Below are 54,947 nucleotides of genomic sequence, written 5' to 3' on the forward strand. Positions count from 1 at the left end.
GCCCGGTGGGAGCGGGCCGGGGGCGCGGCGGCCGCGCCGCCCGCCGCGACGAAGGCGGTGGCGGCGCTCACCGCGCCCTCGACGGCCTCCCCCACCAGCGCGCCGTCGGCGAGCAGTCCGGCCGCGGTGGCCGCGAACCGGTCCCCCGCGCCGCAGGCGTCGCCGTGGTGGGCGGCGGGCGCGGGGACCAGCAGGGGGTGCTCGCCGTAGGACAGGAGGGCGCCGCGCGGACCGAGGGTCACCGCCACCGCGGCCGCCCGCCAGTCCCGTACCAGGGCCGCGGCGGCGAGGGCGGCGGCGCGCAGGCCGCCGCCCGGGTGGTCCCGGTCCGGTGCGAAGGCGTGGGCCTCCTTCTCGGCGGGCGTCACCAGGCGGGTGCCGGCCACCGGCGGCCCCCCGCGCGGGTGCGGGTCCCAGACCAGCGGCGGACGCGCGGCGAGTACGTCGCGCAGGGCGTCGGCCGCGCCCCGGCCGTAGTCGGAGACCAGGACGGCGCGGGCGGAGCGCAGCGCGTCGCGGGCCTCGTCGGTGGCCTCGCGCACCCGGCCGCCGCCCCGGTCGAGCCGGACGACGGGACGGTCCTGGGCCAGGACGCGGGTCTTCTCCGGCACGGTGCCGGTCAGCGGCAGGGGGACGAGGGTCAGCCAGGGTTCGAGCAGTTCGCGCAGGGCGCGGCCGGCCGGGTCGTCGCCCACCCCCGCGATCAGCGTGACCTCGCGGCCGTCGCGGGCGGCGAGGTACGCGGCGAGGGCGGCACCGCCCGGGCGGATCCGCTCGGCGCACTCCGAGACCACCGGGACCGGCGCGTCCGGGGCGAGCCGGTCGGCGGATCCGGTGAGGTCGCGGTCGAGCAGCGCGTCGCCGACCACGACCAGCGGGGTCCGGTCAGTCATGGCAGCCATGGGTCACGTCACCTCCGCTTCCGCTGGGCCGCGCGCCCCGCGGCCCGTGCGCCGCGCGCGCCGCGCTCCAGGGCCGCGTCGAAGGCCGCGCAGATCATGTGGACGGCGACCAGGTGGATCTCCTGGACGGTGGCGGTCGAGGGCGCCTCGACGCACAGGGACTCGTCGCTGCCCGCCATCAGCGGGTTGGGGGCGCAGCCGGTGAGCGCCCACACCCGCAGCCCGGCCGCGCGGGCCGCGTCGGCCGCGGAGAGCAGGTTGGCGCTGGCGCCGGACGTGGACAGCAGCATCAGGACGTCGCCCTCGCGGCCGTGGGCGCGCACCTGGCGGGCGAACACCTCGTCGACGCCGTAGTCGTTGGCGATGGCGGTGGTGGACGAGGTGTCGGCGTGCAGCGCAATCGCGGAGAACGGCGGGCGGTCGTCGCGGTAGCGGCCGACGATCTCGGCGGTCAGGTGCTGGGCCTGGGCGGCGCTGCCGCCGTTGCCCGCGGCGAGCAGCCGGCCGCCGCCGCCGAGTACCGCCGCGAGCCGGTCGCCCCAGCGCTGGGTGACGTGCGCGGAGGCGCGGAACGCCCCGAGCGCGTGCAGGAGTTCGTCGCAGTGTCCGACGACGGGCGGGTGCACGGTCATGACGCCACCTCCGTCGACAGGGCGTGCTCGGAGCGGGTCAGGCGGTACACCTGTTCGGCGCCGTCGGCGACGCGCGCCCAGGTGTAGTGCCGCAGGACGCGTTCGCGGCCGTTCCTGCCGTACTGGCGGCGCAGCCGCTCGTCGGCGAGGAGTTCGCGGGCGGCGTCGGCCACGGCCTCGGGGTCCTGCGGGGCGACCAGGCGGCCGGTGACGCCGTCGGCGACGGAGTCGCGGTGGCCGCCGACGTCGGTGGCGAGGACGGGTACGCCGCACGCCATGGCCTCCAGCGGCACGATGCCGAACGGCTCGTACACCGGGGTGCACAGCACCAGGTCGGAGCTGCGGAGCAGGGCGGGCATGTCGTCCGGGTCGACCGCGCCGAGCAGCCGGACCCGGTCGGCGACGCCGGCCCGGCGGGCGACGCCGGTCAGGCGCTGCGCCTCGGGTTCGGCCTCCACGGCGCCGGCCGGCGGGCCGCCGGCGATGAGGAGTTCGGCGTCGGGTATGCGGGCCAGGGCGCGGATGGCCTGGTCGTAGCCCTTGCGCGGGACGAGCCGGCCGCAGGCGAGCAGCCGGTGCCGCAGGCGTCGTTCGGGGGTGCGGCCGGTGTCGGCGGCGGGGTGGAAGTGCTCGGCGTCCACCCCGCAGGGCACCACGGAGACCTGCCGGGGCGGGACGCCCATGTCGCCGAGTTCGACGACCTCGTCGGTGCAGGTGGCCAGGACCCGTTCGCAGGTGCGGCCGAGCTGCCGTTCGATGCCGATGCGCTCGTAGGGGCTGGTGTCCCGCATGCCCTGGTGGCGCCGCTTGACGGTGCCCAGGGCGTGGAAGGTCTGGACGAGGGGGATGCCGTGCGGGGCGGCGCCGAGCTGCGAGGCCATGCCGGACATCCAGAAGTGGGCGTGCACCACGTCGGGCCGTTCCCGGGCCCAGGCGCGGGCCAGGTGGGCGCCGAAGGCGGGCATGTGCGGGAACAGTTCGTCCTTGGGGACGGCCACCGGTGGCCCGGCCGGCACGTGTTCGACGACCGCGCCGCCGGGCAGCGACACGCGGTCGGGCAGGTCGGTGGCGTCCCGGCGGGTGTAGACCGTGACGTCGTGCCCGCGCCCCGCCAACTCCTCGGCGAGCCGGGCCACGTAGACGTTCTGTCCGCCGGCGTCCACGCCGCCGAGCGCGGCGAGCGGGCTCGCGTGCTCGGACACCATGGCGATCCTCATCGGGTCACCTCCTTGAGCAGCCGCTCCCAGTCGTCCAGGAAGCGGGGCAGCCCGTAGTGGGCCAGGGCCGCCGCACGGGCCGCCTCGCCGACCGCCCGGGCGTGCAGCGGGTCGGCGAGGAAGTCGCGTACGGCGTCGGTCAGTACGTCGATGCGGTTGGACACCACCCCGGCGCCCGGCGGCACGGCCTCGGTGACCTCGGTGGTGGCGAGGGCGACCACGGGCATGCCCAGGTGCATGGCCTCCAGCAGGGACAGGCCGAGGGAGGTCCAGCGGACGGGGTGGACGTAGACGCGGCGGCGGGCCAGCTCGGTGTGCAGGCGGTCCTGGGGGACGTCCTGGGTGCGGCAGCGGCCGGGGTCGACGCCGAGGTGCTCGGCGAGTCCTTCGGTGCGCATGCCGAACACGTCGAGCGGGGCGGCGCGGGCGAAGTCGGGGAGCAGGTCGGTCCCGGTCGTACGCCCGCGCCGGACCGGCTCGTTGACGACGACGGCGGCGCGCTCCAGCTCACCGGTCCAGCGGTGGCCGGGGTCGACGATGCCGTGCTCGACGACGGTGGTCGGCGTGGCACCCGCGTCCCACATCAGCCGGTTGAAGTGGGTGACGTGGACGAGGGTGACGCCCGGGATGTCCGCGGCCGGGTGGCGGGTGCGGGGCACGTCGCCGTCGGGGGCGTTGTGCTCCAGGTAGACCAGCGGCGGACGGCGGCCCAGCCAGCGGTCGACCAGGTCGAGTTCGTGCGGGCGCTGGAGGACCACGAGGTCGATCTCCTCGTCGCGCAGCCGCTCGGGCGGTACTTCCACGACGGAGTCGGGCCAGTCCCAGGTGCGGGCGCGGCCGAGGCCGTCGGGGCCGCGGTCGGGGGTGACGGGGACGAGGTAGGTGTGCGGGCCCTGCACGAAGGCCGTGGTCCACGACCCGTGCACGTGCCAGATGAGGATCCTCATGTCTCCCCCAGCAGTTTCTCGACGGCGGCGGCCACGTCGGTGGCGGTGACGGTGTTCAGGCAGGGGTGGCCGGGGACGGGGCAGTTGCGGGCCCTGCTGTCGGCGCAGGGCGCGTCCTGGTCGCCCAGCAGCACGTAGGGCACGCCGTACGGCCGCCAGCGCTCGGCGGGTACGACGGGGGCGAACAGGGAGACGACGGGGGTGCCGACGGCCGCGGCGAGGTGGGCGGGCGCGGTGTTGCCGGTGACGACGGCACTCGCGCCCGCGAGGACGCCGGCCAGTTCGGGGGCGTCGGTGCGGCCGCCGAGGTCGGTGCCGTGCCGGCCGGCGACGTGGGCGGTGAGGGCGCGCTCGTCGGGGCCGCCGGTGACCAGCACGCGGTGTCCGGCGGCGGCCAGTTCGCGGACCGCCTCGGCGGCGCGCTCGGGGCTCCAGGCGCGGGCGGGGACGCTGGCGCCGGGGTGCAGGACGACGTAGGGCCCGGGCCCGGTGAGGGTGTCGGCGGGCGGCGGCGTGTGCACGCGCAGCCGTCCGTCGTCGGGCGCGGGGAACCCGGCCGCCTCGGCGAGGTGCAGCGCGGCCTCGGCCTCGTGGTCGTGCGGGGCGCGCCGGTGGCGCAGGTCCAGGAGGGAGCCGGGGTAGTCCTCGCTGTCGGCGGCGATGTACCGCACGCCGGCCAGGCGCAGCACCAGGGCGGTGGGCAGCGGGGACTGGTGGAAGGAGGTGAGGACCAGCGCGGTGTCGGCGTCGATCCGGTCCACGAGCGCGTCGATGTCGTCCCGCCGCACCTCGGGCGGCTCGAAGCCGCCCCAGGGCGCCTCCCAGACCAGCACCTCGTCGACGCCGGGCAGCAGCCGCGCGGCGGGCGCGCCGCGCGGCCCGCACAGCAGGGTCACGTGGTCGGCCCGCGCGGCGACGGCGCGCACGGCGGGCCCGGCGAGCAGCACGTCGCCGAAGCTGTCGAGCCGCGTCACGATCGCCTTCACGACGGCCTCCCGTCGCCGGGGCGGAGGGCGCCTCGGCCGGTGGCCGGGGTGGCGGCGGTCTCCGGGTGGCCGGGTCGGTCGGCGCCGCGGGCGGTGACGGTCCGCGGGGCGGTGCTCGCCGGGTCCGGCCCGGCGGCCGGCTCGGCGGTCCGCCCGTTCGCCGGGGTACGGCCCGTGGCCGGGCCGGTGACGAGGGTCCGTACGGCGGTGAGGAGGTCCGGGGCGACGTGGGCCGCCGCGGCCGTCTCCTCGGGGCGGGTGCGGTCGTTGGGGACGAGGATGCCCCGGGCGCCGGCGCGTTCGGCGGCCTCCGTGTCGGCGCCGATGTCGCCGACGACGACGCAGTCGGCGGGCGCGGCGCAGAGGCGGCCCGCCGCCCACTGGACCAGGCCGGGCCGCGGTTTGCGGCAGTGGCAGCCGTCGTCTGGGCCGTGCGGGCAGACGGCCCAGACGTCGAACGGGCCGATCAGGTCGTCGATGCGGCGGTTGACGCGCCGGACGTCGCCGTCGGTGATCAGGCCGCGGGCCACGCCGGACTGGTTGGTGACGACGCCGACGCGGATGCCGTGGGCGCGCAGCAGTGCCACCGCCTCGCGGGCGCCGTCGACGGGGCGGACCCGGTCCGGGTCGCCGTTGTAGGGGACGTCGTGGACGAGGGTGCCGTCGCGGTCGAAGAGGACGGCCTTCACGGCGTTGTCCGCGGGGCTCATGCGGCCACCTCCCGCCAGGCGGGGGCGGCGCGGTGGCGCCAGAGCCCGCTGAGCCGGTGCCAGGTCGCGGCGGGCGGGATGAGCGCGCTGGTGACCAGCATCGTCGTGACCTCGTACCGGGTGCGTGGTCCGGGCGCGATGCGGGCCCAGGCGAACTCGGCGGTGCCCGCGGCCCAGCCGGCCCCGGCGACGGCGGCGGCCCGGGGACGTCCGGCCGCCGCGAGGGCGAGGGCGGCCACGCCGGCGGCGGTGATCGCCGCGTGGCGCCGGATCCGGCCCCGGGGCGCGACCGCCTTGGCCCACCAGTCGGGGCCGTGCAGCCGCCGCATCAGGGCGTCGTCGGCGTTGCCGCGCTGCTGCTTGAGGGAGACCCAGCGCCCGGCGGGGCGCACGGGGTGGCGGGTGGTGCGGCGGCCGCGCCGGATGCGCCAGCCCGCGTCGAGGACGCGCAGCGCGAGGTCGGCGTCCTCGCGGAAGGCGCGGGTGAAGCGTTCGTCGAAGCCGCCGACCTGTTTGAGCACGTCGGTGCGGTAGGCCATGTCGGCGGTGATCCACCGGGCCTGGGCGAGACCGGCGGTGCCGCGCTCCCAGTCGGTGGGGCGGCGCTCGCCGGGCAGCGGCACGGCGATCACGCCCTGCACGGCGCCGGTGTCGGGGGCCGCCTCAGCGAGGTCCTGGATCAGCTGGTCGCACCAGTGCGGGCCGACCTGGACGTCGTCGTCGAGGAAGGCGGTCCAGGGGGAGGTGACCGCGCGGCAGCCCGTGTTGCGGGCGGCGGCGGGACCGCGCCCGCCGCTGCGCAGCACCACCGTGCGCTCGCGCAGGTCGCCGAGGACGGTCAGGGCGTGTTCCAGCGCGCCCGGGTCGGCGTCGGGGCCGGGCCGGTCGTCGACGAGGACGATCTCGTCGGGGTCCGGCCCGTGCGCGGCGACCAGCGCGGCCAGGCAGTCGGCCAGCGTGTCGCGCACCAGGGTGGGGACGACGACGGCGTAGCCGGTGCGCGGGCCGCCGGCCTTGGGGGCGGTGCTCATGCGAACGCCCGTCCCCGGCGCACCGCGAAGGGGCCGATGGCCAGCAGGTCCACGGGTGCCGAGCCAAAGCACTCCAGGGCGTCGCGCGGGTCGTCGACCATGGGCCGTCCGGCGGTGTTGAGGCTGGTGTTGACGACGACCGGCAGCCCGGTGCGCCGTTCGAAGGCGGCCAGCATCCGTGCGACGAGCGGCTCGCGGCGCTCCTCGACGGTCTGGATGCGGGCGGTGCCGTCGACGTGGACGACGGCCGGGATGCGGTCCCGCCAGGCGGGGGCGACGTCGTGCACGAAGAGCATGTACGGGCTGGGGACCGGCCCGGTGAAGATGTCGGCGGCGCGGTCGGCGAGCACCATGGGCGCGACGGGGCGGAACTCCTCGCGGCCCTTGACGTGGTTGAGGCGTTCGAGGTTCTCGGCGCGGCCGGGGTGGGCCATCAGGGAGCGGTGTCCGAGGGCGCGCGGCCCGAACTCGCTGCGGCCCTGGAACCAGGCGACGATCCCGTCCCGGGCGAGTTCCTCGGCGACCGTCTCGGCGATGTCGTCCGGCTCCTCGTAGGGGATCGCGGCGGTCTGAAGCCAGGCGCGGATCTCCTCGTCGCGCCAGCCGCGGCCGAGGTCGGCGCCGGGCATCGGCTCGGGCGCGGCACCCTCCTGGGCGGCGGCCACGTGCAGGGCGCCGCCGAGGGCCGTGCCGGCGTCACCGGCGGCGGGCTGCACCCACACGTGCCGGTAGGGGCCGCGCGCGGCGATCTTCGAGTTGGCGACGCAGTTGAGCGCGACGCCGCCCGCCATGGTCAGGGCCTCGCCCCCGGCCTCGCCGTGCAGCCAGTGGACGAGTTCGAGGAGGAGTTCCTCCAGGACGGCCTGGGTGCTCGCGGCCAGGTCCGCGTGGTCCTTCGTCCAGTCCTCGCCCTTGGCGCGCGGCGGGGCGAGGGCCGCCCAGTCGACGCCGTGGGCGCGGAAGCCGCCGTCGCCGGTGGCGTGGACCTGCTCACGGAGCCGGTCGAGGTGGCGGGGGGTGCCGTAGGAGGCGAGGGCCATCACCTTGTACTCGTCGCTGCTGCGCAGGAAGCCGAGGTGCTCGGTCAGCTCCTCGTAGACCAGGCCGAGCGAGTGCGGCAGCGCCTGGGTGGCGAGGACGTCGAGCTTGCCGTCGCGGTAGCGGCCGGCCAGGTGGGAGGCGGACTCGCCGCGGCCGTCGAGGACCAGGACGTCGTTGTCGGGGTGCGGCGAGGCCGGTCCCGCGGAGGCGGCGTGCGCCACGTGGTGCGGGACGAAGACGACCTGGTCGGGGTCGAGCCCGGGCAGCGCCTCGGCGAGGAACTCGGGGGCCCGGCGGGCGTATTCGAGCCGCAGCGGGTCCCAGGGGTCGTCCAGGCCCAGGTCGCGGGCGGGCCGGGCGAGCTTGGGGTCGAAGGAGTAGGCGACGGCGTCGAGGTCCCCCGGCCGCACCCCGGCGTGCTCCAGGCACCACCGCGCCGACAGCTCCGGGACCTCCCAGGCGGAGAAGGGCACCGGGCGCTTGCCGTGCTTGCGCCTGCTGAACCGCTCCTCCTCGGCGGCCGCGACGGTCCGGCCGTCGACGACGAGCGCGGCAGCCGGGTCGTGGAACAGGGCGTTGATACCAAGGATGCGCATGGGGTGGGCTCCTCTCTCGGCGTCGCGGGTGCCGCGGGGCAGTTGCCTCAAACACTTGGAGACAGGTCACTTCCGGAGAAAAGCGGATTTGTCACTGTAAGTGACCGTCTCGGGCCCGCCTCAGGCGGCGACGGCGTGCGCGAACCAGCCGATGGTCCGCTCCAGGCCCTCGTGCCAGCTGACGCTCGGCCGCCAGCCCAGCCGTTCCCGGGCCAGGGTGGTGTCCGGCCTGCGCCGGCCCGGGTCGTCGACGGGGCGGTCGACGAAGCGGATGCGGGAGCCGGAGCCGGTGAGGTCGACGATCCGGCGGGCCAGTTCCAGCATGGTGATCTCGTCGGCGCCGCCGATGTTCATCGGCCCGGTCTCCCCCGAGGCGGCGAGGGCCAGGACGCCCGCCACGGTGTCGTCGACGTAGCACAGGGACCTGGTCTGACCGCCGTCACCGGCGACGGTGAGCGGCATGCCGTCCAGCGCCTGCGCGATGAAGGTGGGCACGGCCCGACCGTCGCCGGTGCGCATCCGGGGCCCGTAGGTGTTGAAGATCCGGACGATGGCGGTGTCGGTGCCGTGCACCTGGCGGTGGGCGGTGACCAGGGCCTCGGCGAAGCGCTTGGACTCGTCGTAGACGCTGCGCGGGCCGATCGGGTTGACATTGCCCCAGTACGTCTCGCGCTGCGGGTGCTCCAGCGGGTCGCCGTAGACCTCGGAGGTGGAGGCGAGCAGGAAGCGGGCGCCGTCGGCGTGCGCCCGTTCCAGGGCGTTGCGGGTGCCGGTGCTGCCGACGTCCAGGGTCTCCAGCGGCAGCCGGAGGTAGTCGGCGGGCGAGGCGGGGCAGGCGAAGTGCAGGACCAGGTCGAACCGGCCGGGCAGGCCGCGCAGCGCCCGCGGGTCGGTGGCATCGGCCCGGACGAACCGGAATCCGCGCCGCCGCTCCAGGTCGGCCACGTTGGCGCGGGAGCCGGTGGCCAGGTTGTCGAGGCAGACGACGTCGGTGCCGGCGCCGAGCAGGCGGCCGCACAGGTGGGATCCCACGAACCCGGCTCCGCCGGTCACCAGGGCCCGCCGCCAGGCGCGTCCGCTCCCGGGGCTCTCGGTCACGGGGGTCTCGCTCACGGGGTCCTCCTCACTCTCACCGTCACGTGTGTGTCGGCTGAGTAACCCGGTGACGACCACCACTACCCCGAACGGACATTCGAGGGGGTGCTATAAACTGCGTATATACACGGCGCGTATAGTCCTCGTATGCCTTCGCTGACCAGGAAGATGAACAAAACGGGGACCAGGTTGCGTGCACTCGCGACCTTCGCGGCCGCCGCCTCGCTCACCCTCGCGCTGAGCGGCTGCACCAAGCTGGAGACACACTCCCCCAGCTCCGTCCGCAACGCCGCCGACGCCGACAGCCAGGCCGACGGCAAGGCCGGGGCGTCCGGCGCCCAGGCCCGGGCGGGCGGGCTCGGCACGGTGGACTGCGCGCACGCCAAGTGCATCGCGCTGACCTTCGACGCCGGACCGAGCGAGAACTCCGCCCGGCTGCTCGACATCCTCAAGGAGAAGCAGGTCCCGGCGACCTTCTTCCTGCTCGGCAAACGGCACATCGACACCTATCCCGAGCTTGTCAGGCGCATGGCCGACGAGGGCCACGAGGTGGCCAGCCACACCTGGACCCACAAGATCCTCACGGACGCGAAGCCGGACGAGATACGCGAGGAGCTGGAGCGTCCGAACAAGGAGATAGAGCGCCTGACGGGCAAGCGCCCCACCCTGATGCGCCCGCCGCAGGGCCGCACGGACGACACGGTGCACGACATCTGCCGTGAGCTGGGACTCGCGGAGGTGCTGTGGAGCGTGACCGCCAAGGACTACAAGACCACCGACTCCGACCTGATCACCGAGCGGGTCCTGGACCAGTCGTCCCGGGACGGCATCATCCTGCTGCACGACATCTACGACGGCACCGTGCCCGCCGTGCCCGGGATCATCGACGCGCTCAAGAAGCGGGGCTACGTCTTCGTGACGGTTCCCCAGCTGATGGCCCCCGGCAAGGCCGAGCCGGGCAAGGTCTACCGCTGACGGACGTGCCACGATCGCCCCGTGGCCACCTTCTCGCTCGAACGCACCACCCCGCTCCCGCCCGACGAGGCCTGGCGCCGGCTCACCCGCTGGGAGCGGCACGGCGACACCGTGCCGCTGACGCGGGTGACCGCCGGCCCGCCCGGCCCCACCCGCCGCGGCACGGTGGTCGTGGCCCGCACCGGCGCCGGGGTGCTCACCTTCGCCGACCCCATGGAGGTGACGGTCTGGCAGCCGCCGCGAGCGGACCTGGCCGGGCGGTGCCGGATGGACAAGCGCGGCCGGGTGGTCCGGGGCTGGGCGGAGATCGAGGTCGGTACGGGACCGGACGGCCGGACGCGGGTGGTGTGGCGCGAGGAGCTGGACGTCCGGCTCGTCCCGGCCTTCCTCGACGGCCTGCTGGCCCGCTCGGGGCGCCTCGTCTTCGGCCGCACGGTCGACCACCTGCTGCGCCGGGCGTGAACCCGGGGTTGCGGCCGGGGGACGGGTCGCGGACGAGATCGCGCCGCGCGCCTCGCGGACGCCGTTTCCCGCGTACCGTGCCCGCATGTCTGCCAGAGCGCGCACCTTCACCCAACTGACCCTCGCTGGCGCCTTGTTCACCCTGGCCGTGGCGGCACCGCCCGCCTCCGCCGGTCAGGGACACGCGGTCCCGCTGCGCATCGCCACTTACAACATCCACGCCGGGACGGGCTCGGACGGCGTCTTCGACCTCGACCGGCAGGCCGCCGCGCTGCGCGCCCTCGACGCGGACGTGATCGGCCTCCAGGAGGTCGACGTGCACTGGGGAGCCCGCAGCCAGGGGCTCGACGTGGCCGGGGAACTGGCCCGGCGGCTCGGCATGCGGGTGTCCTTCGCCCCGATCTACAGCCTCGATCCCGTGACCGCGGGGGAACCCCGGCGCGAGTACGGCGTGGCGCTGCTGTCCCGCTTCCCGGTCCGTTCCGCGACGAACCACGAGATCACGCGCCTGTCCACGCAGGACGAGAACCCGGTACCGGCCCCCGCGCCCGGGTTCGGCGAGGTGACGCTCAAGGTGCGCGGGGTGCCGGTGCAGGTCTTCGTGACCCACCTCGACTACCGGGCGGACCCGGCGGTGCGCGAGGCCCAGGTCGCCGACACCCGGCGGATCATGGCCCGGGAGCGGGACCGGCTGCCGGGCGCGCGCCAGTTCCTGCTGGGCGACTTCAACGCCGAACCCTCGGCACCCGAGCTGGCGCCGCTGTGGAAGGAGCTGAGCGACGCGGGTGCGGGGACGCCCCACACGTATCCGGCCGAGGCCCCGGTGAAGCGGATCGACTACGTGGCCGTGGGCGGGGGCGTACGGGTGCACGACGTCGCGGTCCCCGAGGAGCCCACGGCCTCGGACCACCGGCCGGTGGTCGCGGAGGTGTCCCTGGCGAGGAGGACCCACGGCCGGGAGTGAGCCCGACGGTCCGCGCGAGCCGCGGGCCGACGCCGTGCACGGGGCCGGGGCCCTACGCCACCGAATCGATGCGCGCCGCCGGTGCCGCCGGGCCGTCGTGGTGGATCGGGGTGCGGGCGCCGGTCAGGGCGGCGCCCGTGCCGGCGTGGCGGGTCGCGACGATCTCGGCGGCGATGGACAGCGCCGTCTCCTCGGGGGTGCGGGCGCCGAGGTCCAGGCCGATGGGTGACCTGAGCCGGGCCAGCTCCAGGTCGCTCACCCCGGCCTCGCGCAGGCGGGCCTCGCGGTCCAGGTGGGTGCGGCGGGAGCCCATCGCGCCGACGTACGCCACCGGCAGGCGCAGCGCCAGCCGGAGCAGCGGGATGTCGAACTTGGCGTCGTGGGTCAGGACGCACAGCACCGTGCGGGCGTCCACGGCGGTACGGGCCAGGTACTCGTGGGGCCACTCGGTGACGACCTCGTCCGCCTCCGGGAAGCGGGCCGGGGTGGCGAAGACGGGGCGGGCGTCGCACACCGTCACGTGGTGGCCGAGGAACTTGCCGACCCGGACCAGCGCCGAGGCGAAGTCGATCGCGCCGAAGACGATCATGCGGGGCGCGGGGGCCGCGGACTCGATCAGCAGGGTGAGCGGTGCTCCGCAGCGTGAGCCCCGCGCACCGATCTCCAGCGTGCCGGTGCGTCCGGCGGCCAGGAACGCCCCGGCCTCGGCGGCCGCCGTGCGGTCCAGCTCGGGGTGGCCGCCGAAGCCGCCGGTGCGGGAGCCGTCCGGGCCGACGACGAGCGCGCGGCCCAGCAGCCGGTCCGGTCCGCCCGCGATCCGGGCCAGGGCGGCCGTCTCCCCGCGTGCGGCTGCGGCGAGGACCGCGGCCAGGGCCGGGCGGACCGGATCGGCCGCCCGTACCGGGGCGACGAGGACGTCGATGACCCCGCCGCAGGTCAGCCCCACGGCGAAGGCGTCCTCGTCGCCGTACCCGAAGCGCTCCAGGACGGTTTCCCCGTCCCGGAGCGCGTCCCGGCACCGCTCGTACAGGGCGCCCTCCACGCAGCCGCCGGAGACCGAGCCGACCACCGTGCCCCCGGCGTCCACCGCCAGGGCGGCGCCGGGCAGGCGGGGCGCGCTGCCGCCGACGGCCACCACGGTGGCCACGGCGAAGTCGCGTCCCTGCTCGACCCACCGGTGCAGCTCTGCGGCGATGTCCAGCATCTTCCGGTCCTCCTCGGGCGGACGGGGACGGAGGGCACCTGAAGGGTTCCCGTCCTGGCGCCTAGTGCACGCCCATCCAGCTCTCGATCGGGTTGAGGGCGAAGTAGACGACGAAGATCAGCGTCAGGGCCCACATGAACGCGCCGATCTCCCGCGCCTTGCCCTGCGCGACCTTGATGGCGACGTAGGAGATGACGCCGGCGGCCACACCGGCCGTGATCGAGTACGTGAACGGCATCAGGACCACGGTCAGGAAGACCGGGATCGCGGTGGCCCGGTCGGCCCAGTCCACGTGCCGGGCGTTCATCATCATCATGGCGCCGATGACCACCAGGGCCGCCGAGGCGACCTCCTGCGGCACGATCGCGGTGATCGGCGTGAAGAAGAGGCAGGCCGCGAAGAACAGACCGGTGACGACCGAGGCGAGCCCGGTGCGGGCGCCCTCGCCGACGCCGGTCGCGGACTCGACGAAGACGGTCTGGCCGGAGCCGCCCGCCACGCCGCCGATGGCACCGCCGGCGCCGTCGATGAACAGCGCCTTGGACAGGCCCGGCATGCGGCCCTTGTCGTCGGCGAGCTTCGCCTCGGTGCCGACGCCGATGATGGTGGCCATCGCGTCGAAGAACCCGGCGAGCACCAGCGTGAAGACGATCATGCCGACCGTCATCGCGCCGACCTCGCCCCAGCCGCCGAACTCCAGGTCGCCGAGGAGCGAGAAGTCCGGCATGGAGACCGCGCTGCCGTGCAGTTCGGGTGCGCCGTTGGCCCACTGCTTGGGGTCGATCACCCCGGTGGCGTTGAGGATCGCCGCCACGATCGTGCCGGTGACGATGCCGATCAGGATGGCGCCGGGGGTGTTGCGCGCCTGGAGCATGAAGATCAGCAGCAGGGTGCCCGCGAAGAGCAGCACGGGCCAGCCCGCGAGTTCACCGGCGGGGCCGAGCTGGAGCGGGGTGGCCTTGCCGCCGTGGACGAACCCTCCCTTCACCAAGCCGATGATGGCGATGAACAGGCCGATGCCCATGGTGATGCCGTGCTTGAGCGCCAGCGGGATCGCGTTCATGATCATCTCGCGCAGCCCGGTGACCACGAGCAGCATGATGACCACGCCGTACATCACGCACATGGCCATGGCCTGCGGCCAGGTCATCTGGGGGACGACCTGCCCGGCGAGCACTCCGGACACCGAGAGCCCGGCGGCCAGGGCGAGCGGCACCTTGCCGATGAAGCCCATGAGGAGCGTGGTGACCGCCGCGGCGAGCGCCGTCGCGGTGATCACGGCCTTCTGGCTGAGGGTGTCGCCCGCGACGTCCTCGCCGCCGAGCAGGACGGGGTTGAGCAGGACGATGTACGCCATCGCCATGAAGGTGGTGATGCCGCCGCGCACCTCACGCGCGACCGTCGATCCCCGGTGGGTTATGTGGAAGTACCGGTCGAGCCAAGACCGGCCGGAGGGGACGCGGGAACCCGCGCCCGCGTCCTCGGCGGTGGTCTTGGGCTCCACGGACTGCTGGGTCATGGGGCCGTCTCCCAAGGTTCATAGGGGCACCCGGCCGGCCGCTGGGGCGGCCGCGGGATTTGGGATATGCACGACCCGGGGGACGGCCCGAGACGAAAGCATGTGTGGTGGTACTGGTGGTTCGGGTTGGTACTGGTGGTTCGGGTTGGTACTGGTGGTACTTCAAGTACCGCGAGCGGAGCGGGACTTGGGCTGTGCTCCGGGCGGCGCGGAGGGTGTGACGTTCCGTGCGCCGCCCGGAGGGTCTTGGGGGTGCCGGTCGGAGCCGGCCGGGGAAGCGGTGACGTGCTTCCCGCCCGCGATCGGAACCGCGGTGAGGTGCTCGGCCTCGGCGGCGAGCGCCTCCTCCCGGCCGCCAGGGCGAAGGAAGTCCATGCCTGCTCTCTTCCTCGTCTGATCGGGGGCGTACGGATCGAGCCACACGCGGTACGGAAGGCCCGGCTCGTTCATGTGCCGTTCACGCGGAACGGCCTCAGTACACCGTTGTGTGCTCCGCCAAGGTCAGTCGCAGAAACCATGAAGGAGTTGGCTGGCCAGGGCGGGCATCTTGTAGATTCGTATGAACGGAGGTGCTCGGTAGCCTCCCTGTTCTCCTCTGGAATCGGGCGACACAGCCGCGTGACCTGGAACACTTCGAGACAAAGAACGGCGGCGACGAGAATGCGGCTGCGCGCACTGCTGGACACCGACGCGCTGGGCCTCAAGCTGCTCGGCGGCGAGGGCGAGCTGGACCGCACGGTCCGCGGCGTGATGACCACCGACCTGCGGGACCCCAGCCGCTATCTCTCGGGCGGCGAGCTGGTGCTCACCGGCCTGGCCTGGCGCCGGGACGCCGCCGACTCCGAACCTTTCGTCCGCATCCTGGTGCAGGCCCAGGTGGCCGCGCTGGCCGCCGGTGAGGCGGAGCTGGGGAGCGTGCCGGAGGACCTGGTGGTGGCGTGCGCGCGGCACCGGCTGCCGCTGTTCGCGGTGCACGAGTCGGTGGCCTTCGCGACGATCACCGAGCACGTCGTGCGCCAGGTCTCCGGGGAGCGGGCGGGAGACCTGGCGGCGGTGGTGGACCGGCACCGCCGGATGATGACCTCGGGACCGGCGGGCGGCGGCCCCGACGTGGTCCTCGACCTGCTCGGCTCCGACCTCGACCTGCGGGCCTGGGTGCTCTCCCCCACCGGACGGCAGGTCGCCGGGCCGAAGGACGCGGAGCCCGGGCTGACCGCCGAGGTCCGCGCCAAGCTGGCGGCCGAGCACCTCGCGGCCACCCGCACGGGCCGGCGCGCGCCGCACCGGGTGGCCGTGGGCGCCACGACGTACAGCCTCTTCCCGGTGCGCGGCCGGGGACAGTCGCCGGTGCCGCCCCAGGGGGCGCGGGCCCTCCAGGGCGCGGGCGCCGGCCGGGACGCGCGCGAGACGGTGCTGTCCGACTGGCTGCTGGCGGTGGAGGCGGACGCCGGGGACTGGGCCGAGGAGCGCCTCGACCTGCTGTACGGCGTCACCCAGCTGATCGCGGTCGAGCGGGACCGGCGGGACGCGGCGCGCACGGTGCGGCGCCGGCTGGCGCAGGAGGTCCTGGAACTGGTGCAGACGGGCGCCGCGCCGGCCGAGATCGCGGCCCGGCTCCGGGTGGCGGCGCCGGTGCTGCTGCCGGGCCTCGGCGCGGCCCCGCACTGGCAGGTCGTGGTGGCCCGGGTGGAGTGGGCGGACGGCGACGAGCAGACCGGCCGGGTCGCGCAGACCCTGTTGGAGGAGATGCTGGTCGACCCGCACGCCACCGGTCCCGAGCAGTCGGACCGCATCGCCGTGGCGCACACCGGCGAGGAGGCGGTCGCCCTCGTGCCGCTGCCGGCGGTCTCCAGCGAGCACGACGGTTCCGAGGCCGGGGTCCTCGCGGAAACGCTCCTCGAGTCCGTGCGGGAGCCGCTGTCGGCGGGGCTGGACGGCGACGGGCGGGTCACGCTCGGCGTCAGCGCGGCCGTGCACTCGGCGGAGGGACTGCGCGGGGCGCTGGAGGAGGCCAGGCACGCCCGCCGGGTGGCCGCGGCACGGCCCGGCCGGGTCTGCGCGGCCGGGCACCAGGAGCTGGCCTCGCACGTGCTGCTGCTCCCCTTCGTCCCCGACGACGTCCGCCGCGCCTTCACCGCCCGGCTCCTGGACCCGCTGCGGGACTACGACCGCCGCCACCGCGCCGAGCTGATCCCGACGCTGGAGGCGTTCCTCGACAGCGACGGTTCCTGGACGCGCTGCGCCAACCGGCTGCACCTGCACGTCAACACGCTGCGCTACCGCGTCGGGCGGATCGAGCAGTTGACGGGGCGTGACCTGTCGCGCCTGGAGGACAAGCTCGACTTCTTCCTGGCCCTGCGGATGAGCTGAGGCGCGTGGCGCTTTCAAACCTCCACGGCACGAAGTCCACGACTTTGTGAAAAGTTTCACCCATCCCCTTGGCCGGGCCGCCGGATCCGTGCTGAGATGCGGCCACCACTCGAGAGCTCGATGGCGTGCTAAGGGGAGGGCGACGTGGCGCATTCCGCCATGGCTGGTTCTGGCTGGGGAACGACCGAAGGTGACGATCCGCTCCAGACCGCGGTATGGCGGTTGCGCTCGCGCGGCTGCTGGGCCGACGCGGCCGCCCTGCTGGAGCCGGTCACCGCGGACACCGCCTTGCAGCGGACCGCGCTGCTGGTGGAGCGGTGCCTGTACACGGAGCAGGGCTGGGCCGATGCCGAGGACGCGCTGCGCACCGCGGAGGCGCTGGCGCACAGCGACGACGAGCGCGGGGCCGCCGCCTGCGAACGGGGGCAGCTCGCCTACGCCGCGACGGTGCACGGGGTGCGCGACCGGGCCGACGAGGCGCGGGCCGCGCTGGGCCGGGCGGCGGCGCTGATCGCGCCGGGGGCCGCGGCGCGGGCGCTGCTGGACTTCCGGCGCGGGCTGCTCGCGGAGAACCTGACCCGCTCTCCGCAGGCCGCGCGCGCCGCGTACCGGCGGGCGCACGCCGGTGCGACGGCGCACGGCGAGCCGCTGCTGCTCTCCTTCACCTGGCGGCATCTGGCCGGACTCGCCCTGCGGGAGGGGGAACTGGCCGAGGCGCGGCACGGGTTCGCCGAGTCGCTGCGCATCCGAGAGGAGCTGGGTTACCTCGTCGGTACGGCCCCGGCGCTGGCCTCGCTCGCGGACGCCGAGTCGGAGCCGGAGGCGTCCCGGCTGCGGGAGGAGGCGCGGCGGCTGTTCCGGCTGCTGGGGGGCGTACCGACGTGGCTGGCGCGGCAGTTGACGCCGCCGCCCGCGGCGGGCGCGGCGACCGCCTGAGGCATCCGCGCCCGGGCGGGCGTCACGGGTACCGGCTCCAGCGCGGGGCCGTGTCGGCCCAGGCCGCGTCCCACCCGGCGAGGTTGCGCCGGCGCAGCACGAGACCCGTCGCGGCGTGCGCCGCGAGGCCGGCGAGGACCACGCCCAGGAAGGCGAGGATGGCCCAGCCCATGGTGCGGCTGCGGATCTGCTCCGCGGTCAGCGGCGGTTCGGTGAGCCGGCCCTGCGCGTCGACCCAGACCAGGACGGTGCTGTCGGCCGCCAGTCCCGGCCGGACCTCGGTGGTCCCGGTCCTGCTCACCCCGTCGGGGCCGGTGTAGCGGACCGGGACCGGGTAGCGGGCCTTCTTCGCCTCGTCCGACCCCGGTTCGGGATGGCGCGGGGCGTCGTGGGTCAGCACCGCGGGACGGTGGTCCCGGCTGCGGGCTTCGTGCTCGGCGGTGCTCCGGTAGTGCCGGTAGGCACTGTCGCCGACCCCCCACATCGCCGCCGGCGCGGCCACCAGCACGGCGAGCACCAGCCCGAGCGAGACCCACGCCCCCAGCCGGTCACTCGGCCGCCGCAACGGGTTGCGCCGCCACCGCCACAGCAGGAGATACGGATGCCGTACGGGGGCGGCCCCGGGAACGGCGGACGGCGGCTGGGCCTGCGGACTCTCGCTGGACACGACCTGCCTCCTTCCGGCGGGACGGGCTCTGCGGGGACGGGGCTCTCTGCGGGCGCGGGTGTACGACCGACGCCGGGGGCGGGCGTCGGCCGTACGAGCGGGGTGGGGGCGGGTTCCGGCGTGCCGGGGGCGGGCCGGGTCAGTGCGGGTGGTCGTCCGGTGGGTCCGTGCCCGTGGGGGACGGGTGGGTGTGCGCGGCCTCCAGGAGCTTGGCGGCGCCCCGTACGGCCGCCGTGTGCGGTGCGGGCACCGCGCGCAGCGGCACGTGCAGGCGGTCGGCGAGCCGGCAGGTGACCTCGGGGCGCAGCGCGCCCCCGCCCGCCAGCAGCGGCCCCCGGGTGAGCGCGTCGACCGTGAGGGACGTGCTGTCCTGCCGCAGCATCGAGGTCGTCATGTCGGCCAGCGCCTCGCCGATCCGCGCGGCCGGGGTCGCGTCGTCGAGGTCCGCCGTGCCCAGCGCGGTGCGGCGGGCGTCGAAGACGTCGCCGTCCACCAGGAGCACCACCTCCGTGAGATGGGCACCGCTGTCCATCACCAGCAGCGGCCGGGACAGGTCGGCGCCCGCCGCCAGGGCCACCGCCCGCGCGTGGGGAACGGTCAGCACACTGCGCGGGCGCAGCACCTCCACGGCCGCACGGGCCCGGGTCCGGTAGGCCGGGCCGTCCAGCACCGGCGCGGTGACCACGACCACCGGGCGGGCGAAGCGGGGCAGCCGGTGGCCCAGCAGCCGGTCGAGCATCCGGGCGGTGCCCTGGGTGTCGACGATCGTCCCGCGCTGGATGGGGTACACCGCGCCCGCGCCGGGGAAGGTCACCGTCGGCACGTCGAGGATCATCCCCCGCCCGGCGACCCAGGCGCGGGTACGGGCGCTGCCCATGTCGAGGGCGACGCCGCTGCACTGCCGGCACAGCGGCCAGGGCCGGTGCCGGGACAGGGCGGCGCGGGGCCGTCGCAGCAGGGTCATCGTCCGGCCTCCCGCACCTGCTGGCAGCGGGCGCAGTAGCGGGCCTGCGGCACGATCATCAGTCGGTCGCGGTCGATGGCGCGCCGGCACAGATGGCAACGGCCGTACCGGCCCTCGGCGATGCGGTCGAGCGCCGCTTCCACGTCGGCGAGCACCATGCGCGCCGAGGCCGCCAGCTTGACCCGGACCTCGGTCTGCGCGGCGCACCGCCGCTCGGCCGGCTCGTCGGGGCGGGCCGGGGCCCCCGCGATCTGCCGCAGCTGGTCCTGGCGGAACAGCCGCTGCTCGCGCAGGTTGTCCCGGAGCACGGCGAGGTCCTCGGGCGACAGGGGCGACGGACACGTGTCGCGGTCGCGGACGATCTGGTTGTTCACCACTTCACCCCTTGGGCAGGGCGGGAGGGACGAGTAAGGACGCAGGAGTGACGGAAGAGCGCGGTCAGGCGGCGGCGCGGCGCTGGCAGGCGACGCAGTACCGGGTGTAGGGAAGGATCTCCAGGCGCTCCCCCGGGACGGGCTTGCCGCAGCCCAGGCAGGCGCCGTACGTGCCGTCCTCGACCCGGGCGAAGGCCTCGTCGATCTCCTTGAGCACCCGCTCGATCGCGGCCTTCTGCGCGGACATCAGCTGGTCGTCCGCCTGGCCGCTCTCGGCGAGGGCCTGCAGTTGGGTGACGCGGGTGTTGCGGGCGTGTTCGAGGCGCTGGCGCGCCTCGTGAGCGGTCAGCCGCTCGGGGCGGGGTTCGATGCGGGAGGCGTCGAGCGACACGGTGAGTGGTCCTTTTCTCGGAAGGTTCTGCGGGTATGCCGAGCGCCGGGCCGATCGGGCCCGGTCGTCCTCAAGCCTGGCCGCGCGGCTCCGGGAAACCCATCGGGCGCAGGACCCATTTGCCCGGGGACGCGGAGTCCACTGCGCGGTGCGCCGGGGCGGCCGTATGGGTGTGCCGCGAGCCGGAAATGGGGGTCGGGCCCCATCGACCGGACGGGTCCCGGAGGGGGACGCTGGTCGCTTGCTCGGTCGCTACCTGGGCCGCAGCTCCCACCGAGGGTGCGCGATGACCGACAGTAGAGGCGTACCAAGTCGACACGTCGCCGAAGGAGGCGTACCCCCGGTGTCCCTGTTCTGGCGGATCTTCGGGCTCAACGCGGTGGTGCTGGGCTTCGCCACGGCGCTGCTGCTGTGGGCCCCGGTGACCGTCTCCGTGCCGATCCTGCTGACCGAGGCCGTCGTCCTCGTGGTCGGCATGGGCGTCATGCTGGTGGCCAACGGCGCGCTGCTGCGCTGGGGGCTGGCACCGCTGGAGCGGCTGACCCGGCTGATGACCACCGTCGACCTGCTGCGCCCCGGCCAGCGGCTGCCGGTGTCCGGCGGCGGCGAGGTCCCGGAGCTGATCCGCACGTTCAACGCGATGCTGGACCGCCTGGAGAACGAGCGGGCCACGAGCAGCGCCCGGGTCCTGCTCGCCCAGGAGGCGGAGCGGCGCCGTATCGCCCAGGAGCTGCACGACGAGGTCGGGCAGAGCATGACCGCGATCCTGCTGGTCCTGGGGCGGGCGGCGGACGACGCCGACGAGCCGCTGCGCGACGAGCTGCACCAGGCGCAGGAGATCACCCGGGAGAGCCTGGACGAGGTCCGCCGCCTGGTGCGCCGGCTGCGGCCCGGCGTCCTGGACGACCTCGGCCTGATCAGCGCGCTGTCCTCGCTGACGCACGACTTCGCCACCCACACCGGTCTGCGGGTGGTGCGCCGTTTCGACGCCGACCTGCCGGCCTTGGACCACGAGACCGAACTGGTCCTCTACCGGGTGGCGCAGGAGAGCCTGACCAACGCCGCCCGCCACGCGGACGCCGAGCGCCTGGAGGTGGGCCTGTCCCACGCCGACGGCGCGGTGACGCTCACCGTCGCCGACGACGGCCGCGGCATCGAGGCGGCGCACGAGGGCGCCGGCATCCGCGGCATGCGGGAGCGGGCCCTGCTCGTCGGGGCCGCCCTCGACATCACGTCGGCGCCCGGCGCCGGCACCCGCATCCGGCTCACCGCACCCCTCCCCAGGAAGTAGCCCCGACCATGTCCGACCCGTCGTCCCAGTACGAGCCGCGCGAGCCGTCCCGGTCCTCCGTGCCCGCCGCCTCCTCCGCGTCCTCCGCCCCCTCCGTGTCCGCCGAGCCGTCCGCGTCCTTCGCGTCCGCCGCGCCAGCCGCCTCGAAGATCCGCATCCTGCTGGCCGACGACCACGCGCTGGTGCGCCGCGGGGTGCGCCTCATCCTCGACCGGGAACCGGACCTGGAGGTGGTCGCGGAGGCCGGGGACGGCGCGGAGGCCATCGACATGGCGCGGGCCCACGAGGCCGACCTGGCGGTGCTGGACATCGCGATGCCCCGCCTCACCGGTCTCCAGGCGGCCCGCGAGCTGGCCGCGCTGAAACCGGGGCTGCGCATCCTGATGCTGACGATGCACGACAACGAGCAGTACCTGTTCCAGGCGCTGAAGTCGGGCGCCTGCGGATACGTGCTCAAGTCGGTCGCCGACCGGGACCTGGTGGCCGCCTGCCGGGCCGCGATGCGCGACGAGCCCTTCCTCTATCCGGGCGCGGTGACGGCGCTGATCCGCAACTACCTCGACCGGGTGCGGCACGGCGAGGAGACCTCCGACCACATCCTCACCCCGCGCGAGGAGGAGGTGCTCAAGCTGGTCGCCGAGGGCCACTCCTCGAAGGAGATCGCCGAGATCCTCTTCATCAGCATCAAGACCGTCCAGCGGCACCGGGCGAACCTGCTGCAGAAGCTCGGCCTGCGCGACCGCCTGGAGCTGACCCGGTACGCCATCCGCGCCGGGCTCATCGAGCCCTGACGGCCCCTCGAACCGCCCGTGGCTGCGGCCGCCCACTCCCCGGCCGAAGCCACGGGCTCCCCCGGCCCGCTCACCCACCACGGAAGGGAACGGCGCATGCGCCACCGCCTCGCGACGGTGCTCACGGTGCTGCTGACCGTTCTGCTGCCGCTGGTCCCGGCCTGGCCCGCGGCCGGGGCCCGGGTGGGTCCCGGCGGTCCCCTCGCGGCGGCCGCCGCCACCGCCGTTCCCCACCCGGCGCTCGACCTCCACGCGGACGACGGCTGCACTCCGGTCTGCGCCGCCCAGCCCCGGGCCCGCCACGACCAGCTGGACGAGCGCCCGGCCGCACCCGACCACCACGGCGCCACCCTCGCGCACCCCGCGGGCACCGCACCCGGCGCGCACGCACGGACCTCGGCCGCGGCCGGTCCGGTACCGGTCTCCCCCGGCCGCACGCGGCACGACAGCGGCCGGGCGCCGCCCGTCTCCTCCGGCACCTGAGACGCACGCCCGACCACCCGTCACCTTCTTCCGCCGCGGCCGCGCCGGCCGTCGCCGCGGCATGCCCGCCGGAGGCCCGTGTTGAAACGCTCCCGTCCCCCTGCCCCTACCCGTCCCGCGGCCCGCGCCCGTTCGCGGTCCGGTTCCCGCACGCGTTCCCGCTCCCTGAACGTCCGTGCGCTCGTCGCGCTCGCCGTGCTGGCCGTGTCCGTGGCCATCGCCCTGACCATGCCGGTCCGCCTCGGGCTCGACCTGCGCCGCGGCACCCAGATCGTGCTGGAGACCAAGTCCACCGACACCACCAAGGCCGACCGGGAGGCCACCGACCGCACCGTGGAGGTGCTGCGCGGCCGCATCGACGCCCTCGGGGTCGCCGAGCCGACCATCGTCCGCTCCGGCGAGAACCGCGTCGTCGTCGAGCTGCCCGGCGTACAGGACCCGGAGAAGGCCGCCGACGTGCTGGGCCGCACCGCGCAGCTCAGCGTCCACTCGGTGCTCGGCCCGGCGGAGAACGCCGGTGACGGGGCCGGGGGCAAGGACGAGAAGGCGTCCGGCGCGGACGGCGAGCGGGTCCTGCCGGACGAGTCCGGGCAGTCGCTGCGGCTGAAGGACGCCACGCTGACCGGGCAGGACGTCAAGGGCGCCGACGCCCGCTTCGACCAGCAGGGCGGCGCGGGCTGGCACGTCACCGTGGACTTCAAGGACGAGGGCAGCGACCGCTGGGCCCGGGTGACCGGCGAGGCGGCCTGCCACCCGGCGGGCGATCCCCAGCGCCGGGTCGCCATCGTGCTCGACAACAAGGTCATCTCCTCGCCGCAGGTCGACCCCTCGGTGTCCTGCGGGGCGGGCATCACCGGTGGCTCCACGCAGATCACCGGTTCCTTCGACGACGCCGAGGCCCGCGAACTGGCCCTGCTCATCAAGGGCGGCGCCCTGCCGGTGCCGGTCGAGACGATCGAGCAGCGCACCATCGGCGCCACCCTGGGCGACGAGGCCATCTCGGCCGGTGCCTGGGCCGCCGTCATCGGCACCGCGCTGACCGCGCTGTTCATCATCGTCGTCTACCGGCTGATGGGCGCCCTGGCGACCGTCGCCCTGCTCTGCTACGGCCTGATCTCCTACGCCGCCCTGGCCGCGGTCGGCGCGACCCTGACGCTGCCGGGCCTCGCCGGTTTCGTCCTGGCCATCGGCATGGCGGTGGACGCCAACGTCCTCGTCTTCGAACGGGCCCGCGAGGAACAGGCGGCCCGTACCCGGCCGAGCACGCGGTCGGCGCTGACCGCCGGTTTCCGCAGCGCGTTCAGCGCGATCGCCGACTCCAACATCACCACGCTGATCGCGGCCGCCCTGCTGTTCTTCCTGGCCTCGGGCCCGGTGAAGGGCTTCGGCGTCACCCTCGGCATCGGTGTGCTGGCGTCGATGGTCAGCGCCCTGGTGATCACGCGGGTGCTCGCCGAGTTCGCCGCGAGCCGCCCGGCGGTCTTCCGCCGCCCGCGCATCACCGGCATCTCCTCCACCGGCCCGGTCCGTGACGCCCTGCTGCGCCGCAACCCGTTCCTGATGCGCCGGCCGCGCCGCTGGCTGGCGGCCTCGCTGGTCGTGCTGGTGGTGGCGGGCTCCGGGATCCTGGTGCGCGGTCTGAACTTCGGCATCGAGTTCACCGGCGGCCGGCTGATCGAGTACTCCACCGCCACGCAGGTCGATCCCGACCGGGCCCGGGACGCCCTCGCCGACGCGGGCTTCCCGCGTGCCGTGGTCCAGTCCTCGGGCGACGGCGACCTCACGGTGCGCACGGAGGAGCTGACCGACGCGGAGGCGGCGACCGTCACGGAGGCGGTCGCCGAGCTGGGCGGCGAGACGGAGAAGGTCCGCGACGAGCTGATCGGCCCGAGCCTCGGCGAGGAGCTGCGCCGGGACGCCCTGATCGCCCTGGGCCTGGCCCTGGCCGCCCAGCTGGCGTACCTGGCGGTCCGGTTCCGCCCGCTGTTCGGCACCGCCGCGGTCGGTGCGCTCGCCCACGACGTGGTCATCCTGGTGGGGGTGTTCGCCTGGCTGGGCAAGCCGATCGACGGGGTGTTCCTGGCGGCGCTGCTGACCGTGATCGGCTACTCGGTCAACGACTCGGTGGTCCTCTTCGACCGCGTGCGGGAACTGCTGGGCAAGGAGCGCAAGACGCCGTTCGACCGGCTCACCAACGACGCGATCCTGCAGACCCTGCCGCGCACGGTCAACACGGGCATGGGCGCGGTGCTCATCCTCGCCTCGCTGGCGGTCCTGGCCGACGACTCCCTGACCGACTTCGCGCTGGCGCTGCTGATCGGCGTCGGCGTCGGCACGTACTCCTCGGTCTTCACCGCCTCCCCGCTGGCCATCGAGCTGCACCACCGCGGCACCGGGCCCCGCCCCGCACGCCGCGGGGACGGCGGGAGGCGCGGCCCGGCGGAGCCCGGCAAGCAGCCGCCCGCGCCCCGCACGGAACGGCAGGAGGTCCCGTAGCGCCCGAACGCCCGAAACCCCGTGCCGCGGGCGCCCCAACCGGACGGGGTGCCCGCGGCCAGGACCTTCAGTGACCGGCCGTGAAGTGGTCGTCGATCAGGGTCCGGACCGCGTCCGCGTCGCCGGCGATCAGCGCGTCCAGGAGGGCCGTGTGCTCGTGGGCGTCGGCGACCAGGTCGGCGCGCCCGCGCACCGAGGGCGAGCCGGCCGGCGGCCACTGGGCGCGGCGGTGCACGTCACCGGCGATCCGGACGAGCTGTTCGTTGCCGGCCAGCGCGAGCACCGCGCGGTGGAAGGCGCGGTCGGCCTCGGCGTAGGTGGCCGGGCAGCCGGAGGACGCGGCCCGGACGGTGGCCTCGGCGAGGGGGCGCAGCTCCGCCCAGCGCTCCGCGGGCACCGTGCGGCTCAGCCGGATCCACACCGGGGCCTCGATCAGGGCCCGGACCTCGGCCAGCTCGGCCAGCTCGCGGTCGCCGCGCTCGACGACGCGGAAGCCCCGGTTGGGAACGACCTCGACGGCGCCCTCCAGGGCGAGCTGCTGCATCGCCTCCCGTACCGGAGTGGCCGAGACGCCGAACCGCTCGCCGAGCACCGGCGCCGAGTAGACCCCGCCGGGCCGCAGCTCACCGCTGGCCAGCGCGGAACGCAGGGCGTCGAGGATCTGCCCGCGCACGGAGGAACGCCGGACGAGGGTCCGCGGGCGGGGCACCGGCGGTTCGCCGTGGGTGTGCTCGCCGCGCGCCGCGCCGTCCGGCTCCCCGCCGCCGGGCGCCCGGTCCCGCGCCCGGTCCGCCGCTCCCGGCTGCACCGGGATCCGCACCGGGCCGGCGGTACGGACCCGCCCGGCACCGGCATGCGCACCCGCACCCGCACCCGTTCCTGCGGCGCCCTGCGCGCTGTGCTTCACGGGTCCTCCTGCGGGACGTGTCGGTACTTGGGGTCATTACGGCGGGTTGTCACCTGTCCGTCAAGCACCATAAGCGCAGGGGCCGTCAGTTCAAATCCCAAGGATCCCGGGTAAGGTAAGGCTTACCTTTAAGCAGCCCGTTGTCCCGACGCGGATCGGTGGTCCCGCCATGCCTGTCGCCCCTACGGCCCTCACGGACGCCTACACGCGCCTGTCCGAGGTCCTCCCCGGGCTGGGCGTCACCGAGCTGACCGGGGCCGACGAGGTGCCGAGCGGCGACGGCTGGGTCACGGCCGCCGCGCTCGCCGCGGGCGGGACCGAGCTGGCGGCGTTCCTCGCCTGGGACGAGGCCCAGGTGCTGCGGGACTACGGACAGCGGGCCCGGCCGGACGTGATCGCGAGCTTCGGCCTGCACCGGTACGCCTGGCCCGCCTGCCTGCTGATCACCGTGCCGTGGTTCCTGCACCGCCGGGTGCCCCGCCACCCCGCGGCCCACGTGGCCTACGACCGCACGGCCGCCGGGCTCCCGCTGGGCCGGATGGCCGTGCGTGCCGCCTCGTTCGCCTGCCTCCCCGGCGACCCCGCCGCCGGTCTGCCCGGCGCCCGGGTGGTCGCCGACGAGGAGGCGCTGCGCGCCGAGGTGCGGGCCGCGGTCGCCGAGCACCTGGAGCCGGTGCTGGCCGGATTCGGCCCCCGGATGCGGCGCCGCGGACGCGCCCTGTGGGGCATGGCGACCGACGAGGTCGTCGAGGGCCTGTGGTACGTCGCCCATCTGCTCGACGAGCAGGAGCGGGCGCGGCACGAGCTGGAGCTGCTGCTGCCGGGCGCGACCAAGCCGTACGTCGGCGACGCCGCGTTCCGCGAGCTGAAGGGGCCGGACGGCCGACCGCTGCACACCCGGGACCGGGCGAGCTGCTGCATGTTCTACACCCTGCGCCCCGAGGACACCTGTGCCACCTGCCCGCGGACCTGCGACGCGGACCGCGTCGGCAAGCTGCTCGCCGCGGCGGGCTGACTGACCGTCGGCTAAGATCACCGGCGTCGTTCCACAACTCCCGCACACTTCGCGGGAACTTTCCGTGGAACCACTCGTACGGGTAGTCTTATTCGAACTCAACTCCCGCCCCTCAAGCGGCAGTTCGAGCAGATCGCCGTCCTGGGCACCCCCTCTGCATCCCTTGGCGGCCTCTTGCCCCGAAACCCCCTGAGGGCCGCTGGGTTTGGGCCACCATGGCGGGCGTTACGCCCTATCCCACTGCAAGGGACCCCTGATGAGATTGACCGACATATCGCTGAACTGGCTGCTTCCGGGCGCCGTGCTGCTCCTGGGCATGCTGGCGGCGGTGGCGGTGCTCGCGCGCGGCAAGCGTTCCTCGGGGAAGGACGCGGGCGCGGACGACTCCTGGGAGCGGATGGAGGAGCGCCGCCGGCGCAAGGAGGCCCTCTACGGCACCTTCTCCTACGTCCTGCTCTTCTGCTGTGCGGCGGTCGCCGCGGCGCTCTCCTTCCACGGTCTGGTCGGCTTCGGCGAGCAGAACCTCGGCCTGAGCGGCGGCTGGCAGTACCTGGTGCCGTTCGGGCTCGACGGCGCGGCGATGTTCTGCTCCGTCCTCGCGGTGCGCGAGGCCAGCCACGGCGACGCGGCGCTCGGCTCGCGGATACTCGTGTGGGCCTTCGCCTTCGCCGCGGCCTGGTTCAACTGGGTGCACGCGCCGCGCGGTCTGGGTCACGCGGGCGCCCCGCACTTCTTCGCGGGCATGTCCCTGTCGGCCGCGGTGCTGTTCGACCGCGCCCTGAAGCAGACCCGCCGGGCCGCGCTGCGCGAGCAGGGCCTGGTGCCGCGTCCGCTGCCGCAGATCCGCATGGTCCGCTGGCTGCGCGCGCCCCGGGAGACGTACCGCGCCTGGTCGCTGATGCTCCTGGAGGGCGTGCGCAGCCTGGACGAGGCGGTCGAGGAGGTGCGCGACGACCGGCGCCAGAAGGAGGAGAAGAAGCTGCGGCGCCGCGAGCAGGAGCGGCTGGAGCGGGCGCAGCTCAAGGCGATCAGCCGGGGCCACGGCCACCGCGGCTTCCCGGGCCGCGGCGGGCGCCAGGTCGAGGTCGAGGTGCAGCAGGTCGAGCGGGGCTCGGAACGCGCCACCGCGGAGCCTGCCATATCGGCCCCGGAGCAACTGCCCGCAGGAACCCGGCGCCCCTCGCTGCAGCCCGTGCGGAGCGGGTCTGAGCAGCTGACCGTGGAGACCGTGGACCTCACCGCGGAGGACGACACCCAGGCGCTGCCCCGTCTGGACTCCCTGGAGCGCAAGCTCAAGGACCTGGAGCAGCAGTTCGGCTAGGAAGAACGCGCTGAGCGCGGTGAACGCGCCGAACCCGGAGAACGGATGAGCTGAGGCGCCGGTGCCCCCGGCGCCTCAGGCCGCTTCCGCGTCGGCATCCGCATCCGCTGCCACGCCCAGTTCGAACCAGACCGACTTGCCCGCCCCGCAGGGCCGGACGCCCCAGTCGTCGGCGAGCGACTCGACCAGGACCAGCCCTCTGCCGTTGGTGCTCTCCTCCCCCTGCGGTGGGCGCGGCCGGGGCCGCGGTCCGCGGCCCGCGAAGTCCCGTACCTCCACCCGCAGGGCCCGCGGCCCGACCGTCGCGGTCAGGACGGCGCCCTCCTCGGTGTGCACGAGCGCGTTGGTGACCAGCTCGCTGGTGAGCAGTTCGGCGACCTCCGACTGCCCGGGCCCGCCCCAGTGGCTCAGCAGCTCACGCAGCGCCCGCCGGGCCTCGGGCACCGCCCGCAGATCCGCCCGGCCGAGCCGCCGCCTGAGCTGTGGCACCGTCTGCTCCTTCATGTCCCCCGTCGGCGCGCTGATGTCGGCTCCCCCCGTCTGTCCCGCTCCGGTCGAACATCTTCACGGAGAAAGCCTTGCCCGTTCGGGCCCCCGGCAGTCATCCGGTTTCGGACCGGCTGCCGGAGCGGTCACGGCCGGGGGACGTTGCGCAGGTTGGAACGGGCCATCTGCACCATGCGCCCGACGCCGCCGTCCAGGACGATCTTCGAGGCGGACAGGGCGAAGCCGGTGACCATGTCGGCGCTGATCTTCGGCGGGATGGACAGGGCGTTGGGGTCGGTGACGACGTCGACGAGGGCGGGCCCCTTGTGCTTGAACGCCGCCTTCAGCGCCCCGGCCAGGTCCTTGGGCTTCTCCACCCGTACGCCGAAGACACCGCAGGCCTCGGCGACGGCGGCGAAGTCGGGGTTCTTGTTGGCCACGCCGTGCGAGGGCAGTCCCGCGACGAGCATCTCCAACTCCACCATGCCCAGCGAGGAGTTGTTGAAGAGGACGACCTTCACCGGCAGGTCGTGCTGCACGAGGGTGAGGAAGTCGCCCATCAGCATGGTGAACCCGCCGTCGCCGGACATCGACACGACCTGCCGGCGCCGGTCGGTGAACTGGGCGCCGATCGCCATCGGCAGCGCGTTCGCCATCGAGCCGTGCGAGAAGGAACCGATGATGCGGCGGCGGCCGTTGGGCGAGATGTAGCGGGCCGCCCAGACGTTGCACATCCCGGTGTCGACGGTGAACACCGCGTCGTCGTCGGCCATCTCGTCCAGCATGGCGGCCACGTACTCGGGATGGATCGGGACGTGCTTGTCGACCTTGCGGGTGTACGCCTTGACGACGCCCTCCAGCGCGTCCGCGTGCTTCTTCAGCATCCGGTCGAGGAAGCGGCGGCTCTTCTTCTCCTTCACCCGCGGGATCAGGCAGCGCAGCGTCTCCCGCGCGTCGCCCCACACCGCGAGGTCGAGCTTGGAACGCCGGCCCAGGTGCTCGGGCCGGACGTCGATCTGGGCGATCTTCACGTCGTTCGGCAGGAAGGCGTTGTACGGGAAGTCGGTGCCGATCAGGAGCAGCAGGTCGCACTCGTGGGTGGCCTCGTAGGCGGCGCCGTAGCCGAGCAGCCCGCTCATGCCGACGTCGTAGGGGTTGTCGTACTGGATGAACTCCTTGCCCCGCAGGGCGTGCCCCACCGGTGCCTTGAGCTTCCCGGCGAACTCCATGACCTCGGCGTGCGCGCCCGCGGTGCCGCTGCCGCAGAACAGGGTGACCTTGTCGGCGTCGTCGATCATCCGCACCAGCCGGTCGATCTCCTCGTCGCCGGGGCGGACGGTGGGCCGGGAGGTGACGAGGGCCGTCTCGGCGGCCCCCTGCGGGGCGGGCTCGTCCGCGATGTCGCCGGGCAGCGAGACGACGCTGACGCCGCCCTGGCCGACGGCGTGCTGGATGGCGGTCTGCAGCAGCCGGGGCATCTGCTTCGGGCTGGAGATCAGCTCGCTGTAGTGGCTGCACTCGCGGAACAGCTGGTCGGGGTGGGTCTCCTGGAAGAAGCCGAGGCCGATCTCGCTGGACGGGATCTGGGAGGCGAGGGCGAGGACGGGGGCCATGGAGCGGTGGGCGTCGTAGAGCCCGTTGATGAGGTGGAGGTTGCCGGGGCCGCAGGAGCCGGCGCACGCGGCCAGCTTCCCGGTGATCTGCGCCTCCGCGCCGGCGGCGAAGGCGGCGGTCTCCTCGTGCCGGACGTGCACCCATTCGATGCCGGAGTGGCGGCGCACGGCGTCCACGATCGGGTTGAGGCTGTCCCCGACGACTCCGTAGAGGCGCTCGACCCCGGCGCGGGTGAGGATGTCGACGAACTGTTCCGCGACGTTCTGTTTGGCCATGGCTCCAGCTATGCCACAGCGAGCGGTCTCACGCCTCCCAAACGGCGGCGGCCGTACGGTCGTCCGCGTATCCCTTGACCCGTACGCCGCTGTCGGCGAGGAACTCCCCCAGCCCGGGCGCCGGGCGGCCCGTCCATCGCCGCGCGAGGAGTTCGCCCAGCTCGGGCTCGCTCAGCAGCGGCTCGGCGAGGCCCGCGGTGCACATCAGGAGCACGTCACCCGGGCGGGCTACGGAGGCCCGGAAGCGGAAGGGCTCGCGGGGCGGCTCGGCGGGCGGGCCGTCGTACGGGCCCGGCGGCGTGGTGATGCCGAGGTCCATGGTGAGCCGGTCGCCGTCGGGCGTCTCGGCCGGCGCGTCGTTGGGCGCGGAGCCGAAGCCGAGGACCGGAGCGCCGGTGACCTCACCGGCGTCCGGCTCCATGTCCTGCCAGGTGCCGTCGCGCAGCCGGAGCAGCCCGCCCGCGCCGACGCCGAAGAACACCCGGGTTCGGCACTCGGGGTCGGCGGGCAGCAGCAGGCAGCGCAGGGTGGCCGCGTACTCGTCCGGGGCGAGACCCTGTTCGGCGGCACCGGCCCGGAGCCGGCCGAGGCTGCGGTCGGTGAGGCGGTGCAGGCCGGACTTCAGGTCGCCGCGGCGAGCGGCCCGCAGGTCCTCGGCGAGCCGGGCGTGGCTGCGGCCCACGGCCCGCCCGATCCACCGGCACACCTCGGCCGCCGCCCGGTGCGCCCCGGCGGTGGCGCGGGCGCCGGTCGCCATGGCCACCAGGACCAGGGCGTGCTCACCGGCGCCGAAGCGGGCGACGAGCAGCGCGTCGCGCCGCGGCTCGCCCCGGTAGCGCGCGGAGTCCCCGCGCACGGAGACGGCGCGCAGCGTGCAGGTCCCGTACCGGGCGCCCTCCAGCACGGTGTCCGGGACCAGCCCGTCGAGGCCGTCGGGGTCGGCGGGCGGCAGCGCGGTCGGCTCGGCGTCGTAGGTGGGCGGTCCGCTGCCGACGTAGCCGCGGTCGTCGCCGTCCGGCGTGGGGAGGAACTGCGGCGGGAGCGGGGGCAGGTCGACCAAGGTGCGTGGCGGCGGTCCCGCTTCGGGCGGCTCACTGAGGTCCGCGGCCCCGGTCCCCGAGGTGGTCACCCCCCGCGGACCCCCCGACGACGCCTCCCCGGACCCCGCCGGGAAGCTCACCGGACCGGTCGGTGTCGCGGACGGCGGCTCCCAAGGAGCCCTCGGCGCGGGCGGACCCGCAGGACGCGGCGGGCTGTTGCGGGGCGGGGTGTCGTCCTCGGCGGGTGGTGGGGCCGGGGGGCCGGAGGGGGCACTCCCGGGCGGGGTGTCGTCGGTGCGCGAGGAGGCTTCGGGGGCGGAGGGTGGCTCGGGGGTCGAGGGGTCGCTGCCCGGCGGGCCGTAGTCACCGCTCCTCGGTGGGTCCGCGGGCTCCGCTGAGGCGTCGCCGGGCGGGGTGCGGGGGCCGGGGACGGCTGGGGGTGCGGTCCTCGACCACCAGGGCCGTCCCGGTTCGGGCGGGGCGGCGGAATCCGGCGGGGGCGGGTTCGGCGCGGCGCCCGGGCCCCGGTCCGGCGGGGGCGGGGTCGTCGCAGCGCCGGGGGCCGGTGGGCGGGACACCGTGCCCGACGCCGAGGCGAAGCGGTCGTCCAGGGAATCGGGTGCGGCCGTGGGGCCGGTGTCGTCGGCGGAGTCGTCGTACAGCTGCCCCCACCAGTCGTCCTCAGGACCGGTGGGACCGGCGGGACCGGTGGGCCTTCCCCCCTGCTGACTCATGCTCCTGATTGTCCACCGACGGAGCCGGATGAAAACGGGGCATCGGAAAATTCGGGCGGTCCGGCGCGCGCCGGGCGGCGTGTCGGGGGACGCGTCGAACGGTTCTCCGAGGTGGGGTGGCCGAGCGGCCCCACCCCCCACGGGAGGACCGCTCGGCGACGCCACCTTGGCAGAGTGACCGGCGGTACGGCGATGATGTCCGGAGGCGGGTTTACGCCGTGGCCGTTTTCCGCCATGGACGTCCTGGCCCGCTGGTGATGATCATGGTTCTCGGGGAGGGGCGACGCCTGATGCTGGGAGTGCTGGGGCTGGAGGACACGCACGAGGCGGCCTACCGGGCGCTGGTGGCGGTGGGCGCGGCCGACGTGCCCGATCTGGCGCGGCGGCTGGCACTCGGCGAGCGGGACACCGAGCGCGCGCTGCGCCGCCTGGAGCAGAACGGACTCGCCGCCCAGTCCTCGGCCCGCCCGGGTCGCTGGGTCGCGGCCCCGCCGGGCGTCGCGCTGGGCGCCCTGCTCACCCAGCAGCGGCACGAGCTGGAGCGGGCGGAGCTGGCCGCGGCGCTGCTCGCGGAGGAGTACCGCGCGGCGGCGGCCGAGCCCGCGGTGCACGACCTGGTGGAGGTGGTGACCGGCGCCGCGGCCGTCGCCCAGCGCTTCCTCCAGCTCCAGCTCGGCGCGACCGAAGAGGTGTGCGCACTGGTCACCGACAAGCCGGTCGCGGTGACCGGCATGGAGAACGACGCGGAGGAGCAGGCCACCGGGCGCGGGGTCCGCTACCGCGTGGTGGTCGAGCGGTCGGTCCTCGACCTGCCGACCGGCATCACCGAGCTGACCGCCGCGCTGGGCCGGGACGAACAGGTCAGGGTCGTGGACCGGGTGCCGACCAAGCTGGTCGTCGCCGACCGCTCCCTCGCCCTGGTGCCGCTGACCGCGCACTCCTCGGAGCCCGCCGCGCTGGTGGTGCACGCCAGCGGCCTGCTGGAACTGCTGTCCGGGCTGTTCGAGGCGGTGTGGCGGGACGCCCTCCCGCTGCGGCTGGGCGCCTCCGGCGTGACCGAGCACGGCCCGGACGCCCCGGACGGCACCGACCTGGAGATCCTCTCCCTGCTGCTCGCCGGACTGACCGACGCGAGCGTCGCCAAGCAGCTCGACCTGGGCCTGCGCACGGTGCAGCGGCGGGTGAAGCGCCTGATGGAGCTGACCGGGGTCACCACCCGGCTCCAGCTGGGCTGGCACGCGTACGAAAGGGACTGGGTGGCCAGAAAGCACTGACCGGGGCCCCGCCCCGGCCACCGGCCGCACCGGACTTCTGCGGACCGGGCCCGACTCCTGCACCCTGGACAGATGGGAGCGTGGGACCTCCTGCTGACCGGCCTGGTCATTCTGCTCGGGCTGTGCGGCGTCCTGCTGCCCGGCGTGCCCGGGTCGTGGCTGGTGTGGGCCGGGGTCCTGTGGTGGGCGCTGAAGGATCCGCAGCCGCTCGCGTGGGCGGTCCTGGTCGGCTCCACCGTCGTGCTGCTGCTGTCCCGGGCGGTGCGCTGGGCGCTGCCGACCCGCAGGAGACGCCGCGACGAGGCGATGCGCAGGCTGACGGCCTACGCGGGCGCCGGCGCCGTGCTCGGCTTCGTCCTCGTCCCCGTGCTCGGCGCGATCCCCGGGTTCATGGGCGGCATCTACCTCGCCGAGCGGCTGCGGCTGGGGCGGCACGGCGAGGCGATGGCGTCGCTGCGGACGGCGATGCGCCACGGCGGCGCCGATCTGCTGACCGAGCTGTTCGCCTGCCTGCTGATCACCGGGGCGTGGCTGGGAGCGGTGCTGGCCGGCTGACCGGCGCGCCCTCCAGCGCCAGCAGCCGCGTCTTGCGCTCCAGTCCGCCCGCGTACCCGGTCAGGGAGCCGTCGGCGCCGATCACCCGGTGGCAGGGGCGCAGGATCAGCAGCGGATTCGCGCCGATCGCGCCCCCGACGGCGCGTACCGCCGGTCGCGAGGCCCCGATGCGCGCGGCGATCTCGCCGTACGTCGTCGTCGCGCCGTAGGGCACGTCGTCCAGGGCGGCCCACACCCGCTCCCGGAAGGCGGTGCCCTCGGCGCGCAGCGGCAGCCGGAACTCCGTCAGCTCCCCGGCGAAGTAGGCGCCGAGCTGCTCCTCGGCCGCCCGGAAGGGCCCGGCGTCGTGCCGCCACCCGTCCCGGACGCTCCGGCCGCCCTTCTGCCCGGGTACCGAGAGGGAGGTGAGGGTGCCGTCAAAGGCGGCGGTGAGGAGCAGCCGCCCGACGGGGCTGTCCACCTCGTACCAGTACGTCATGTCCGTCGTGGTGGTCATCGGTCGTTCTCCCACTCTCCTGCTGCGCGCAGGTGGTTCATTGCGTACGAGCGCCAGGGGCGCCAGGTGTCGGGGACGGCGGCGCCCGGCGGGGCGACGTCGGGGTCGCCGAGGGCGCGGGTGCGCACGACGGCGACGGTACGGGCGTCCAGCCCGGGTACGGCGAGCAGGGCGCGCTCGGCCTCGTCCCGGTCGGCGCCCGGGTCCAGGCGGACGGTGCCGTCGGCGAGGGCGGCGGCGAGCGCGCCCGGGGTGCCCTCCGGCACTGCCTCGGCCAGGACGGCCGGTTCGGGGAAGAGATGGGTGAGGGTGCCGCAGGGCGCGTCGAGCGCCTTGCCGTACCGCTGGACGAACCGCTCCGCCTCCGCGCGCCCCACCAGGGCCCGCACCGCCAGTTCGCCGGGGTCGGCGGTGCCCGGTGAGCGCAGCCCGGGGCGGGCGGCGACCAGCGGGGCGAGCCGGGGATCGGCGCCGAGCCGCTCGTCGACGGCGTACGGGTCGGCGTCGAGGTCGAACAGCCGCCGCAGCCGCTGCACGGAGGTGGTCAGGTCGCGCAGGTCGGTCAGGTGGAGGCGGGCCTCCAGCCAGCCCCCGCCGCCGGTGCCCGGCCCGCCGGGCCCTCCCGGCCGCCCCGGTCGCTCCTGGACGGCGACGATCCCGGTGCCGTACGGCAGGCGCAGGGTGCGCCGGTAGACGCGGCGGCCCCTCTCGCCGCTCACCTCCTCGACGCCCGCGACGGCCTCCCGCTGGAGCAGGTCGAAGACGGACCCGTGCTGGTAGGGCCCGCGGTGGGCGAGCCGCAGCGGCACACCGGCCGAGGGGGTGGCCGCGCGCCGGGCGGCCCGGTCGCGGGCCGGGGCGGCGGCGCGCAGCTCGCTGGGGGTGGCCGCGTACACGGCCCGGATGGTGTCGTTGAACTGCCGCACGCTGGCGAAACCCGAGGCGAAGGCGATCTCGGTGACCGGCAGGCCGGTGGTCTGCAGCAGGACGCGTGCGGTGTGCGCCCGCTGCGCGCGGGCCAGGGCCACGGGCCCGGCGCCCACCTCGGCGGTGAGCTGCCGCTGCACCTGGCGGGCGCTGTAGCCGAGCCGGACGGCGAGTCCGGCGACGCCCTCGCGGTCGACGACGCCGTCGCCGATCAGCCGCATGGCCCGGCCGACGACGTCGGCGCGGACGTTCCAGTCCGCGGAGCCCGGCACGGCGTCGGGACGGCACCGCCGGCAGGCCCGGAAGCCCGAGCCCTGCGCGGCGGCGGCCGTCGCGAAGAACCGCACGTTGCGCCGCTTCGGTGTGACCGCGGGGCAGCTGGGCCGGCAGTAGATGCCGGTGGTCTCGACGGCGAAGAAGAACGCGCCGTCGAACCGGGCGTCCCGGCTCCGCACGGCCTCGTACCGGACGTCCTCGGGCGCGTCCGCGTGCTCCGTTGTCCGCACTGTCTGTGGTGTCACGCAGTCCAGTCTCCGCCGGCCCGGCGGACCGGGCTGGCGGAAATCGGACATCGCGTCGGCGCGGCGGCCGGGCTACCGCAGGCCGCCCCGCTTGGCCTCCATGGCGGCCTTGCCGATGGCGCCCCGGCGCTTGAACTCCTTGCGCATCTCGGCCCGCACCCGGGCGTCGGTCTTGGCGACGATGCGCTGGTTCTCCCGCATCAGCTTGCGGTAGCTCTCCAGCCGCCGCTCGGGCAGCGCACCGCTGTCGATGGCGGCGAGGACGGCGCAGCCCGGCTCGCTGTCGTGGGCGCAGTCGTGGAACCGGCAGTCCTCGGCCAGCTCCGCGATCTCGGCGAACACCTGGTCCACCCCGCTGCCCGCGTCGAAGAGCCCGACGCCCCGCAGCCCGGGGGTGTCGATCAGCACTCCCCCGCCGGGCAGGGCGAGGAGGTTGCGGGTGGTGGTGGTGTGCCGGCCCTTGCCGTCGACGTCGCGGATGGCCTGGACCCCCATGACGTCCTCGCCGAGCAGCGCGTTGGCGAGGGTGGACTTGCCGGCGCCGGACTGCCCGAGCAGCACGGCGGTGCCCTGGGAGACGACGGCGGCGAGCACGTCGAGCCCCTCGCCCTGCTCGGCGCTGACCGGCAGCACCGGCACCCCGGGCGCGGTGGTCTCTACGTCCTGGACGAGGTACGCCAGGGTCACCGGGTCGGGCACGAGGTCGGCCTTGGTGAGGACGACCAGGGGCTGGGCCCCGGATTCCCAGCCGAGGGCGAGGAACCGTTCGATCCGGGCGAGGTCCAGCTCGACGGCGAGCGACACGGCGACGATCGCGTGGTCGACGTTGGCCGCGAGGATCTGCCCCTCGGACCGCTTGGAGGAGGTGGAGCGCACGAAGGCCGTACGGCGGGGCAGACACGTCCGTACGTAGCGCGGGTTGCCGTCCGGTTCGACGGCGACCCAGTCGCCGGTGCACACGACGCGCAGCGGGTCGTGGGGCGTGACGAACGCGGTGTCGGCGCGCAGCACACCGTGCGCGGTGACGACGTCGCACTGCCCGCGGTCGACCCGCACGACCCGTCCGGGCAGCAGCCCTTCGGCGGCGTACGGCGCGAACGCGTCGGCCCAGGAGTCGTCCCAGCCGTACGCGGACAGGGCGGAGTGGGTGGAGGCGGAGGAAGCGGACGAGGTGGAAGACGTGGAAGTCAAGGGGTGACCCTTCAGGGTGCGGCCCCGGCGCGAGGGCTCAGGGAGCGGCTGAGATCAGCCGGCGGCCGCGGAGGTGGACTCGATGGACTCCTGGATGCGGGCAGCGCCCGTCACAGTGACAGCCATGGTCGACACCTCCTCGGCAAGATCCCTGTCGGCGGCCCCGTTGGGCCGCCGCTCGAACATCGGTCACCTTAGCCGCGCGGCCGAGGGCCGCGCCACCGAATAACCACGAACCCTCCGGCTCAGACCTCCACGGGCGCGTCCGCCGGCAGGCTGTCCATGAAGGAGCTGACCGAGAAGACCGCGTTGCCGGCGCCGGGCGGGCCGTAGCCGGGGGGCGAGGAGAGCCCGAAGTCCTCCATGGTCTGGCGGTAGGCCTGCAGGAGCCGGATGTGGTACTCCAGCGGGGCGCCGTCGGGGTTGGTCTTGCCGAGCGGGGTGGTGGGTTCGGGGCACCAGGTGGTGAAGCGCGGGGTGATGCCGTGCGACATGAAGAAGCGCAGGCCCTCGGTGGTGGAGTCGATGGCCTCGTCGACGGTCTTGAAGCCGAAGGGCTCGGCCATCTCGACGCCCGCGACGAAGTTGGGGATGACGTTGCGGGCGCCGAAGACGTCCGCGGAGTCCAGGATGCGCCGGTGCCACTCGTCGCGGCCGACGTACCGCTCCTTGCCGGGGCAGTACATCTTGAACAGGTACTCGTCCCACACCTCGAAGTTGGGGTGGTAGATCTGCACGCCGTAGTCCTTGAAGCGCTGGACGTCCGGCTTGGGCAGGGCCTGGGCGACGACCTTGCCGATCCAGCGGCCGGGGAAGTGCTCCTCGATGGCCTTGGCGTACCGCCCGTAGAAGTCGGCCTCGTCCAGGCCCTGGACCTTCGACGTGATCGCGCCGCCGGTGAGCGTGTACGCGGTGGAGATCTTCGCGGTGTCGTACTTGTTGATGATCTCCAGCGCTTCCAGGACCTCGTCGACGTCCTTCACGCCGGTGTACGGCCGCCCGGCGGCCTTGTGCTGGCGCCAGTTGTGGTTGATGTCGCAGTACTGGCACTCCTCCTTGGCGCCGAAGTACTGGCAGACGCGGAAGGCGGTCAGGTAGATCAGGTAGCCCCACTGGATGGTCGGGGCCACCTCCATGACCGACTTCCCGTTGGAGAGCTTGTGCCGGTAGTACTCGGGCATGGGCGGTACGCCGACGTCGGCGATGCGCTTGCCGTCGAGGTAGAGGCCGAGCTGGTCGTGCTCGTCGGCCGCCACGCGGTAGGGCGAGGACGGGTTCACGCGGACCGAGACGACGGTGCGGCGCAGGTCGTAGGGGCCGCCGGTGAGGATGATCTCCTCGGGCGGGCGGCGCAGGGCGGCCTCGCCCAGCTCGGGCAGGGTGCCGTGGTCGAAGGAGAAGATGAAGTACGACTTCGGCTTGACCTCGCCGGACTCGTTGTCGCTGAGGGCGGAGGGGTCGAAGGCGACGCCGCCGCGCAGCAGGTCCTCCTTGAAGACGGCCTCGCGCGGTACGTTCGGGAACCGCTCCATCAGATCCTCGACCAGCGCGGTACGGCTGTCCATCCCGTGTCTCCTCCCAGCTCCGGCGTTCGACTTCTCACGGTATGCCCCCGCGGTGGCGGCTTCCCTCCCGGGTCCCCCTCCGGGCGCGCCGGGTAGGTTTCCGCGCTATGAGCGACATCACGGTGACCAACTGGGCCGGAAACATCACGTACACCGCCAAGGAGCTGCTGCGGCCGCGCTCCCTGGACGCGCTGCGGGCCCTGGTGGCGGACGCCGCCCGGGTGCGGGTGCTGGGCAGCGGGCACTCCTTCAACGAGATCGCCGAGCCGGGCGACGGCGGCGTCCTGCTGTCGCTGGCGGACCTGCCGGCCGAGGTGGACGTGGACACGGCGGCCCGTACGGTGCGGGTCGGCGGCGGGGTGCGGTACGCGGAGCTGGCCCGGGCGGTGCACGCGCGGGGGCTGGCGCTGGCGAACATGGCCTCGCTGCCGCACATCTCGGTCGCCGGGTCGGTGGCGACCGGCACGCACGGCTCCGGGGTGGGCAACGGGCCGCTGGCGTCGGTGGTGCGCGAGGTGGAACTGGTCCTGGCGGACGGTTCGACCGCGGTGATCGCGCGGGGCGACGAGCGGTTCGGCGGTGCGGTGACCTCGCTCGGCGCGCTGGGCGTGGTGACCTCGCTCACGCTCGACCTGGAGCCGGCCTACGAGGTGGAGCAGCACGTCTTCACCGAGCTGCCGCTGGCCGGGCTGGACCCGGCGGCGCTGGGGACGGTGATGGCGGCGGCGTACAGCGTGAGCCTGTTCACCGACTGGCGGGCGCCCGGTTTCCGGCAGGTGTGGCTGAAGCGGCGCACCGACCAGCCGCTGGACGGCTTCCCGCACGCCCCCGCGGCCGTCGAGAAGATGCACCCGGTGCCGGGCATGCCCGCGGTCAACTGCACGGAGCAGTTCGGGGTGCCGGGGCCCTGGCACGAGCGGCTGCCGCACTTCCGGGCCGAGTTCACCCCCAGCAGCGGCGCCGAGCTGCAGTCGGAGTACCTGATGCCCCGGGAGCACGCGCTGGCCGCGCTGCACGCGATGGACGCGATACGGCAGACGCTCGCGCCGGTGCTGCAGACCTGCGAGATCCGCACGGTCGCCGCCGACGAGCAGTGGCTGAGCCCGTCCTACGGCCGGGACACCGTGGCGGCGCACTTCACCTGGGTCGAGGACACGGCGGCGGTGCTGCCGGTGGTGGGGCGGCTGGAGGAGGCGCTGGCCCCGTTCGCGGCCCGTCCGCACTGGGGGAAGGTGTTCACGACCCCGGCGGACCAGTTGCGCGCGCTGTACCCGCGGCTGGGCGACTTCCGGGCGCTGGTGGCGGCGCTGGACCCGGCGGGGAAGTTCACCAACGCCTTCGTGCGCGGGGTGCTCGCGGGCTGAGCACCCCGCGCCGCCGGGTCCGGGCTGGGTCAGTGATCGGCGCAGCAGGGTGTCGGGTCGGGGTCCTCGAACGGCACCAGGGTGCCGCCCGCCGCGGGCATGGCGGCCAGCACCAGACGGCCGTCCTGCCAGTGCGGGCGGACGTGCTCCCGGGTGACCAGCCGGGTGTCCGGGGCGGGTTGGTCCGCCGTGCCCAGGACGGTCACCCGGTCGATCGCGGAGCGGGCGAGCAGCTCGGCGAGCGTGAGGGTGCCGGTGAGGGCGGCCGCGCCCGGGTAGAGCACGGCGCGGCCGGTCTCGTCCCAGGCGCCGTCGCGGACCGCGTACCCCCGGGCGGTGAGCCGGTCCCGGGCGGTGCGCAGGACCGGCTCGGCCTCGGCGGCCAGCGACAGGGCGACCCGCGGGCGGCCGTCCCGCACCAGGTGCGTGCAGCCGAACACGCCCTCGGGTAGGGAGAGTTCGGCCGCCAGCGCCCGGAGCAGGTGATCGGCCTCGCGCAGGGTGGTCGCGTCGGTGTCGATGCCGAGGACGTACGGCGCGGCGGCCGGGGTCACGACGGCAGCACCCAGACGGGGTTGGAGTAGAACCACAGGTCCCGCCACGGGTCGGCGTCGCCCACGACGTCGATGGCGGGGCCCGCCGGGTCGACCTTGGCGCCCAGCGAACCGACGGCGGACCGGTTGCCGTCCGTGCCGCGGGTGCGGAGGTAGACGGGGCGGTCGACGCGGCCGAGGTCGTACGTGAGGCGGACGGTGCCGCTGTCCTTGTTCACCTCGTACGACTTGACGACCCGGGCGGTCGGCGCGGTGAACGCGTCCTTGTCGGCGGCCGGGCCGGTCACGTCGCCCTGGATGACGTCCACGCGGGCCAGTTCGGGGACGAAGCCCGCCCAGTTGGGGCCGCCGGCCAGGGCGACCTCGACGGACAGGGTGACCCGGGTGCCCTTGCGGACGTGCAGGGCGCCGCCGAGGGTGGCCCAGCGGCCGCCGCCCGAGACGCGGACGTCGAGGCCGCTGATGAGCTGGCCGTGGTCGACCCAGATGCGGCCGGCCCGGATGCCGTCCATGACGGCGGCGTAGGAGAAGCCGTCGGAGCCGACGTGGGTGCGGCTGTACTGGCCGGGCCAGAAGTCGTTCTGGGTGATGTCGATCTGCCCGCCGTAGACGGGGTCGTCGTAGCGGCCGTTGGCGTTGAAGTCGCCGCCGCCGCGGGCGCCGGTGTCGGCGTAGACCTGGTGGGAGTCGGAGTTGGCGGTGATCCACCAGGGGCGGCCCTCGGCGAGGAGGCTGTCCCACAGGCCGCCGACGGTGGCGGTCATCCAGTCGAAGCCGCCCCAGGTGCGGTAGCTCTCCAGCGGGTAGCCGGCGAAGGAGTTGGCGCTCGGGCTGCCGTCGTAGATGCCGCGGGCGCCGCCCGGGCCGAGGGGCTTGGGCAGACCGCCCGCCTGGTGGCCCGGGGCGCCCTCGAAGCCGACGGCGATCTGGTGGCCGCGGGAGGTGGCGTCACGCCAGGCGCGGATCTCGTGCGGGGAGTCGATGCCCTTGCGCGCCGGGTGGTTGGCGAGCATCAGGGCGTCCTTGACCTTGCGCCGCTTGACCTGGTCGGCGAGGAAGGAGAGACCGGCGATGGCGAGGGCCTCGTTGGCGGGCGTGGAGTCGGTGGCACCCTTCACACTGCCGTCGTAGTCGGTCTCGAACTGCTTGAGGACGGAGACCTCGTGCTTGCCGGGGTGGACGAAGACGGTGCCGTGCTCGGCGGCCGGGATGTTCCACTCCAGGCCCTGGAAGACGAGGGTGTCCTCGTACGCGGACCGCGCCTCCCGGATGTCCGGGTTGACCTTGTCCACCCCGATCCTGGCGTGGGTGCCGCCGCCGTGGTCGGTGATGACCAGCCAGTCCATGCCGTGCCGGGCACCCTGGCGCACCTGGTCGACGACGCGGTACTTGCCGTCGCTGCTGTACTGGGTGTGGATGTGGTGATCGCCCGCGAGCCAGAGGAAGCCCTTGCCGCGGCGGCCGTTGCCCGCGGCCCGCGCGGGGGCGGCGGTGGCGGTCTGGGCGAGGACGGTGCCGGCGGCCAGTCCGGCGCCGAGCAGGCCCGCGCGGCGCAGCAGGCCGCGGCGCGACTGCTGTTCGGGGCTCAGGGCCTCGTCGGGGACGCTGGTGTCGAAGGCGGCGGGCAGGGCCGGCGCGGTGTCGTGCTCGTGGTCGTGGCCGTGCGGGTGACCGTGGTGGTGGCCGTGGGTGTGTCCGTGTCCGTGTCCGTGCCCCATGAGTGTTCCTCCCGAAGACCGCCGCCGTGCGCGGCTCCGAGGAGAATCGGCGTGGAAGGTGAACGTTGAACGACTCATGGGTGATCCGCGGCTGCCGCGCTTCCTGACCTAGCATGAAACCTAGGACTCCTAGGTTTCAGGAAGGTGGCCCATGCCCCGAGTGGGTCTTACCACGGACCGTGTGGTCGCCGCGGCCGCCGACCTCGCCGACGCGTCCGGGTTCGAGGCGGTCACCGTCTCGGCGCTCGCCCGGCACTTCGGGGTCAAGGACGCCAGCCTGTACACGCACGTGCGCAACCTCCAGGACCTGCGGGTGCGGATCGCGCTGCTGGCCGGCGGCGAGCTGATCGAGGAGATCGCCGACGCGGTGGCCGGCCGGGCCGGGAAGGAGGCGCTGGCCGCCTTCGCGGGCGCCTACCGGGCGTACGCCCTGCGCCACCCGGGCCGCTACGCCGCCACCCAGATCCGTATCGACCAGTCCCTGGCCGCCGACTCCCCCACCCTGCGCCGCACCGCCGAGATCACCCACGGCATGCTGCGCGCCTACGGCCTGACCGAGCCCGACCTCACCGACGCGGTGCGCCTGCTGCGCAGCACCTTCCACGGGTACTGCGCGCTGGAGGCCTCCGGCGGCTTCGGCGCCCCGCGCGACGTGCAGGCGTCCTGGGACAAGGTGGTCGAGGCGCTGCACGTGGCCCTGGAGAACTGGCCGCGCGCCTAGGGGGTGCCGGGTGCGGGCCGGCTCATCGCCCGCACCTCGTCGTACGCGGGCGTCGCACCGTCCGGGGCCCGGCCCGCCCGGATGCCGGCGGCCGTCTCCAGGGCGGCGCCCAGCGCGCGCCGGTAGAGCAGCGAGCCGAGGCTGACCCGGCGGACGCCGAGGTCGGCCAGGTGGGCGAGGGTGGGCCCGGCGGGCGAGTACAGGACGTTGAGGGGCACGTCGAAACGGGCGGCGAGGAACGCGATGCGGGCCGGGTCGGTGAGCCCGGGGACGAAGACCCCGTCGGCACCGGCCTCGCGGTAGGCCGAAAGGCGCCGCACCGTCTCCGCCGGGTCGCCGTCGCCCGACCAGTAGGTGTCCGTACGGGCGTTGACGAACAGGCCGGGCGCGGCCGAGCGGACCGCGGCGATCTTCGCGGCGTGCCGGTCCGCCGGTCCCAGAGCGTCCTCCAGGTTGATCCCGACGGCGCCGACCGCCGCCAGCTCCCGGACGAACTCCCCCACCTCGTCCGGATCGTCACTGAAGCCGTCCTCCGCGTCGACGGAGAGCAGGAAGGGGGCCGAGCCGAGGGTGAGGGCCAGCCGCAGGGTCTCGTCGCGGGTCGCCGACGCCCCGTCGGGCAGTCCGGCCGCCGCCGCGACGCCGAGGCTGGTCGTGCCGACGGCACCGAAGCCCTGGCCCGCGAGGGCGAGCGCCGAGGCGTGGTCCCAGGCGCAGGGCAGCAGCAGGGGTGCACCGGCGCGGTGCAGGGCGGCGAAGGCGGTCACGCGAGGTCACCCACCGCGTCGGCGTAGTACACCGACTCGGCGAGGTGTGCGGCGAGTTCGCGGAAGCTCCAGCCCTCGCCGGGCGAGTGGTCGAGCTGTTCGTCGGTGAGCGCGTCGAGGCGGTTGGCCCAGATGCGGGCGAGCCGGGTGAGGCGGCTGCGGGCCTCGTCGAGGTCCTCGGCGGTGAAGCGGGCGCGGTCGGCGTCCGTGGTGACCAGGGAGGCGTGCCAGTGGTCGGGCTGCGTCTGCTCGCCCGCCAGCCGGGCCTCCAGCTCCGCGAGGTGGTCGACCAGGTGGTCGGCGACCCGCCGGATTGCCTTGTGCGGGGTGTAGACGCGGCCGTCGACGTGGGCGAGTGTCCCGTCCCAGCGGGTCCAGGTCTCGGCCAGGGCCAGGACGTGGTCGACCATGCCGGTGACGGCGTCGGCGGGCGCGGTGGCGGTGGCGGTGTTCGTGTCGCTCATGTCCCGCACGCTATGGCCCGGTTGCTTCGGCCGCGGCCGAAGTGTTCCGGAGGTTCGGGGGTATCCGGTGCGCACGGGACTTCCCCGTCTTCTCCAGGAGAGGTGACATGGCGAGCGCAGACAGAGGCGACGACCGGCCGCGGCCGCGTCGGCGGGACAGGCTCTGGGCCATCGGTGTGACCGCGCTGGTCGTGGGCGTCGGGGTACGACTGCTCATGAACGGCGCGTCGGCGTGGCCGTCGGCCGTGGTGGGCGCGGTGCCGGCGGCCGCCTGGATCGTGTGGTGGGTGCGTCGCCGGCGCGTGCGCGACGCCGGAGCCGTCGGCGCGGAACCGCAGGACGTGCCCGGCATGGAGCGGCAGATCCTCAAGGGCGGACCGGCGCCCCGGGACCCCGAGCGGCGGCGGGCGATGGCGGCGCTGGTCGACTCCCGCCAGGAGCGGCTGCGCCGCAACCGCTGGTGGGCGTTCCCGGTGCTGGCGCTCATCTTCTTCGGTACGTCGGCCCTGTGGTTCGCCTCGGGGTCGGTCGGTGCCGGGAGCGCGATGCTCGGCCTGGCCGTCGTGTTCATGGGCTGGCTGACCTGGTACAACCTCCGCTTCGACCGGCGTCTGTCGCAGATGCGCGGTCGGCTGCGGAGCTGAGCGGGCCTCCGGCGGCTCAGGTCACCAGCCCGTGGCGGTAGGCGAAGACGACCGCCTGGACCCGGTCGCGGAGGTCGAGCTTGGTGAGGATGCGGGAGACGAAGGTCTTGACGGTCTCGGGGCTGATCACGAGGGCCGCGGCGATCTCGCTGTTGGACAGCCCGTCGGCGATCAGGCGCAGGACCTCCAGCTCCCTGGGGGTGAGCGGGATGTCCCGCGCGGTGCCCTCGGCGGGGCGGATCCGGGCCGCGTACCGGCCGACCAGGCGGCGCGTCACGTCGGGGTCGAGCAGGGCCGCGCCCATGGCCACGGTGCGGATGCCGTGCAGCAGCCGGTCCGGCGGCGCGTCCTTGAGCAGGAAGCCGCTGGCGCCCGCGCGCAGCGCCTCGTAGACGTACTCGTCGAGGTTGAAGGTGGTCACCACGAGCACCTTGACGGGGTGCTCGACGCCGGCTCCGGCGAGCAGGCGGGTGGCCTCCAGGCCGTCGAGCACCGGCATGCGGATGTCCATCACCACGACGTCCGGGCGCAGTTCGCGGGCCAGGTCGACCCCGGTCCGCCCGTCCCCGCACTCGCCGACCACCTCCAGGTCGGGCTGGGCGTCGACGATGGTCGTCAGACCGGTGCGGATCAGTGCCTGGTCGTCGCAGATCACGACCCGGACCGGCGCGCTCATGACGTGCTCCCCCCGCTGCTCCCGCCGCTCCCGTTGATCCCGCTGCCCCCGGGTATCCGGGCCCGGACGACGAAGCCGCCGTCCTTGGCACGGTCCGCGCTGAACTCGCCGCCCAGCACGTCGACCCGCTCCCGCAGGCCGGCCAGTCCCCGCCCGCTGCCGCCGGGGGACGCGGCCGCCGTGCCGGAGCCGTCCGTGCCCACCTCCACCGTGATCTCCCGTTCTCCGTGGCGCACCAGGACCGAGGTCCGGCCGCCGTGGTCGTACTTGAGGGCGTTGGTCAGGGCCTCCTGCACCACGCGGTAGGCCACGAGGTCGGAGCTGCCGGTCGCCGCCGCCGGGGTGCCCTCCTCGGTGAACTCCACCGGCTGTCCGGCCCGGCGGGTCTGCTCGACCAGGGTGAGCACCCGGCCGACGGGGGGCGTCCTGGGCTCGGCGGTGCCGTGGTCGGGGTTGAGGAGGTCGAGCAGGTGCCGCAGGTCGGTGATGGCGCGGCGGCCGGTGTCGCTGACGGCGGCCAGCGTCTCGTCGAGCCGGTCGGGTGCGGCGGTCAGGTAGCGGGCCGCCTCGGACTGCACGACCATCGCCGTCACGTGATGGGTCACGACGTCGTGCAACTCGCGGGCGATGCGGGTGCGTTCGGCGTTGCGGGCGTCCTCGGCGACCCGGGCGCGGCGGTCGGCCTCCGCGGCGCGCGCGGAGCGCATCCAGGCGCCGATGCCCCAGGCCAGGGCGAGGATCAGGTAGAACGTCAGGTACTCGACCAGCGTTTCGTCGCCGCCGCGCGCGTTCAGCCCGACGGCCATGGCCACGTAGGCCAGGGTGGCGGCGACCTGCGTGGCCCGCCGGTACTTCTCCTGGTGGTTGCCCGCGTTGATCAGCACGATGGGCAGCGCGGCGCCCGCGAACAGGTGGTAGCCGCGCAGTTGGTCGAGGGCGAAGCCGAGCGAGACCAGGGCGAGGCAGACGAGCGTCCACCGCCGGCGCACGGCCAGCGGAACGGACTGCAGGACGGCGGCCACCCCGGCCAGCGCGTCGGCGGGACGGGTCGGCAGGCCGCCGATCTCCGTGCCCTGACCGCGCAGCTGCGGCAGGAGCGAGGCGACGAGGAGGAGCACCCCGAACGGAAGGTCCCGGACCGTGACGTCCAGCCGGCGCCACCGTTCCAGGACCCGTCGGCGATCGATCACCGGGGAAGTGTAGCGGCGGAGTTGACGCCCGCGGCACGGCGCCGGGCACCGAACCGCACGATGTTCCCGCGCCGGTGCGCCAGCCACAGGAACACCAGGGTCAGCAGCACCCCGAAGCCCACCGAGTAGACGCTGCCCTCCGGGCCGAAGTCGCCGCCGGTGAGCAGCTTCGGACCCGACATGGTGGCGTCCAGCAGGCCCTCGCTGTCGCCGTTGCCGGACACGACGGTGCTGAAGACGCCGCCCGCGGCGAAGTTCCAGCCGAAGTGCACGCCGATGGTCAGCCACAGGTTGCGGGTGGCGGCGTAGGCGGCGGCGAGCATGAACCCGGCCTCGATGGCGATGGCGACGGCGCCCCACAGGGTGGCGTCCTCGTTGAGCAGGTGCGAGAGCCCGAACACCAGGCCGGTCAGGGCCAGCGCGAGGTAGGTGCCGATGTGCTCCTCGATGATCCGGAACAGCACCCCTCGGTAGACGACCTCCTCGGTCGCGGCGGCCCCGGCCATGAAGCCGACCAGTCCGATCGCGCCCTGCACCGAGCCGAGCCCGTCGACCTCGTAGTGCCCGGAGGTGTAGAGGTTCACGATGACGGCGGAGAACATGCCGACGCCGATCAGCGTCCCCCAGCCGGCCTTCGCCGCGGCGCCCTCCAGGGCCACGTCCAGGGCCTGCCGGCGCTCGGTCCGCCGCACCACCCAGGCGTACACGAAGACCACCAGCGCGGCCGCGGTGAGGCCGACGACCAGGGTGAGCCAGTCGTTGTCCTGCACCGCCTGGATGGCCGCACCGCCGATGGCGTAGGCCGCCAGCACGGCCAGGAACTGCCAGACGAATCTCACGGGGAACTCCTCGGTCGGGCCGGGGACTTCGGTGCCCCGGCTGCTGCACCGGACGCTACGGATCCGGCGGCCGCGGATCGTCACCTCACGGTGGACACCTGCCCGTAGCTCGCTCGGGGGACAAGGCCCCGGAGCGCGGGCGGCGGAGTCGTAGCCTCAAAGGCATGACCAGCGACTTCGCCGACGCCCTCGCCTCCGGCCCGCTCGTGCTCGACGGCGGGCTGTCCAACGAGCTGGAGGCGGCCGGGCACGACCTGGGTGACGCACTGTGGTCGGCCCGGCTGCTCACCGAGGACCCCGAGGCGCTCACCCGGGCCCACCTCGCCTACTTCGAGGCGGGCGCGGACGTGGCCATCACCGCCACCTATCAGGCCACCTTCGAGGGCTTCGCCCGGCGCGGCATCGGACCGGAGCGGGCCGCCGGGCTGTTCGCCCTGGGCGTCGAGTCGGCGCGGGAGGCCGCCCGCCGGGCCCGGGCGGGCCGCCCGGACCGCCGGCTGTGGGTGGCGGCGTCGGCCGGCCCGTACGGGGCGATGCTCGCGGACGGCTCGGAGTACCGGGGCCGCTACGGCCTGACCACGGGCGAGCTGGAGCGGTTCCACCGGCCCCGCCTGGAGGCGCTGGCCGCGGCACGGCCCGACGTCCTCGCGCTGGAGACCGTCCCGGACACGCGGGAGGCGGCGGCGCTGCTGCGGGCGGTGCGCGGGCTGGGCGTGCCCGCCTGGCTGTCGTACACGGTGGCCGGGGACCGCACGCGTGCCGGTCAGCCGCTGGAGGAGGCCTTCGCCCTGGCCGCCGACGCGGCGGAGGTGGTCGCGGTGGGCGTCAACTGCTGTGCCCCCGAGGACGTGTCCGGCGCGGTGCGGACCGCCGCCCGCGTCACCGGCAAGCCGGTCGTCGCCTACCCCAACAGCGGAGAGGCCTGGGACGCGAAGTCCCGCTGCTGGCGGGGGCGTTCGTCGTTCGCGGCCGGGCGGGTGCGGGACTGGCGGGAGCACGGGGCCCGGCTGGTCGGCGGCTGCTGCCGGGTGGGCCCGCCGACCATCGCGTCGATCGCCCGGGCCCTGGCCCGGGAGTGACCGGGCGGCGTGTGCCAAGATTGCCGTGAACAGGCGTTCGGGGGGCGACGGGTTCGGCGGGGGGCGGCATGGCGCACGGGGAGCGGACACCACAGCGGGCGGCGCCGGGGGTGGTGCTCGCCGCCGCGGTGGTCGCCGCGCTGGCCGTCGCCGCGCTCGCGCTGCGCCCCGCGGAGGGGCTGCTGCACTCCGGCCGGGGGCCGCTGGGCCACTGGGGCTTCGTGGCGATCGGGATCTCGGCCGTCTGGACGTTCGGGGCGTGGACGGCCGTCCAGCGCCTGCGCCACCGTTTCGGCGCCGACCGCCTGTCGCTGCCGCCGGGTGAGGAGCGGCTGCGCGAGGCCGCCGCACCCCTGCTGCTCGCCACGGCGGGCGTGGTCGGCGTCCTCGCCCTGGTCCTGCACCGGTTCTCCACCGGCGACAGCACGTCGGGACCGCCCCCGCCCCCGGCGACGGACCCGATGCCCACGCCGACCCTCGCCTCGCTCCCGCCCCAGGAGCGGCCCGGCTCGACGGACCACTCCTCCCTGCCGCTGTACCTGGTGCTCGTGCTGCTGGCCGCGGTCGCCGTCGTGCTCGTCGTGGTGGCCGTCGTACGGCGGCTGCGGCGCTTCGGGCTGAGGGTGCCGCAGCGCCCGGGGCTCGCGGGCGCCGCGACGGGGGACGACGACGCGCGGCTGCTGCTGTCCGCCGTGCGGTCGGGCCGCCGCGCCCTGTCCGGCACCGAGGACGACGCCCGGGCGGCCGTCATCGCCTGCTACGCCGCGATGGAGGACGCCCTGGTCGCGTCCGGGGTGCCGCGCCACGCCTCCGACAGCCCCGCCGACCTGCTCGCCCGCGCCGCCGGTGCGGGCTTCACGCCGGGCCCCGCCGCACCGCGGCTCACCGCGCTCTTCCGCGAGGCCCGCTACTCCTCGCACCCGATGGACGCCGCGCACCGACAGGCCGCGGCGGACTCGCTGGAGGAGATCGCGTCCCTGCTCGACGCCCGCGCGAGCGACGGGGACCGGAACCCGGGCGACGGGGACGGAAACCAGAGCGACCGCGACAGGAACCCGGGCGACCCGAACCCGGAGGCCCGGCGATGACCCCTTCCACGGCGGGAAGCTCCGGCGAGGACATGCTCACCCTGCGCCGTCTCGGACTGCTCGGCGGCGCCATCGCCGGTTCGGGCGTCCTGCTCGTCCTGCTCCTCGACGGCGCCGAGGCGGCCGGGGCCCTCGTGGCCCTGCTCACCGCCGTCGCCCTGCTCGCCGCCCGGTACGTCGCCGGGGCGGGCGCCCTGGACTCCTCCTACCGGGACGAGGTGCGCCTGCTGCGGACCCGGCTGCCCGGCATGGGCGAGTGGCGACGGAACGTGGCCACCTCCACCGGACCCGACGGCGCCCTCTACTACCGTGCCGTGCTCCGCACCGAGCTGCGCCACCTGTACGCCGCCGCGCTCGCCGAGCACCACCACGTCTCCCTGGAGCACCAGCCCGAACGGGCCGCCGAGCTGGTCGGCCCCGAGCTGTGGCCCTGGCTCGGCCCCGTACCGCCGGGCACCGGGCCCGACGGCGAGGTGCCCGCCGAGGTGCTGCGCCGCCTCGTCGACCGGCTCGAATCACTCGGCGCGCCTCGTACCCGCAGCTCCCGCACCACCCGTAGCCCCCGTACCGGTAAGGACCAAGCGACGTGACGACTGACTCCACGCCCCAGCTCCGCACCGCCGAGCAGGTCGGCGAGCAGGCCGGTGCCGTACTGCGCGAGATCGGCCGTGCCGTCGTCGGCAAGCCGGACGCCCTCGAACTCGTGATGCTGGGCGTGCTGGCCGGCGGCCACGTCCTCGTCGAGGACCTGCCGGGGCTCGGCAAGACGCTCCTCGCCCGCTCCTTCGCCACCACCCTCGGCCTGGACTTCCGCCGGATCCAGTTCACCCCCGACCTGCTGCCCTCCGACGTCACCGGAACGCCGCTGTACGACCAGCGCACCGGCGAGATGGTGTTCCACCCCGGTCCGGTCTTCACGCACCTGCTGCTCGCCGACGAGATCAACCGGACGCCGCCGAAGACCCAGGCCGCGCTGCTGGAGGCGATGGCCGAGTCGCAGGTGACCGTGGACGGCGAGACCCGGCCGCTCGCCGACCCCTTCCTGGTGATCGCGACGGCCAACCCGGTGGAGTACGAGGGCACGTACTCGCTGCCCGAGGCCCAGCTCGACCGGTTCCAGCTGCGGGTGCGGATGGGCTATCTGACCGCCCGCGAGGAGCTGGCCATGCTGCGGGCCCGGATCGACCGGGCCGCGCCCGAGGCCGTGCTCGAACGGCTCGCGGGACCGCAGGACGTGGTGGCGTGGCGGGCGGTCGTGGAGCGGGTGGAGATCGACGACGACCTGCTGGAGTACGCCGTCGCGCTCGTCGCCGCGACCCGCGAGCACCCGCAGATCAGCATCGGCGCCTCGCCGCGCGGCGGGCTCGCCCTGGTCCAGCTCGCCCGCGCCCGCGCCGTGCTGGACGGCCGCGACTACGTCGTCCCGGAGGACGTCAAGGACCTCGCGGTGCCCGCGCTGGCCCACCGGGTTTCACTGCGGCCGGAGTTGTGGGTGCGGGAGATGTCGACGGACGACGTGCTGCGCGAGATCGTCGACGGCGTCGGCACGCCCACGACGCGGCGTACCGCCGCCGTGTCGTCGTGACCGCGCCCGCACCGCGACCGGCACCGTCACCGGCTGCCGCGCCCACACCGGCACCGGATCCGGCTCCGGGTGCCGCGCCCACACCCGCGCCCCGGCCTGGGGCGGCGGTGGTCCGGGCCCTGGAGGGGCGCACCTCCCCGACGCAGCCGCCGCCCCCGCCGCCCGGCGGCCCGCGCCCCGGTGAGCGCACGCTGCGGCTGCTGACCGTCGCCGTGGTGGCACTGGCCGCCGCGCTGCTCACCGGCCGGGCGTGGCTGCTGGCGCTCGCGGCGGCGCCGCTGGTGCTGCTCGCGCTCGCGCTGCCCCGCGCCCACGCCCGCCGGATCGAGACGTCGGCGACCGTCGAGCCGGGGCGCTGCTTCGAGGGCGACACGGTCACCGTCCGCATCGCGGTGGCCCACGACGGCGACGCCGTGCGTCTGGACCCCGGGGTCACGCTCGGGCCGGGCCTGCGCCTGGACGAGGTCGTCGTCGGCCCGTCCACGGTGACGCTGCGCCACACGGCGCTGCACTGGGGCCGCTGGTCGCTCGGCCCGGTGGACGTCGACGTGTACGACCCCGGCGGCACCGTGCGCCGCACCGTGCGGGTCGAGGCGGCCGAGGTGTCCGTCTTCCCGCGCGCCACCCAGGCCCGGTTCACGCCCATCCCGGTACGGCTGCCGCAGCGGCTCGGCGAGCACGCCTCGCCGCAGTCCGGCGAGGGCGTCGAGGTCATCGGGGTGGGTCCCTGGGTCCCCGGGGAGCGGCAGCGGCGCATCCACTGGCCGTCGACGACCCGGCGCGGGTCGGTGCAGCTGCACCGGTTCGCGGCCGAGCGGGCCGCCGACACGGTGATGCTGATCGACGCGTTCGGGGACGTCGTCGACCCGGTGACCGGACTGTCCTCGCTGGACGAGACGGTGCGGGCGGCGGCCGGGCTCACCCGGGCCTATCTGCGCACCCACGACCGGGTGGGCGTCGTCTCGACCGGCGGCACCACCCGGTGGCTGGCGCCGGGCACCGGGGACGCGGCGTTCTACCGCATCGTGGAGAGCGTCCTCGACGTCCGCAAGGACCGCTCCTTCGGCGGCGACGGCCTGGAGCGGGTCCCGCCGCCCGCGCTGCCGGAAGGTGCCCTGGTGTACGTGTTCACCCCGCTCAGCGACGCCCGGATCCTTCAGGTGCTGCGCGATCTGCAGGCGCGCGGGCGCCGCCCGGTCGTCGTCGAGATTCCGAGCGGGGACCCGGTGGTGGAACCGGGGGACGAGGCGGGCGAGTTGGGACTGCGGCTGTGGCGCGCGGAGCGCGAGGCGATGCGGTTCGCGCTGCGCGACAGCGGCGTGCCGGTGCTGCGGCACACCGAGGGCGAGTCACTGGATCTGGCGCTGGCACCGCTGCTGGCGGGGCGGGTCGGCGGAAGGGGGCGCGCGCGATGACGGCACTGGACACGCGGGTCGGCCTGCGGGAGTACCTCGGCTACTGGATCGGCACCGTGCCGGTGCGGGTGCTCGCGGTGGCGGCCGTCGTGATGGCGTGGCGCCCGTGGGCCACGGTGGAAACGGCCGGGGACGCGGTGCCCTTCGGCTGCGCGGTCGCCTTCGCGCTGTGGGCGGCGCCCTCACTGGACCGGCGGCCGTCGATGGAGGCCGTCTGGTGGTCCTACCGGCTGCTGCGCCACCGTACGACGCTGCTGGCGTCGGGCGTCGTGGTGATCGCGGCCTTCGAGGACCGGGAGTGGTGGGAGGGCGCCGGTGTGGTCGTGCTGCTGGTCGCCTATCTGGTGACCAGTGAGACCTGGCCGTGGCGGTGGGGCCGCGGCACCGCCCGGGTGTGGGGCGAGGCGGTCGCGGCCTGCGCGGGAGCGGGTGTGGTGGCGGCCGCCGCGGCGGTACCGGTGACCGGGACCGGCTCGGGACTGGGCCGGGTGATCGCCGCCGGTGCGGTGGTCGGTCTGGCGGTGGCCGGGGGCACGGTGCTGCGCGCCCGGTGGCGGGGCGATGCCCCGGTGACTCGGGCCCCGGGGGACTGAAGGGCAACGCGACTGCCCGTCCGACGGCGGCGGCACCCCGGTCGCGGCCTCGCTCCGACGGCCGTTCCGGCATTCGGTCGCAGGATGTTCACACCCCGTCAATTTTCGTCCCAGCCCTTCATATGACGGCTGGTAGCGTGCCCAGCGCTTCACCCCCACAGACCGAAGTAACCGATCTTTGGACTTCACTTCATGACTGGTACGCCAGACGAAACCCCCACGCACACCTTCACCCCGGGCGGACGGCGCAGGCACCGCAGGGCGAGAGTGAGCCGCGTCGGCGCCCGCCGGGCCCTCGTGCTCGCGATGGCCGTGCCCGTGGCCTCCGCCACGCTGGCCGGAACGTCCGCCTTCGCCGCCGACGACAGCGCCCCGCGGACCCAGGGCATCTCGGTCGACGACCTCGCCGCCGACGACGCGCAGCTGGTCAAGAACCTCAACGAGCGCCTCGCCGACGAGCGCCTGGGCACCGACGTCAGCGGCGTCGTCCTGGACGCCGACTCGGACACCGCCCTGTGGGACCACAACGGCTCCACCGCCCTCATGCCGGCCTCCAACGCCAAGCTCGCCACGGCCACCACCGCCCTGACGCTGCTGGGTGCGAACCACGAGTTCACCACCAAGGTCGTGTACGGCGAGGGCACCCTCACCCTCGTCGGCGGCGGTGATCGCACCCTCACGAGCGAGGACGTCGCCGCGCTGGCCAAGACCGCCGCCGACGGACTCAAGGCGGCGGGCCGCACCGACGTCCAGGTCCGGGTCGACGACAGCCTGTTCGCCGAACCGAGCCTCGCCGAGGGCTGGAACGAGGGCTACTACCCCACCGAGGTCGCCCCGGTCCGTTCCCTCGTCGTGGACGGCGCCGCCGTCCAGGACACGTCGATCGACGCGGGCAAGGTCTTCGCGAAGCAGCTCGCCGCGCAGGGCATCACCGTCACCGGCGAGGTGGGCCGCACGACGGCGAAGCAGTCCGACGTGCCGGTGGCGCAGCACAAGTCGGCGCCGCTGTCGGACATCGTCAAGAAGATGCTCAAGACCAGCGACAACAACATCGCCGAGACCCTGCTGCGGATGACCGCCGTGGAGCTGGGCAAGCCGGGCACCTTCGAGAGCGGCACCGCGCTGGTCCGCCAGGTGCTCAGCTCGTACGGCATCTCCCTCGACAACTTCGAGATGCACGACGGCAGCGGCCTGTCCCGCGCCGACCGCATCCCGGCCGCGACGCTCGCGCAGCTCCTCGACGCGATCACGGAGTCCCCCGCCCTGGGCTCGATCCTGGAGGGGC

At 74.8% G+C, this 54,947-nt stretch carries 53 protein-coding genes (1 of these 53 running past the window's edge); 23 read left to right on the forward strand and 30 right to left on the reverse strand.

All coding sequences use genetic code 11. From position 1 onward, the window contains the following. The 9 genes from K7854_RS05835 to K7854_RS05875 form a co-directional block, all read right to left on the reverse strand. Window positions 1-893 (reverse strand): bifunctional heptose 7-phosphate kinase/heptose 1-phosphate adenyltransferase (locus tag K7854_RS05835; RefSeq protein WP_226025438.1); only part of this gene is annotated, 893 nt, incomplete at its 3' end. 17 nt (window positions 894-910) lie between these two features. After that, window positions 911-1,534 carry a D-sedoheptulose-7-phosphate isomerase gene (locus K7854_RS05840; RefSeq protein ID WP_226025270.1) on the reverse strand — a complete coding sequence of 208 codons (624 nt, stop codon included), beginning with the start codon at window positions 1,532-1,534 and terminating at the stop codon, window positions 911-913. Then, entirely contained in the window at window positions 1,531-2,751 is a 1,221-nt protein-coding gene (locus K7854_RS05845) for a glycosyltransferase family 4 protein (RefSeq protein ID WP_226025271.1), read from the reverse strand. The genes K7854_RS05840 and K7854_RS05845 overlap by 4 nt, the downstream gene beginning before the upstream one ends. Then, on the reverse strand, window positions 2,748-3,698 hold the full coding sequence (locus K7854_RS05850; RefSeq protein ID WP_226025272.1) for a glycosyltransferase: 951 nt from the start codon (window positions 3,696-3,698) through the stop codon (window positions 2,748-2,750). Before K7854_RS05850 ends, K7854_RS05845 begins: the two co-directional genes overlap by 4 nt. Further along, window positions 3,695-4,684 carry a glycosyltransferase family 9 protein gene (locus K7854_RS05855; RefSeq protein WP_226025273.1) on the reverse strand — a complete coding sequence of 330 codons (990 nt, stop codon included), beginning with the start codon at window positions 4,682-4,684 and terminating at the stop codon, window positions 3,695-3,697. Before K7854_RS05855 ends, K7854_RS05850 begins: the two co-directional genes overlap by 4 nt. Beyond that, window positions 4,681-5,394 carry a D-glycero-alpha-D-manno-heptose-1,7-bisphosphate 7-phosphatase gene (locus tag K7854_RS05860; protein WP_226025274.1) on the reverse strand — a complete coding sequence of 238 codons (714 nt, stop codon included), beginning with the start codon at window positions 5,392-5,394 and terminating at the stop codon, window positions 4,681-4,683. Before K7854_RS05860 ends, K7854_RS05855 begins: the two co-directional genes overlap by 4 nt. Next, window positions 5,391-6,425, reverse strand: coding sequence for a glycosyltransferase (locus tag K7854_RS05865; RefSeq protein ID WP_226025275.1), 1,035 nt, complete (start codon window positions 6,423-6,425; stop codon window positions 5,391-5,393). Before K7854_RS05865 ends, K7854_RS05860 begins: the two co-directional genes overlap by 4 nt. Beyond that, window positions 6,422-8,062, reverse strand: coding sequence for a carbamoyltransferase family protein (locus K7854_RS05870; RefSeq protein WP_226025276.1), 1,641 nt, complete (start codon window positions 8,060-8,062; stop codon window positions 6,422-6,424). The genes K7854_RS05865 and K7854_RS05870 overlap by 4 nt, the downstream gene beginning before the upstream one ends. 120 nt (window positions 8,063-8,182) lie before the next feature. Continuing rightward, entirely contained in the window at window positions 8,183-9,175 is a 993-nt protein-coding gene (locus K7854_RS05875) for an NAD-dependent epimerase/dehydratase family protein (protein WP_226025277.1), read from the reverse strand. Between the two features lie 129 nt (window positions 9,176-9,304). On the opposite strand from K7854_RS05875, the gene K7854_RS05880 reads away from it, so the two are divergent. The 3 genes from K7854_RS05880 (at window position 9,305) to K7854_RS05890 (ending at window position 11,558) form a co-directional block, all read left to right on the forward strand. After that, window positions 9,305-10,132, forward strand: coding sequence for a polysaccharide deacetylase family protein (locus K7854_RS05880; protein ID WP_226025278.1), 828 nt, complete (start codon window positions 9,305-9,307; stop codon window positions 10,130-10,132). Window positions 10,133-10,153: 21 nt separating this feature from the next. Then, window positions 10,154-10,594 (forward strand): SRPBCC family protein, encoded by a 441-nt coding sequence (locus K7854_RS05885; protein ID WP_226025279.1) that lies wholly within the window; start codon window positions 10,154-10,156, stop codon window positions 10,592-10,594. Between the two features lie 85 nt (window positions 10,595-10,679). Continuing rightward, window positions 10,680-11,558: an endonuclease/exonuclease/phosphatase family protein gene (locus K7854_RS05890; protein WP_226025280.1), complete on the forward strand. Its 879-nt coding sequence runs from the start codon at window positions 10,680-10,682 to the stop codon at window positions 11,556-11,558. 52 nt (window positions 11,559-11,610) lie between these two features. Here the strand turns inward: K7854_RS05890 and K7854_RS05895 are convergent, their stop codons facing one another. Next, a complete protein-coding gene (locus tag K7854_RS05895) occupies window positions 11,611-12,762 on the reverse strand; it encodes an XdhC family protein (RefSeq protein ID WP_226025281.1) in 1,152 nt (383 codons plus the stop codon). A 61-nt stretch (window positions 12,763-12,823) separates the two neighbouring features. Next, the gene (locus K7854_RS05900; protein ID WP_226025282.1) at window positions 12,824-14,281 is read right to left on the reverse strand and encodes an NCS2 family permease; all 1,458 of its coding nucleotides are present in this window, start codon (window positions 14,279-14,281) and stop codon (window positions 12,824-12,826) included. Between the two features lie 660 nt (window positions 14,282-14,941). On the opposite strand from K7854_RS05900, the gene K7854_RS05910 reads away from it, so the two are divergent. After that, a complete protein-coding gene (locus K7854_RS05910) occupies window positions 14,942-16,651 on the forward strand; it encodes a PucR family transcriptional regulator (RefSeq protein ID WP_226025283.1) in 1,710 nt (569 codons plus the stop codon). Window positions 16,652-16,795: 144 nt separating this feature from the next. After that, on the forward strand, window positions 16,796-17,587 hold the full coding sequence (locus K7854_RS05915; protein ID WP_226025284.1) for a hypothetical protein: 792 nt from the start codon (window positions 16,796-16,798) through the stop codon (window positions 17,585-17,587). A 22-nt stretch (window positions 17,588-17,609) separates the two neighbouring features. Here the strand turns inward: K7854_RS05915 and K7854_RS05920 are convergent, their stop codons facing one another. The 4 genes from K7854_RS05920 to K7854_RS05935 all read right to left on the reverse strand — a co-directional run bounded on the left by K7854_RS05920 (window position 17,610) and on the right by K7854_RS05935 (window position 19,983). Beyond that, complete coding sequence (locus K7854_RS05920) at window positions 17,610-18,254, reverse strand: Rv1733c family protein (RefSeq protein ID WP_226025285.1); 645 nt, start codon at window positions 18,252-18,254, stop codon at window positions 17,610-17,612. 139 nt (window positions 18,255-18,393) lie between these two features. After that, window positions 18,394-19,218, reverse strand: coding sequence for a rod shape-determining protein (locus tag K7854_RS05925; RefSeq protein ID WP_226025286.1), 825 nt, complete (start codon window positions 19,216-19,218; stop codon window positions 18,394-18,396). Continuing rightward, window positions 19,215-19,595 (reverse strand): TraR/DksA family transcriptional regulator, encoded by a 381-nt coding sequence (locus K7854_RS05930; RefSeq protein ID WP_226025287.1) that lies wholly within the window; start codon window positions 19,593-19,595, stop codon window positions 19,215-19,217. The genes K7854_RS05925 and K7854_RS05930 overlap by 4 nt, the downstream gene beginning before the upstream one ends. A gap of 61 nt (window positions 19,596-19,656) precedes the next feature. After that, complete coding sequence (locus tag K7854_RS05935; RefSeq protein ID WP_109029625.1) at window positions 19,657-19,983, reverse strand: TraR/DksA C4-type zinc finger protein; 327 nt, start codon at window positions 19,981-19,983, stop codon at window positions 19,657-19,659. 343 nt (window positions 19,984-20,326) lie between these two features. Here K7854_RS05935 and K7854_RS05940 point away from each other — a divergent pair, with 343 nt between their 5' ends. The 4 genes from K7854_RS05940 to secD all read left to right on the forward strand — a co-directional run bounded on the left by K7854_RS05940 (window position 20,327) and on the right by secD (window position 25,044). Then, window positions 20,327-21,274 carry a HAMP domain-containing sensor histidine kinase gene (locus K7854_RS05940; protein WP_226025288.1) on the forward strand — a complete coding sequence of 316 codons (948 nt, stop codon included), beginning with the start codon at window positions 20,327-20,329 and terminating at the stop codon, window positions 21,272-21,274. Between the two features lie 8 nt (window positions 21,275-21,282). Further along, the gene (locus K7854_RS05945; RefSeq protein WP_226025289.1) at window positions 21,283-22,065 is read left to right on the forward strand and encodes a response regulator; all 783 of its coding nucleotides are present in this window, start codon (window positions 21,283-21,285) and stop codon (window positions 22,063-22,065) included. Between the two features lie 96 nt (window positions 22,066-22,161). Beyond that, a complete protein-coding gene (locus K7854_RS05950) occupies window positions 22,162-22,548 on the forward strand; it encodes a hypothetical protein (protein ID WP_226025290.1) in 387 nt (128 codons plus the stop codon). Between the two features lie 81 nt (window positions 22,549-22,629). Continuing rightward, window positions 22,630-25,044 (forward strand): protein translocase subunit SecD, encoded by a 2,415-nt coding sequence (secD, locus tag K7854_RS05955; RefSeq protein ID WP_372481002.1) that lies wholly within the window; start codon window positions 22,630-22,632, stop codon window positions 25,042-25,044. A 67-nt stretch (window positions 25,045-25,111) separates the two neighbouring features. Here the strand turns inward: secD and K7854_RS05960 are convergent, their stop codons facing one another. Then, window positions 25,112-25,951 (reverse strand): GntR family transcriptional regulator, encoded by an 840-nt coding sequence (locus tag K7854_RS05960; protein ID WP_226025291.1) that lies wholly within the window; start codon window positions 25,949-25,951, stop codon window positions 25,112-25,114. A gap of 169 nt (window positions 25,952-26,120) precedes the next feature. On the opposite strand from K7854_RS05960, the gene K7854_RS05965 reads away from it, so the two are divergent. Both K7854_RS05965 and K7854_RS05970 read left to right on the forward strand, forming a co-directional pair. Continuing rightward, window positions 26,121-26,966, forward strand: coding sequence for a (2Fe-2S)-binding protein (locus K7854_RS05965; RefSeq protein ID WP_226025292.1), 846 nt, complete (start codon window positions 26,121-26,123; stop codon window positions 26,964-26,966). 256 nt (window positions 26,967-27,222) lie between these two features. Beyond that, window positions 27,223-28,287 (forward strand): DUF2637 domain-containing protein, encoded by a 1,065-nt coding sequence (locus K7854_RS05970; protein WP_226025293.1) that lies wholly within the window; start codon window positions 27,223-27,225, stop codon window positions 28,285-28,287. Window positions 28,288-28,362: 75 nt separating this feature from the next. Here K7854_RS05970 and K7854_RS05975 read toward each other — a convergent pair whose 3' ends face one another. From K7854_RS05975 to K7854_RS05985, 3 genes are all read right to left on the reverse strand, one after another. After that, window positions 28,363-28,791: an ATP-binding protein gene (locus K7854_RS05975; protein WP_226025294.1), complete on the reverse strand. Its 429-nt coding sequence runs from the start codon at window positions 28,789-28,791 to the stop codon at window positions 28,363-28,365. 128 nt (window positions 28,792-28,919) lie between these two features. Beyond that, window positions 28,920-30,662: a pyruvate dehydrogenase gene (locus K7854_RS05980; RefSeq protein ID WP_226025295.1), complete on the reverse strand. Its 1,743-nt coding sequence runs from the start codon at window positions 30,660-30,662 to the stop codon at window positions 28,920-28,922. A 28-nt stretch (window positions 30,663-30,690) separates the two neighbouring features. Then, on the reverse strand, window positions 30,691-32,436 hold the full coding sequence (locus tag K7854_RS05985) for a protein phosphatase 2C domain-containing protein (RefSeq protein ID WP_226025296.1): 1,746 nt from the start codon (window positions 32,434-32,436) through the stop codon (window positions 30,691-30,693). Window positions 32,437-32,726: 290 nt separating this feature from the next. Between K7854_RS05985 and K7854_RS05990 the strand changes: the two genes are divergently transcribed. Both K7854_RS05990 and K7854_RS05995 read left to right on the forward strand, forming a co-directional pair. After that, on the forward strand, window positions 32,727-33,710 hold the full coding sequence (locus tag K7854_RS05990) for a helix-turn-helix transcriptional regulator (RefSeq protein WP_226025440.1): 984 nt from the start codon (window positions 32,727-32,729) through the stop codon (window positions 33,708-33,710). A gap of 72 nt (window positions 33,711-33,782) precedes the next feature. Next, window positions 33,783-34,265 (forward strand): DUF456 domain-containing protein, encoded by a 483-nt coding sequence (locus K7854_RS05995; protein ID WP_226025297.1) that lies wholly within the window; start codon window positions 33,783-33,785, stop codon window positions 34,263-34,265. Here K7854_RS05995 and K7854_RS06000 read toward each other — a convergent pair. The 4 genes from K7854_RS06000 to K7854_RS06015 form a co-directional block, all read right to left on the reverse strand. Next, window positions 34,228-34,761: a methylated-DNA--[protein]-cysteine S-methyltransferase gene (locus tag K7854_RS06000; protein ID WP_308112527.1), complete on the reverse strand. Its 534-nt coding sequence runs from the start codon at window positions 34,759-34,761 to the stop codon at window positions 34,228-34,230. The two genes, K7854_RS05995 and K7854_RS06000, sit on opposite strands and share 38 nt — an antisense overlap. Continuing rightward, complete coding sequence (locus tag K7854_RS06005; protein ID WP_264086975.1) at window positions 34,758-36,260, reverse strand: DNA-3-methyladenine glycosylase 2 family protein; 1,503 nt, start codon at window positions 36,258-36,260, stop codon at window positions 34,758-34,760. Before K7854_RS06005 ends, K7854_RS06000 begins: the two co-directional genes overlap by 4 nt. Before the next feature lie 21 nt (window positions 36,261-36,281). Continuing rightward, window positions 36,282-37,400 (reverse strand): ribosome small subunit-dependent GTPase A, encoded by a 1,119-nt coding sequence (gene rsgA / locus K7854_RS06010; protein ID WP_226025299.1) that lies wholly within the window; start codon window positions 37,398-37,400, stop codon window positions 36,282-36,284. 245 nt (window positions 37,401-37,645) lie between these two features. Further along, entirely contained in the window at window positions 37,646-38,965 is a 1,320-nt protein-coding gene (locus K7854_RS06015) for a radical SAM protein (RefSeq protein ID WP_226025300.1), read from the reverse strand. 107 nt (window positions 38,966-39,072) lie between these two features. Here K7854_RS06015 and K7854_RS06020 point away from each other — a divergent pair, with 107 nt between their 5' ends. Beyond that, window positions 39,073-40,329, forward strand: coding sequence for an FAD-binding protein (locus K7854_RS06020; protein WP_226025301.1), 1,257 nt, complete (start codon window positions 39,073-39,075; stop codon window positions 40,327-40,329). 29 nt (window positions 40,330-40,358) lie between these two features. Here K7854_RS06020 and K7854_RS06025 read toward each other — a convergent pair whose 3' ends face one another. Both K7854_RS06025 and K7854_RS06030 read right to left on the reverse strand, forming a co-directional pair. Next, entirely contained in the window at window positions 40,359-40,883 is a 525-nt protein-coding gene (locus K7854_RS06025) for a hypothetical protein (RefSeq protein ID WP_226025302.1), read from the reverse strand. Then, complete coding sequence (locus K7854_RS06030) at window positions 40,880-42,601, reverse strand: PHP domain-containing protein (RefSeq protein ID WP_226025303.1); 1,722 nt, start codon at window positions 42,599-42,601, stop codon at window positions 40,880-40,882. The genes K7854_RS06025 and K7854_RS06030 overlap by 4 nt, the downstream gene beginning before the upstream one ends. A gap of 151 nt (window positions 42,602-42,752) precedes the next feature. Between K7854_RS06030 and K7854_RS06035 the strand changes: the two genes are divergently transcribed. Then, complete coding sequence (locus tag K7854_RS06035) at window positions 42,753-43,322, forward strand: TetR/AcrR family transcriptional regulator (RefSeq protein WP_226025304.1); 570 nt, start codon at window positions 42,753-42,755, stop codon at window positions 43,320-43,322. Here K7854_RS06035 and K7854_RS06040 read toward each other — a convergent pair. Beyond that, complete coding sequence (locus K7854_RS06040; RefSeq protein WP_226025305.1) at window positions 43,319-44,089, reverse strand: isocitrate lyase/PEP mutase family protein; 771 nt, start codon at window positions 44,087-44,089, stop codon at window positions 43,319-43,321. The two genes, K7854_RS06035 and K7854_RS06040, sit on opposite strands and share 4 nt — an antisense overlap. Continuing rightward, window positions 44,086-44,553, reverse strand: coding sequence for a hypothetical protein (locus tag K7854_RS06045; RefSeq protein ID WP_226025306.1), 468 nt, complete (start codon window positions 44,551-44,553; stop codon window positions 44,086-44,088). The genes K7854_RS06040 and K7854_RS06045 overlap by 4 nt, the downstream gene beginning before the upstream one ends. 107 nt (window positions 44,554-44,660) lie before the next feature. On the opposite strand from K7854_RS06045, the gene K7854_RS06050 reads away from it, so the two are divergent. Continuing rightward, window positions 44,661-45,197 carry a hypothetical protein gene (locus K7854_RS06050; RefSeq protein WP_226025307.1) on the forward strand — a complete coding sequence of 179 codons (537 nt, stop codon included), beginning with the start codon at window positions 44,661-44,663 and terminating at the stop codon, window positions 45,195-45,197. Window positions 45,198-45,213: 16 nt separating this feature from the next. Here K7854_RS06050 and K7854_RS06055 read toward each other — a convergent pair whose 3' ends face one another. The 3 genes from K7854_RS06055 to K7854_RS06065 are packed head-to-tail and all read right to left on the reverse strand — an operon-like array spanning window position 45,214 to window position 47,902. Next, window positions 45,214-45,873, reverse strand: a complete 660-nt coding sequence (locus K7854_RS06055) for a response regulator (protein WP_226025308.1) — start codon at window positions 45,871-45,873, stop codon at window positions 45,214-45,216. After that, on the reverse strand, window positions 45,870-47,063 hold the full coding sequence (locus tag K7854_RS06060; RefSeq protein ID WP_226025309.1) for a sensor histidine kinase: 1,194 nt from the start codon (window positions 47,061-47,063) through the stop codon (window positions 45,870-45,872). The genes K7854_RS06055 and K7854_RS06060 overlap by 4 nt, the downstream gene beginning before the upstream one ends. Then, complete coding sequence (locus K7854_RS06065; RefSeq protein ID WP_226025310.1) at window positions 47,060-47,902, reverse strand: CPBP family intramembrane glutamic endopeptidase; 843 nt, start codon at window positions 47,900-47,902, stop codon at window positions 47,060-47,062. The genes K7854_RS06060 and K7854_RS06065 overlap by 4 nt, the downstream gene beginning before the upstream one ends. Window positions 47,903-48,066: 164 nt before the next feature. Here K7854_RS06065 and mmuM point away from each other — a divergent pair, with 164 nt between their 5' ends. From mmuM to dacB, 7 genes are all read left to right on the forward strand, one after another. Next, window positions 48,067-48,981 carry a homocysteine S-methyltransferase gene (mmuM, locus tag K7854_RS06070; RefSeq protein WP_226025311.1) on the forward strand — a complete coding sequence of 305 codons (915 nt, stop codon included), beginning with the start codon at window positions 48,067-48,069 and terminating at the stop codon, window positions 48,979-48,981. Between the two features lie 68 nt (window positions 48,982-49,049). Then, on the forward strand, window positions 49,050-50,069 hold the full coding sequence (locus K7854_RS06075; RefSeq protein WP_226025312.1) for a DUF4129 domain-containing protein: 1,020 nt from the start codon (window positions 49,050-49,052) through the stop codon (window positions 50,067-50,069). Continuing rightward, on the forward strand, window positions 50,066-50,659 hold the full coding sequence (locus K7854_RS06080) for a hypothetical protein (protein ID WP_226025313.1): 594 nt from the start codon (window positions 50,066-50,068) through the stop codon (window positions 50,657-50,659). The genes K7854_RS06075 and K7854_RS06080 overlap by 4 nt, the downstream gene beginning before the upstream one ends. Then, window positions 50,656-51,654, forward strand: coding sequence for an AAA family ATPase (locus K7854_RS06085; RefSeq protein ID WP_226025314.1), 999 nt, complete (start codon window positions 50,656-50,658; stop codon window positions 51,652-51,654). The genes K7854_RS06080 and K7854_RS06085 overlap by 4 nt, the downstream gene beginning before the upstream one ends. 107 nt (window positions 51,655-51,761) lie before the next feature. After that, window positions 51,762-53,069 (forward strand): DUF58 domain-containing protein, encoded by a 1,308-nt coding sequence (locus tag K7854_RS06090; protein WP_372481003.1) that lies wholly within the window; start codon window positions 51,762-51,764, stop codon window positions 53,067-53,069. Beyond that, window positions 53,066-53,662 (forward strand): hypothetical protein, encoded by a 597-nt coding sequence (locus K7854_RS37440; protein WP_264086976.1) that lies wholly within the window; start codon window positions 53,066-53,068, stop codon window positions 53,660-53,662. Before K7854_RS06090 ends, K7854_RS37440 begins: the two co-directional genes overlap by 4 nt. 192 nt (window positions 53,663-53,854) lie before the next feature. Then, a protein-coding gene (gene dacB / locus K7854_RS06100; RefSeq protein WP_226025316.1) for a D-alanyl-D-alanine carboxypeptidase/D-alanyl-D-alanine endopeptidase crosses the window boundary here: on the forward strand, window positions 53,855-54,947 show its 5' portion. Its footprint extends 263 nt past the window's final position; the window shows 1,093 of its 1,356 coding nt (coding positions 1-1,093); its start codon is at window positions 53,855-53,857; the stop codon falls past the right edge of the window.

The organism is Streptomyces hyderabadensis (assembly GCF_020404845.1).
Lineage (GTDB): Bacteria > Actinomycetota > Actinomycetes > Streptomycetales > Streptomycetaceae > Streptomyces > Streptomyces hyderabadensis.

Bases quoted from the DNA above. Each gene is read 5' to 3' on its own strand.
- K7854_RS05840 (WP_226025270.1), bottom strand. From the start codon at position 1,534: ATGACCGTGCACCCGCCCGTCGTCGGACACTGCGACGAACTCCTGCAC.
- K7854_RS05845 (WP_226025271.1), bottom strand. From the start codon at position 2,751: ATGAGGATCGCCATGGTGTCCGAGCACGCGAGCCCGCTCGCCGCGCTC.
- K7854_RS05850 (WP_226025272.1), bottom strand. From the start codon at position 3,698: ATGAGGATCCTCATCTGGCACGTGCACGGGTCGTGGACCACGGCCTTC.
- K7854_RS05860 (WP_226025274.1), bottom strand. From the start codon at position 5,394: ATGAGCCCCGCGGACAACGCCGTGAAGGCCGTCCTCTTCGACCGCGAC.
- K7854_RS05865 (WP_226025275.1), bottom strand. From the start codon at position 6,425: ATGAGCACCGCCCCCAAGGCCGGCGGCCCGCGCACCGGCTACGCCGTC.
- K7854_RS05870 (WP_226025276.1), bottom strand. From the start codon at position 8,062: ATGCGCATCCTTGGTATCAACGCCCTGTTCCACGACCCGGCTGCCGCG.
- K7854_RS05880 (WP_226025278.1), top strand. From the start codon at position 9,305: ATGCCTTCGCTGACCAGGAAGATGAACAAAACGGGGACCAGGTTGCGT.
- K7854_RS05890 (WP_226025280.1), top strand. From the start codon at position 10,680: ATGTCTGCCAGAGCGCGCACCTTCACCCAACTGACCCTCGCTGGCGCC.
- K7854_RS05895 (WP_226025281.1), bottom strand. From the start codon at position 12,762: ATGCTGGACATCGCCGCAGAGCTGCACCGGTGGGTCGAGCAGGGACGC.
- K7854_RS05900 (WP_226025282.1), bottom strand. From the start codon at position 14,281: ATGACCCAGCAGTCCGTGGAGCCCAAGACCACCGCCGAGGACGCGGGC.
- K7854_RS05910 (WP_226025283.1), top strand. From the start codon at position 14,942: ATGCGGCTGCGCGCACTGCTGGACACCGACGCGCTGGGCCTCAAGCTG.
- K7854_RS05925 (WP_226025286.1), bottom strand. From the start codon at position 19,218: ATGACCCTGCTGCGACGGCCCCGCGCCGCCCTGTCCCGGCACCGGCCC.
- K7854_RS05945 (WP_226025289.1), top strand. From the start codon at position 21,283: ATGTCCGACCCGTCGTCCCAGTACGAGCCGCGCGAGCCGTCCCGGTCC.
- K7854_RS05950 (WP_226025290.1), top strand. From the start codon at position 22,162: ATGCGCCACCGCCTCGCGACGGTGCTCACGGTGCTGCTGACCGTTCTG.
- K7854_RS05965 (WP_226025292.1), top strand. From the start codon at position 26,121: ATGCCTGTCGCCCCTACGGCCCTCACGGACGCCTACACGCGCCTGTCC.
- K7854_RS05970 (WP_226025293.1), top strand. From the start codon at position 27,223: ATGAGATTGACCGACATATCGCTGAACTGGCTGCTTCCGGGCGCCGTG.
- K7854_RS05975 (WP_226025294.1), bottom strand. From the start codon at position 28,791: ATGAAGGAGCAGACGGTGCCACAGCTCAGGCGGCGGCTCGGCCGGGCG.
- K7854_RS05980 (WP_226025295.1), bottom strand. From the start codon at position 30,662: ATGGCCAAACAGAACGTCGCGGAACAGTTCGTCGACATCCTCACCCGC.
- K7854_RS05985 (WP_226025296.1), bottom strand. From the start codon at position 32,436: ATGAGTCAGCAGGGGGGAAGGCCCACCGGTCCCGCCGGTCCCACCGGT.
- K7854_RS05990 (WP_226025440.1), top strand. From the start codon at position 32,727: ATGCTGGGAGTGCTGGGGCTGGAGGACACGCACGAGGCGGCCTACCGG.
- K7854_RS05995 (WP_226025297.1), top strand. From the start codon at position 33,783: ATGGGAGCGTGGGACCTCCTGCTGACCGGCCTGGTCATTCTGCTCGGG.
- K7854_RS06000 (WP_308112527.1), bottom strand. From the start codon at position 34,761: ATGACCACCACGACGGACATGACGTACTGGTACGAGGTGGACAGCCCC.
- K7854_RS06005 (WP_264086975.1), bottom strand. From the start codon at position 36,260: ATGTCCGATTTCCGCCAGCCCGGTCCGCCGGGCCGGCGGAGACTGGAC.
- K7854_RS06015 (WP_226025300.1), bottom strand. From the start codon at position 38,965: ATGGACAGCCGTACCGCGCTGGTCGAGGATCTGATGGAGCGGTTCCCG.
- K7854_RS06020 (WP_226025301.1), top strand. From the start codon at position 39,073: ATGAGCGACATCACGGTGACCAACTGGGCCGGAAACATCACGTACACC.
- K7854_RS06030 (WP_226025303.1), bottom strand. From the start codon at position 42,601: ATGGGGCACGGACACGGACACGGACACACCCACGGCCACCACCACGGT.
- K7854_RS06035 (WP_226025304.1), top strand. From the start codon at position 42,753: ATGCCCCGAGTGGGTCTTACCACGGACCGTGTGGTCGCCGCGGCCGCC.
- K7854_RS06045 (WP_226025306.1), bottom strand. From the start codon at position 44,553: ATGAGCGACACGAACACCGCCACCGCCACCGCGCCCGCCGACGCCGTC.
- K7854_RS06050 (WP_226025307.1), top strand. From the start codon at position 44,661: ATGGCGAGCGCAGACAGAGGCGACGACCGGCCGCGGCCGCGTCGGCGG.
- K7854_RS06055 (WP_226025308.1), bottom strand. From the start codon at position 45,873: ATGAGCGCGCCGGTCCGGGTCGTGATCTGCGACGACCAGGCACTGATC.
- mmuM (WP_226025311.1), top strand. From the start codon at position 48,067: ATGACCAGCGACTTCGCCGACGCCCTCGCCTCCGGCCCGCTCGTGCTC.
- K7854_RS06075 (WP_226025312.1), top strand. From the start codon at position 49,050: ATGGCGCACGGGGAGCGGACACCACAGCGGGCGGCGCCGGGGGTGGTG.
- K7854_RS06080 (WP_226025313.1), top strand. From the start codon at position 50,066: ATGACCCCTTCCACGGCGGGAAGCTCCGGCGAGGACATGCTCACCCTG.
- K7854_RS37440 (WP_264086976.1), top strand. From the start codon at position 53,066: ATGACGGCACTGGACACGCGGGTCGGCCTGCGGGAGTACCTCGGCTAC.